This window comes from Agromyces sp. Soil535, from assembly GCF_001428255.1.
Lineage (GTDB): Bacteria > Actinomycetota > Actinomycetes > Actinomycetales > Microbacteriaceae > Agromyces.
In genome coordinates this window covers 339,440-397,110 of the sequence record NZ_LMRW01000023.1, presented here as the reverse complement: position 1 = coordinate 397,110, position 57,671 = coordinate 339,440, and the positions used below count along the sequence as shown (strand labels likewise).

The 57,671-nt window shown below is 70.2% G+C and carries 48 protein-coding genes and 1 tRNA gene (2 of these 49 running past the window's edge); 40 read left to right on the top strand and 9 right to left on the bottom strand.

The features are described 5' to 3' along the window. From coaBC to ASG80_RS14765, 23 genes are all read left to right on the top strand, one after another. On the top strand, nt 1-907 hold the 3' portion of the coding sequence (coaBC, locus tag ASG80_RS14875; RefSeq protein ID WP_056732020.1) for a bifunctional phosphopantothenoylcysteine decarboxylase/phosphopantothenate--cysteine ligase CoaBC. It extends 350 nt beyond the left edge of the window; only the last 907 of its 1,257 coding nucleotides appear in the window; the start codon falls outside the window, past its left edge; its stop codon occupies nt 905-907. Next, nucleotides 904-2,097: a methionine adenosyltransferase gene (gene metK, locus ASG80_RS14870; protein ID WP_056732018.1), complete on the top strand. Its 1,194-nt coding sequence runs from the start codon at nt 904-906 to the stop codon at nt 2,095-2,097. Before coaBC ends, metK begins: the two co-directional genes overlap by 4 nt. A 1-nt stretch (nt 2,098) precedes the next feature. After that, nucleotides 2,099-4,054 (top strand): hypothetical protein, encoded by a 1,956-nt coding sequence (locus tag ASG80_RS14865; protein ID WP_056732016.1) that lies wholly within the window; start codon nt 2,099-2,101, stop codon nt 4,052-4,054. A gap of 49 nt (nt 4,055-4,103) precedes the next feature. Continuing rightward, nucleotides 4,104-5,030 (top strand): methionyl-tRNA formyltransferase, encoded by a 927-nt coding sequence (gene fmt / locus ASG80_RS14860; RefSeq protein WP_056732015.1) that lies wholly within the window; start codon nt 4,104-4,106, stop codon nt 5,028-5,030. Then, a complete protein-coding gene (locus ASG80_RS14855; protein WP_082590438.1) occupies nt 5,027-6,490 on the top strand; it encodes an RsmB/NOP family class I SAM-dependent RNA methyltransferase in 1,464 nt (487 codons plus the stop codon). Before fmt ends, ASG80_RS14855 begins: the two co-directional genes overlap by 4 nt. 9 nt (nt 6,491-6,499) lie before the next feature. Next, the gene (gene rpe / locus ASG80_RS14850) at nt 6,500-7,183 is read left to right on the top strand and encodes a ribulose-phosphate 3-epimerase (RefSeq protein WP_056732013.1); all 684 of its coding nucleotides are present in this window, start codon (nt 6,500-6,502) and stop codon (nt 7,181-7,183) included. A gap of 9 nt (nt 7,184-7,192) precedes the next feature. Further along, nucleotides 7,193-7,456 carry a phosphoribosyl-ATP diphosphatase gene (locus tag ASG80_RS14845; protein ID WP_056732011.1) on the top strand — a complete coding sequence of 88 codons (264 nt, stop codon included), beginning with the start codon at nt 7,193-7,195 and terminating at the stop codon, nt 7,454-7,456. Between the two features lie 46 nt (nt 7,457-7,502). Further along, the gene (hisG, locus tag ASG80_RS14840; RefSeq protein WP_056732010.1) at nt 7,503-8,342 is read left to right on the top strand and encodes an ATP phosphoribosyltransferase; all 840 of its coding nucleotides are present in this window, start codon (nt 7,503-7,505) and stop codon (nt 8,340-8,342) included. 7 nt (nt 8,343-8,349) lie between these two features. After that, nucleotides 8,350-9,111, top strand: a complete 762-nt coding sequence (gene hisF, locus ASG80_RS14835; RefSeq protein ID WP_056732008.1) for an imidazole glycerol phosphate synthase subunit HisF — start codon at nt 8,350-8,352, stop codon at nt 9,109-9,111. Beyond that, complete coding sequence (gene hisI / locus ASG80_RS14830; protein ID WP_082590404.1) at nt 9,108-9,515, top strand: phosphoribosyl-AMP cyclohydrolase; 408 nt, start codon at nt 9,108-9,110, stop codon at nt 9,513-9,515. The genes hisF and hisI overlap by 4 nt, the downstream gene beginning before the upstream one ends. Nucleotides 9,516-9,531: 16 nt before the next feature. Next, nucleotides 9,532-11,055: an anthranilate synthase component I gene (locus tag ASG80_RS14825; RefSeq protein WP_235508338.1), complete on the top strand. Its 1,524-nt coding sequence runs from the start codon at nt 9,532-9,534 to the stop codon at nt 11,053-11,055. After that, the gene (locus tag ASG80_RS14820; RefSeq protein WP_056732004.1) at nt 11,052-11,753 is read left to right on the top strand and encodes a Trp biosynthesis-associated membrane protein; all 702 of its coding nucleotides are present in this window, start codon (nt 11,052-11,054) and stop codon (nt 11,751-11,753) included. Before ASG80_RS14825 ends, ASG80_RS14820 begins: the two co-directional genes overlap by 4 nt. Nucleotides 11,754-11,786: 33 nt before the next feature. Continuing rightward, on the top strand, nt 11,787-12,017 hold the full coding sequence (locus ASG80_RS14815; RefSeq protein ID WP_056732002.1) for a DUF6704 family protein: 231 nt from the start codon (nt 11,787-11,789) through the stop codon (nt 12,015-12,017). A gap of 3 nt (nt 12,018-12,020) precedes the next feature. Beyond that, nucleotides 12,021-12,791 carry an indole-3-glycerol phosphate synthase TrpC gene (trpC, locus tag ASG80_RS14810; RefSeq protein WP_056732000.1) on the top strand — a complete coding sequence of 257 codons (771 nt, stop codon included), beginning with the start codon at nt 12,021-12,023 and terminating at the stop codon, nt 12,789-12,791. A gap of 1 nt (nt 12,792) precedes the next feature. Continuing rightward, nucleotides 12,793-14,001, top strand: a complete 1,209-nt coding sequence (gene trpB, locus ASG80_RS14805) for a tryptophan synthase subunit beta (RefSeq protein WP_056731999.1) — start codon at nt 12,793-12,795, stop codon at nt 13,999-14,001. After that, nucleotides 13,998-14,792 (top strand): tryptophan synthase subunit alpha, encoded by a 795-nt coding sequence (gene trpA / locus ASG80_RS14800; protein ID WP_056731997.1) that lies wholly within the window; start codon nt 13,998-14,000, stop codon nt 14,790-14,792. The genes trpB and trpA overlap by 4 nt, the downstream gene beginning before the upstream one ends. Nucleotides 14,793-14,839: 47 nt before the next feature. Beyond that, nucleotides 14,840-15,832, top strand: a complete 993-nt coding sequence (gene lgt / locus ASG80_RS14795; protein ID WP_056731995.1) for a prolipoprotein diacylglyceryl transferase — start codon at nt 14,840-14,842, stop codon at nt 15,830-15,832. Nucleotides 15,833-15,925: 93 nt separating this feature from the next. Beyond that, entirely contained in the window at nt 15,926-20,518 is a 4,593-nt protein-coding gene (gltB, locus tag ASG80_RS14790; RefSeq protein WP_056731993.1) for a glutamate synthase large subunit, read from the top strand. A gap of 53 nt (nt 20,519-20,571) precedes the next feature. Further along, nucleotides 20,572-22,029: a glutamate synthase subunit beta gene (locus ASG80_RS14785; RefSeq protein WP_056731992.1), complete on the top strand. Its 1,458-nt coding sequence runs from the start codon at nt 20,572-20,574 to the stop codon at nt 22,027-22,029. A gap of 74 nt (nt 22,030-22,103) precedes the next feature. Continuing rightward, on the top strand, nt 22,104-23,522 hold the full coding sequence (gene pyk, locus ASG80_RS14780) for a pyruvate kinase (protein ID WP_056731990.1): 1,419 nt from the start codon (nt 22,104-22,106) through the stop codon (nt 23,520-23,522). Nucleotides 23,523-23,760: 238 nt separating this feature from the next. Then, nucleotides 23,761-24,744 carry a CapA family protein gene (locus ASG80_RS14775; protein ID WP_056732191.1) on the top strand — a complete coding sequence of 328 codons (984 nt, stop codon included), beginning with the start codon at nt 23,761-23,763 and terminating at the stop codon, nt 24,742-24,744. Between the two features lie 77 nt (nt 24,745-24,821). Next, a complete protein-coding gene (locus ASG80_RS14770; protein ID WP_056731988.1) occupies nt 24,822-25,355 on the top strand; it encodes an SRPBCC family protein in 534 nt (177 codons plus the stop codon). Continuing rightward, nucleotides 25,355-26,260, top strand: coding sequence for an alpha/beta fold hydrolase (locus tag ASG80_RS14765; RefSeq protein ID WP_056731986.1), 906 nt, complete (start codon nt 25,355-25,357; stop codon nt 26,258-26,260). The genes ASG80_RS14770 and ASG80_RS14765 overlap by 1 nt, the downstream gene beginning before the upstream one ends. 249 nt (nt 26,261-26,509) lie before the next feature. On the opposite strand, the gene ASG80_RS14760 is transcribed toward ASG80_RS14765, so the two are convergent. After that, nucleotides 26,510-26,935, bottom strand: a complete 426-nt coding sequence (locus ASG80_RS14760; RefSeq protein ID WP_056731985.1) for an SRPBCC family protein — start codon at nt 26,933-26,935, stop codon at nt 26,510-26,512. A 72-nt stretch (nt 26,936-27,007) separates the two neighbouring features. Next, on the bottom strand, nt 27,008-27,400 hold the full coding sequence (locus ASG80_RS14755; RefSeq protein WP_156401865.1) for a hypothetical protein: 393 nt from the start codon (nt 27,398-27,400) through the stop codon (nt 27,008-27,010). 163 nt (nt 27,401-27,563) lie between these two features. Here ASG80_RS14755 and ASG80_RS14750 point away from each other — a divergent pair, with 163 nt between their 5' ends. Next, on the top strand, nt 27,564-29,222 hold the full coding sequence (locus ASG80_RS14750; protein WP_056731981.1) for a response regulator transcription factor: 1,659 nt from the start codon (nt 27,564-27,566) through the stop codon (nt 29,220-29,222). Between the two features lie 2 nt (nt 29,223-29,224). On the opposite strand, the gene ASG80_RS14745 is transcribed toward ASG80_RS14750, so the two are convergent. Next, a tRNA-Leu gene (locus ASG80_RS14745) sits at nt 29,225-29,307 on the bottom strand. A 36-nt stretch (nt 29,308-29,343) separates the two neighbouring features. Between ASG80_RS14745 and ASG80_RS14740 the strand changes: the two genes are divergently transcribed. From ASG80_RS14740 to ASG80_RS14665, 16 genes are all read left to right on the top strand, one after another. Further along, nucleotides 29,344-29,949 carry an ANTAR domain-containing response regulator gene (locus ASG80_RS14740; RefSeq protein WP_056731979.1) on the top strand — a complete coding sequence of 202 codons (606 nt, stop codon included), beginning with the start codon at nt 29,344-29,346 and terminating at the stop codon, nt 29,947-29,949. A gap of 130 nt (nt 29,950-30,079) precedes the next feature. Continuing rightward, nucleotides 30,080-32,770 carry a DNA polymerase I gene (gene polA, locus ASG80_RS14735; RefSeq protein WP_056732190.1) on the top strand — a complete coding sequence of 897 codons (2,691 nt, stop codon included), beginning with the start codon at nt 30,080-30,082 and terminating at the stop codon, nt 32,768-32,770. A gap of 98 nt (nt 32,771-32,868) precedes the next feature. Continuing rightward, nucleotides 32,869-34,542 (top strand): DUF885 domain-containing protein, encoded by a 1,674-nt coding sequence (locus ASG80_RS14730; protein WP_056731977.1) that lies wholly within the window; start codon nt 32,869-32,871, stop codon nt 34,540-34,542. Between the two features lie 183 nt (nt 34,543-34,725). Next, nucleotides 34,726-36,174 carry a 30S ribosomal protein S1 gene (gene rpsA, locus ASG80_RS14725; RefSeq protein ID WP_056731975.1) on the top strand — a complete coding sequence of 483 codons (1,449 nt, stop codon included), beginning with the start codon at nt 34,726-34,728 and terminating at the stop codon, nt 36,172-36,174. A 221-nt stretch (nt 36,175-36,395) separates the two neighbouring features. Continuing rightward, nucleotides 36,396-37,007, top strand: a complete 612-nt coding sequence (gene coaE / locus ASG80_RS14720) for a dephospho-CoA kinase (protein ID WP_056732189.1) — start codon at nt 36,396-36,398, stop codon at nt 37,005-37,007. 29 nt (nt 37,008-37,036) lie between these two features. Beyond that, nucleotides 37,037-39,103: an excinuclease ABC subunit UvrB gene (uvrB, locus tag ASG80_RS14715; protein ID WP_056731973.1), complete on the top strand. Its 2,067-nt coding sequence runs from the start codon at nt 37,037-37,039 to the stop codon at nt 39,101-39,103. Nucleotides 39,104-39,264: 161 nt separating this feature from the next. Continuing rightward, nucleotides 39,265-42,156, top strand: a complete 2,892-nt coding sequence (gene uvrA, locus ASG80_RS14710) for an excinuclease ABC subunit UvrA (protein ID WP_056731971.1) — start codon at nt 39,265-39,267, stop codon at nt 42,154-42,156. Between the two features lie 5 nt (nt 42,157-42,161). Beyond that, nucleotides 42,162-44,087 (top strand): excinuclease ABC subunit UvrC, encoded by a 1,926-nt coding sequence (uvrC, locus tag ASG80_RS14705; protein WP_056731968.1) that lies wholly within the window; start codon nt 42,162-42,164, stop codon nt 44,085-44,087. Nucleotides 44,088-44,123: 36 nt separating this feature from the next. Next, nucleotides 44,124-44,999, top strand: coding sequence for an RNase adapter RapZ (rapZ, locus tag ASG80_RS14700; protein WP_056731966.1), 876 nt, complete (start codon nt 44,124-44,126; stop codon nt 44,997-44,999). Nucleotides 45,000-45,049: 50 nt separating this feature from the next. Then, a complete protein-coding gene (gene whiA, locus ASG80_RS14695) occupies nt 45,050-46,030 on the top strand; it encodes a DNA-binding protein WhiA (protein ID WP_056731964.1) in 981 nt (326 codons plus the stop codon). Nucleotides 46,031-46,222: 192 nt separating this feature from the next. Beyond that, a complete protein-coding gene (locus ASG80_RS14690) occupies nt 46,223-46,849 on the top strand; it encodes a superoxide dismutase (RefSeq protein WP_056731963.1) in 627 nt (208 codons plus the stop codon). Nucleotides 46,850-46,942: 93 nt separating this feature from the next. Next, nucleotides 46,943-47,947, top strand: coding sequence for a type I glyceraldehyde-3-phosphate dehydrogenase (gene gap / locus ASG80_RS14685; RefSeq protein WP_056732188.1), 1,005 nt, complete (start codon nt 46,943-46,945; stop codon nt 47,945-47,947). A gap of 10 nt (nt 47,948-47,957) precedes the next feature. Then, nucleotides 47,958-49,172: a phosphoglycerate kinase gene (gene pgk / locus ASG80_RS14680; RefSeq protein ID WP_056731961.1), complete on the top strand. Its 1,215-nt coding sequence runs from the start codon at nt 47,958-47,960 to the stop codon at nt 49,170-49,172. Beyond that, nucleotides 49,163-49,951, top strand: a complete 789-nt coding sequence (gene tpiA, locus ASG80_RS14675; protein ID WP_056731959.1) for a triose-phosphate isomerase — start codon at nt 49,163-49,165, stop codon at nt 49,949-49,951. Before pgk ends, tpiA begins: the two co-directional genes overlap by 10 nt. 86 nt (nt 49,952-50,037) lie before the next feature. After that, on the top strand, nt 50,038-50,289 hold the full coding sequence (gene secG / locus ASG80_RS14670; protein ID WP_056731958.1) for a preprotein translocase subunit SecG: 252 nt from the start codon (nt 50,038-50,040) through the stop codon (nt 50,287-50,289). A 10-nt stretch (nt 50,290-50,299) separates the two neighbouring features. Next, complete coding sequence (locus ASG80_RS14665; RefSeq protein WP_056731955.1) at nt 50,300-50,668, top strand: RNA polymerase-binding protein RbpA; 369 nt, start codon at nt 50,300-50,302, stop codon at nt 50,666-50,668. Between the two features lie 96 nt (nt 50,669-50,764). Here the strand turns inward: ASG80_RS14665 and pgl are convergent, their stop codons facing one another. The 6 genes in view from pgl to tkt are tightly spaced (at most 25 nt apart) and all read right to left on the bottom strand, a layout consistent with a single transcriptional unit that may run on beyond the window. Next, nucleotides 50,765-51,535, bottom strand: a complete 771-nt coding sequence (gene pgl / locus ASG80_RS14660) for a 6-phosphogluconolactonase (protein WP_056731954.1) — start codon at nt 51,533-51,535, stop codon at nt 50,765-50,767. Continuing rightward, nucleotides 51,532-52,491, bottom strand: a complete 960-nt coding sequence (locus ASG80_RS14655; protein WP_056731952.1) for a glucose-6-phosphate dehydrogenase assembly protein OpcA — start codon at nt 52,489-52,491, stop codon at nt 51,532-51,534. Before ASG80_RS14655 ends, pgl begins: the two co-directional genes overlap by 4 nt. Next, a complete protein-coding gene (gene zwf / locus ASG80_RS14650) occupies nt 52,488-54,029 on the bottom strand; it encodes a glucose-6-phosphate dehydrogenase (RefSeq protein ID WP_056731949.1) in 1,542 nt (513 codons plus the stop codon). Before zwf ends, ASG80_RS14655 begins: the two co-directional genes overlap by 4 nt. Nucleotides 54,030-54,046: 17 nt before the next feature. Further along, nucleotides 54,047-55,651, bottom strand: a complete 1,605-nt coding sequence (locus ASG80_RS14645; RefSeq protein WP_056731946.1) for a glucose-6-phosphate isomerase — start codon at nt 55,649-55,651, stop codon at nt 54,047-54,049. Then, nucleotides 55,648-56,775 carry a transaldolase gene (tal, locus tag ASG80_RS14640; protein ID WP_056731944.1) on the bottom strand — a complete coding sequence of 376 codons (1,128 nt, stop codon included), beginning with the start codon at nt 56,773-56,775 and terminating at the stop codon, nt 55,648-55,650. The genes ASG80_RS14645 and tal overlap by 4 nt, the downstream gene beginning before the upstream one ends. Nucleotides 56,776-56,800: 25 nt before the next feature. Continuing rightward, a protein-coding gene (gene tkt, locus ASG80_RS14635; protein WP_056731942.1) for a transketolase crosses the window boundary here: on the bottom strand, nt 56,801-57,671 show its end. 1,223 nt of this gene lie beyond the right edge of the window; only the last 871 of its 2,094 coding nucleotides appear in the window; its start codon lies off the right edge, out of view; its stop codon occupies nt 56,801-56,803.

Below are 57,671 nucleotides of genomic sequence, written 5' to 3'. Positions count from 1 at the left end.
GCCGGCGATGCACACCGAGATGTGGCGGCATCCGGCGACCCAGGCCAACGTCGCCACGCTGCGCTCGCGCGGCGTCACGATCGTCGGTCCCGCCGTCGGCCAGCTGACGGGTGCCGACAGCGGCCCCGGCCGCATGGAGGAGCCCGAGGTCATCGCCGCCGCCGCGCTCGAGCGAGCCGCGGCATCCGCTCGTCGCGACCTCGCCGGCCGCCGGGTGGTCGTGACCGCCGGCGGTACCCGCGAGCCGCTCGACCCCGTGCGATTCCTCGGCAACCGCTCGAGCGGCAAACAGGGCGTAGCGATCGCCGAGGCCGCTCGCGCGCGGGGCGCCGAGGTGACGCTGATCGCCGCGAACCTCGAGATCGCCGCCCCCGAGGGGTGCGACATCCGCCGCGTGTCGACCGCCCTCGAGTTGCAGCAGGCGGTGACGGATGCCGCGAAGGGCGCCGACGTGGTCGTGATGGCGGCGGCAGTGGCCGACTACCGGCCTGCCGACGTGAGCGAGTCGAAGCTCAAGAAGGACGAGGGCGACGGCGGCATGACGCTCGAGCTCGTACGCAACCCCGACATCCTCGCGGGCCTCGGCGGCGCTCCGCACGACGGCACCCTCCTCATGGGGTTCGCCGCCGAGACCGAGCCCGACGACGACCGGCTCCTCGCCCTCGGCCGCGCCAAGCTCGAGGCCAAGGGCGCCGACCTCATCGTGATCAACCGTGTGGGCTGGCATGAGGGGTTCGCGAGCGACGAGAACCGCGTCGTGGTCATCGGACGCGACGGCGAGATCGTCACACGAGCACACGGAACCAAGGCGTCGGTGGCAGATGACATCCTCGACGTGGTTGTCTCGGAATCGACGACCGCGGCGTCCGCCGCCGACACCACGAAGGAACACGAGCCCACCACATGAGCGCACTCCGACTCTTCACCTCCGAATCCGTCACCGAGGGCCACCCCGACAAGCTCTGCGACCAGATCTCGGACTCGATCCTCGATGCGCTGCTCACCGTCGACCCCCACAGCCGGGTCGCGGTCGAGACGCTCGTCACGACGGGGCTCGTGCATGTCGCAGGCGAGGTGACGACGTCTGGATACGTCGAGATCCCGGCGATCGTGCGGGATCGGGTGACGTCGATCGGCTACAACTCCTCCGACGTCTGGTTCGACGGCCGCTCCTGCGGCGTCTCGGTGTCGATCGGCGGCCAGTCGCCCGACATCGCGCAGGGCGTCGACCACGCCTTCGAGGCGCGCGAGCGCGCGAGCGAGGACGCGCTCGACATGCAGGGCGCGGGCGACCAGGGCATCATGTTCGGCTACGCCACCCGCGAGACCCCAGAGCTCATGCCCGTGCCGATCTGGCTCGCGCACCGGCTCTCCGAGCGGCTCGCCGAGGTGCGCAAGCAGGGCGAGCTCGACTACCTGCGCCCAGACGGCAAGACCCAGGTCACGATCGGCTACGACGGCCAGGTGCCGCGCACCATCGAGACCGTGGTGCTGTCGACCCAGCACTCGCCGGCCGTGTCGACCGAGCAGCTGCGGGCCGAGGTCGAGGAGCTCGTCATCCGGCCCGTGCTCGACCGGGTCGACCTCGCCCGCCCCGATCTCGCCGTGCTCATCAACCCCACGGGGCGGTTCGAGATCGGTGGCCCGCAGGGCGATGCCGGCCTCACCGGGCGCAAGATCATCATCGACACCTACGGCGGCTCCAGCCGCCACGGCGGTGGCGCGTTCAGCGGCAAGGACCCTTCGAAGGTCGACCGTTCCGCTGCGTACGCGATGCGATGGGTCGCGAAGAACGCGGTCGCGGCCGGGCTCGCCGACCGCCTCGAGCTCCAAGTCGCCTACGCGATCGGCAAGGCCTCACCCGTGGGGCTCTACGTCGAGTCGTTCGGCACCGCCCACGTGCCCGAAGAGCGCATCATCGGCGCCATCCGCGAGGTCTTCGACCTGCGGCCTGCGGCGATCATCCGCGACCTCGACCTGCTCCGGCCGATCTACGCGCAGACCGCGAGCTACGGCCACTTCGGCCGCGAGCTGCCCGATTTCACCTGGGAGCGGCTCGACCGCGTCGACGACCTCCGCGCGGCCGCCGGGCTCTGACGTGCCGGGCGGCGCCGTCGCCAGGGTGCTCGTCGATTCGCCGCTGCCGCAGCTCGACCAGTTCTTCGACTACTCCGTTCCCGAGCGCTTCCGCGCGAGCGCGCGTCCCGGCGTTCGAGTGCGGGTGCCGCTGCGCACGGGCGGGCGCATCGCCGACGGATGGCTGGTCGAGCTCGCGGACACGAGCGAGTACGGCGGCAGGCTGAGCGAGCTCGAGGACGTGGTCTCCGAGGTGCCGCTGCTGATGCCCGAGGTGTGGGCGCTCGCGCGGGCCGTCGCCGATCGCGCGGCGGGCAACGCGAGCGACGTGCTGCGCCTCGCGATCCCGAGCCGCTACGTGCGCGTCGAACGGACATGGGTGGCTGCACCCGGCGATCCGGGGCCGTTGCCCGACACCCCGCCCGCGATCCACGGCGCTCCCGCCGGGCGCGTCGAGGCGGGCATCGCGCGGGGCGAGCGGATGTCACTCAGCGCCGATCCCCGCCCGCTGCGGCTTCCGACGGGCGAGTGGGTGGGGGCATGGGCCGTGACGATCGCCGTGGCCGCTGCGCACGCGCTAGCGGCCGGCCGCTCCTCGATCCTCGTCGTGCCCGACTACCGCGACCAGGGGCAGCTCGAGGCCGCGCTCGCGGCATCCGTGGACCCCCGTCGGGTGCTGCGCACCGACGCGAGGCAGTCGGGCGGTGAACGCTACCGCGCATTCCTCGATGCGACCCGTGACGAGGCCCGCATCGTCATCGGCAACCGCTCGACGGTCTACGCGCCCGCCGCGCGGCTCGGACTCATCGCGATCTGGGACGACGGCGACGCACTCCTCAACGAGCCGCTCGCGCCGGGCGTGCACCCCCGCGACGCCGCGCTCGTGCGGCAGGAGCAGAGCGGGTCCGCGCTGCTCCTGATGGCGCATACGCGGAGCGTCGAGGTCGAGCGCCTCGTCGAGATCGGCTGGGTGCACGACATCGCACCGGTCGGCTCCGCGAAGCCCAGGATCATCCCCACCGAGCAGCAGGCGACGCCCGAGCCGGGGTCGGCGCGTATCCCGTCGGCGGCGTGGCGGCAGGCGCAGGAGGCGGTGCGCGAGGGACCGGTGCTCGTGCAGGTCGCGAGGCCGGGCAACGCACCGCTGCTCGCGTGCGATCGGTGCCGCGAGCCCGCGCGCTGTGCGGCGTGCGGCGGCACGCTCGCCGTGCCCCGTAGCGGCGGCGATCCGGGCTGCGTGCTGTGCGGCACGAGGGCGAGCGCCTGGCGGTGTCCCGTCTGCGACGGCACGAAGCTGCGCGTCGTCACGGTCGGCGCGAGCCGAACCGCCGAGGAGCTCGGTCGCGCGTTCCCGCGGACGCGGATCATCCTGTCCGATGGCGAGCGGCCGGTCCTGAAGGTCGACGCCGAGCCCGGGCTCGTGGTCGCGACGCGCGGAGCCGAGCCCATCGCCGACGGCGGCTACCGCGCCGTGCTGCTCCTCGACGGCGAGCGGATGCTGCTGCGCGAGTCGCTGCGTGTGGCGGAGGACTGCCTGCGATGGTGGTCGAACGCGAGTGCGCTGGCGGCGCCGGGCGCGCCGGTCTTCCTGGTGGGCGTCGCCGGGACGCTTGCGACGGCGCTCTCGACCTGGCGTCAGGCGGAATGGGCGGCGACCGAGCTCGCGGCGCGGCGCGCGCTCCGCTTCCCGCCCGCGGTGCGGGTTGCGAGCATCACGGCGTCCAACGCCGCCGTCGCCCGTGCGGTGGAGGCGGTGCGCGCGATCGAGGGCGTCGACGTGCTGGGGCCTGCACCCGCAGACGATGGGCTGGAGCGCGCCATCGTCCGCTTCGACTACGCCGCCGGCGCTCCGGTCGCGAGGGAGCTGCGCGCCGAGATGATCCGCGTCGCGACGGAGCGCCGCCGCCCCGTCGCAGGCCGCCCGGCGCGGCGTCCGCCGGTGCTCCGGGTGCGGTTCGACGACCCCGACGTTCCCTGACCGGCCCGACCTGTCTCCGTCCGGAGCGATCGGTCGGCAACAATGGAGTGTGCAGAAGCTCCGCCTCGTCTTCGCCGGCACGCCGGCCGCCGCCGTCCCGTCGCTCGAACGACTCGCCGCGAGCGGGCACGACGTCGTCGCCGCGGTGACCCGTCCGGCGGCGCCGCTCGGCCGCAAGCGCGTGCTCACGCCGTCGCCCGTCGCCGAGGCGGCGGAGCGGCTCGGCATCCACGTGATCGAGGCCGCACGGCTGGACGCCGACGCCAGCGGCCGCATCTCGGCGCTGCGCCCCGACCTCGGCGTCATCGTCGCGTACGGCGGGCTCGTGCGGGAGCCGCTGCTCTCCACGCCTGCCCACGGCTGGATCAACCTGCACTTCTCGCTCCTCCCGGCCTGGCGCGGCGCGGCGCCCGTGCAGCACGCGCTGATCGCGGGCGACGCGGAGACGGGGGCATCCGTGTTCCGGCTCGTGCCCGAGCTCGACGCGGGCGACGTGTACGGCATGCGGTCTCGCGCTGTCGGGCCCGACGACATCGCGGGCTCGCTGCTCGACGAGCTGGCGGTCGACGGGGCGGCGCTCCTCGCCGACGTGGTCGACGGCATCGCCGCCGGCACGGCCGTCGCGACGCCGCAGGTCGGCGAGGCGACGTTCGCGCCGAAGCTCGGCATCGACGACGCCCGGCTCGACTGGGCCGGGCCGGCCGACGACGTACGCAACCGGTTCCGAGGTGTGACGCCCGAGCCCGGCGCCTGGACGACCATCGACGACCAACGGCTGAAGGTGCTCGACCTCGCGGATGCACCGGATGCCGCTCCCCTCCCGCGCGGGCGGCTCGAGCTCGTCGGCCGACGCCTGCTCATCGGCACCGGCACGACGCCGCTGGAGTTGCGTCGAGTGCAGCCGGCCGGTCGCACCGCGATGGCCGCGGCGGACTGGTGGCGCGGCGCAGCACGCGACCGCGCGGTGGCGCGATGAGCGGGCAGCGCGGCGGTGGGCGCCGGCCGGCACCCGGAGGCGGACGCCGGCCTGCACAGGGCGGCGAGAACATCTCACCGGCGCGGCTCGTGGCCTTCGAGGTGCTCGCAGCCGTGCGTGAGGACGACGCGTACGCCAACCTGCTCCTGCCCGCTCGCATCCGTCGCGCGGGGCTGGGCCGGGCGGATGCCGCGTTCGCGACCGAGCTGGCCTACGGCACGCTCCGCATGCAGGGGTACTACGACCGCGTCATCGGGCTCGCGGCGGGCCGGCCGACCGCCGCGATCGACCCGGCCGTGCTCGACGTGCTGCGCCTCGGCACGCACCAGCTCCTCGCCACCAGGGTGCCGACGCACGCCGCCGTCTACGAGCAGGTCGCGCTCGCCCGTCGGGTGGCGCCGAGGGCGGCGGGATTCGCGAACGCGGTGCTCCGCACGGTGTCGCGCTCGTCGCCCGAGGCATGGCGCGATCTCGTCGCCGAAGGCGCCGCGACCGACGACGAACGCCTCGCGCGCCTCGAGAGCCACCCCGTATGGATCGTGCGCGCCCTTCGCACCGCCCTTGAACGCGAGGGACGCGGCGCGGAGCTGCCCGAGCTGCTCGCCGCCGACAACGCCTCGCCACGCGTGAACCTCGTCGTGCTGCCGGCACTCGACACCGCCACCGACGGCATCGCGGGGTTCGAGCCGAACCGCTTCTCGCCGATCGGCGCGGTCGCTGGCGACCCTGTCGCGGTGGTGGGGGCGTCCGGTGGCCGCATCCGGGTGCAGGACGAGGGCTCGCAGCTCGCGGCGCTCGCCCTCACCCGTGTGGCGCCCGTGAGGCCGGGGGAGCGCTGGCTCGACCTCTGCGCGGGACCGGGCGGCAAGACGGCCGTGCTCGCGGCGGAGGCACTCGCGTCGGGCGCCGAGCTCGTCGCCAACGAGATGGTGCCCGCCCGGGCGGAGCTGGTGCGCGCAGCCGTGACAGGCGTTCCGGCGCCGGTCGAGGTACGGGTGGGCGACGGCCGCGAGATCGATGCCGCCTCGATCGGGGCATCCGGCGGATTCGATCGCATCCTGCTCGACGCGCCGTGCACCGGGCTGGGGGCCCTGCGCCGGCGCCCCGAAGCACGATGGCGCAAGTCGCCGGCGGATGTCGCGGAGCTCACGGGGCTCCAGGGCGAGCTGTTCGATGCGGCGATGCGCGCGCTCGCGCCGGGCGGCATCCTCGCCTACGTCACGTGCTCCCCGCACACGGCGGAGACGCACGGCACGCTGGGCGCCGCGCTCGACCGCTGGCGCGGCCGCGTCGAGCAGCTCGACACGCAGGCGGTCGTGCAGGGGCTGTCGCGGCATCCGCTCGACCTCGCCGGAGCGCCCGAGACCGTGCAGCTCTGGCCGCACCGGCACGGCACCGACGCGATGTTCATCGCGCTCGTTCGACGCCGCGAGACGGATGCCGCGGGCGACCCTCGGTAGGGTGTGTGCATGACGACGCGGATCAACCCGAGCATCCTCGCTGCCGACTTCGCGAACCTCGAGAGGGAGCTCGGACGCATCGCGTCGGCCGACCTCGTGCACGTCGACATCATGGACAACCACTTCGTGCCGAACCTCACGTTCGGGCTGCCGATGGTGGAGCGATTGGCGCAGGTCACGCCGATCCCACTCGACGTGCACCTCATGATCGACGACCCCGACCGATGGGCACCGGGCTACGCCGAGGCGGGTGCCTTCTCGGTGACCTTCCACGCCGAGGCGGCCGGCGAGCCGGTGTCGCTCGCGCGGCGACTGCGCGACATGGGCGCGCGCGCCGGCATCGCATTGAAGCCCGGCACCGATGCCGCGCCCTACCTCGACCTCCTGCCCGAGTTCGACCAGGTGCTCGTCATGACGGTCGAGCCGGGCTTCGGCGGCCAGTCGTTCATCCCCGAGACGATGCCGAAGCTCGCGCGCCTCGCCGACGCCGTCCACGATGCCGGGCTCGACGTGTGGCTGCAGGTCGACGGCGGCATCACCGCCGACACGATCGGCATGGCCGCCGAGGCCGGGGCCGACACCTTCGTCGCCGGATCCGCGGTCTTCAACGGCGACGTGCCGGCAGAACGCATCGCGTCGCTCAGGGCCGCCGCGTCCGCGCACCCGCACAGGCACGCCGCCGGGCACCGGTAGTCTGGACGGGTGAAGACCTTCGACGACCTCTTCGTCGAGCTCAGCGACAAGGCCCGCACCCGCCCCGAGGGTTCCGGCACCGTGCGCCAGCTCGACGCCGGCGTGCACGCCATCGGCAAGAAGATCGTCGAAGAGGCGGCCGAGGTGTGGATGGCCGCCGAGTTCCAGAGCGACGACGAGACCGCCGAGGAGATCTCGCAACTGCTCTACCACGTGCAGGTGCTCATGCTCGCGAAGGGGCTGGCGCCCGCCGACGTGTACCGACATCTCTGATCAGGCGCCCATGACCGATCAGTACCGTCGACACGAAAGCCAGGGAATGCTCCGAATCGCCGTGCCCAACAAGGGCTCGCTCTCCGAGACCGCCGCGCAGATGCTCTACGAGGCCGGCTACACCGGCCGCCGCGACCCGCGCGAGCTCATCGTCGCCGACCCCCGCAACGGGGTCGAGTTCTTCTACCTCCGCCCCCGTGACATCGCAACCTACGTGGGCTCCGGCGCGCTCGACGTCGGCATCACGGGCCGCGACCTCCTGCTCGACTCCGGATCGGATGCCACCGAGATCGCGCCGCTCGGCTTCGGCGACTCCACGTTCCGCTTCGCGGGGCCCGCCGGCGACTTCACCGAGCTCGCCGACCTGCACGGCGTGCGGGTGGCGACGAGCTACCCGGGCCTCGTCGGCGACTTCCTCGCCGGCCACGGCGTGAGCGCCAGGCTCGTGAAGCTCGACGGCGCCGTGGAATCGGCCGTGCGACTGGGAGTGGCCGACGCCGTCGCCGACGTCGTCTCGACGGGGTCGACGCTCCGCAAGGCGGGCCTCGAGATCTTCGGCCCCGTGATCCTCGAGTCCGAGGCCGTGCTGATCGGCTCGGGCGTCGATCGGCCGGGCGCCGCCACGCTGCTGCGCCGGCTGCAGGGCGTGCTCGTGGCCCGCCAGTACGTGCTGCTCGACTACGACGTTCCGGTCGCGCACCTCGAGCGGGCCACCGAGGTGGCGCCCGGATTCGAGTCGCCCACGGTCTCGCCGCTGCACGACCCCGAGTGGGTCGCCGTGCGCGTCATGACGCCCCGCGTGGACATGAACCACGTCATGGACGAGCTCTACTCGCTCGGCGCGCGCGCGATCCTCGTGAGTGCGATCCACGCGGCGCGGTTGTGAGGCGCGGATGTCCCTCGCCGTCCGTGTGATCCCGTGCCTCGACGTGGCCGCCGGCCGCGTCGTGAAGGGCGTGAACTTCCAGAACCTGCGTGACGCGGGCGACCCCGTCGAGCTCGCGGCGCGGTATGCGGAGCAGGGCGCCGACGAGCTCACCTTCCTCGACGTCACCGCCACCGTCGACGACCGCTCGACGACCTACGACATGGTGCAGCGCGTCGCGGAGCAGGTCTTCATCCCGCTCACGGTCGGCGGCGGCGTGCGCTCCGCCGAAGACGTCGCGCGCCTGCTCGGCCACGGCGCCGACAAGATCGGCGTGAACAGCGCCGCGATCGCGCGCCCGCCGCTGCTCGCCGAGATCGCCGACCGGTTCGGCGCCCAGGTGCTGGTGCTGTCACTCGACGTGAAGCGATCCGGCCGCACGCCGTCGGGCTTCGTCGTGACCACCCACGGCGGCCGCACCGAGACCGACCTCGACGCGCTCGAGTGGGCCCGCACCGCGATCGGGCTGGGCGCGGGGGAGCTCCTCGTGAACTCGATCGACGCCGACGGCACCAAGCAGGGCTTCGACCTCGAGCTCACCGCGCTCATGCACGAGCTCTCGAGCGTGCCCGTGATCGCGTCAGGGGGTGCCGGCGCCGTCGGCGACTTCGCGCCGGCGATCGCGGCGGGCGCCGACGCGGTGCTCGCGGCATCCGTGTTCCACAACGGCGAGGTGACGATCGCCGAGGTCAAGGCGGCCCTCGCGGCCGATGGGAGGACCGTGCGATGAGCGAACCGGGCGACGAGGAGCTGGAACGCGACGAGGAGGCCTGGACGGCCGGCGGCTCGCCGCTCGACCGTGCGGCGTTCAACGCCGACGGGCTGCTGCCCGCCATCATCCAGCAGGAGGGCACCGGCGAGGTGCTCATGCTCGGTTGGATGGACCGCGAGGCCATGCGACGAACGCTCACCCAGGGCCGCGTCACGTTCTGGTCGCGGTCACGGCAGGAGTACTGGCGCAAGGGCGACACCTCGGGGCATGTGCAGTACGTGCGCGCCGCGGCGCTCGATTGCGACGCGGACACGCTGCTCGTCACGGTCGAGCAGGTCGGCGCGGCGTGCCACACCGGCACCCGCACCTGTTTCGACGGCGACCCGCTCGAGGTCGCCGAGGGCCTGCGGCCCGCCGACTGACGACGAGGTGATCCGAGTGCCCTCCGCCACCACGAGCTTCGACGAGTTCACCGCGCTCCTGCCCGGACGTCGCGTCGTGCCCGTCGCCCGAGAGCTGTTCGCCGATGGCGAGACTCCCGTCGGCATCTACCGCAAGCTCGCGGAGGGTCGCCCCGGCACCTTCCTCCTCGAGTCCGCCGAGCAGGGCGGCATCTGGTCGCGATACTCGTTCGTGGGCGCGTCGTCGTACGGCGTGCTCACCGAGCACGACGGGCGTGTCGAGTGGCAGGACTATGGGCTGTCGGCGGAGCGCGCGCTCGGCGAGGCCGCGGCCCTCGCCCCGCTCGCCGCGCTCGAGGCGCTCTACGAGCGGTGGCGCACGGAGGACGTGCCGGGCGCGCCGCCGCTCACCGGCGGACTCGTCGGGTTCATCGGGTGGGAGGCCATCCGCCAGATCGAGCACCTTCCGAACCGACCGCCTGCCGACTTCCGGATGCCCGGACAGGCGTTCAGCTTCGTGTCCGAGCTCGTCGTGATCGACCACCGCACCGGCACCGTGCAGCTCATCGCCTCCGCGCTGCACGACGGCGACGATTCGCCCGAGGCGCTGTGGGTGGACGCGCAGGAGCGCCTCGACCGGATGCAGCGACGGCTCGCGCGCCCGTCGGAGGCGTGGCTCGCCGAGATCGACCTCAGCACCGCTGCCGCGCCGACGTACCGCACCGAGAAGGCCGACTTCCTCGCGGCGGTCGAGCGCTCGAAGGAGTACATCCGCGAGGGCGACATCTTCCAGGTGGTGATCTCACAGCGCTTCGAGCAGGAGGCGACGGCCGACCCGATCGACGTCTACCGGGTGCTGCGGAGCCTCAATCCGAGCCCGTACATGTACGTGCTGCACCTCGACGACCCGGCGGGCGAGCCGTACTGGATCGTCGGCTCCTCGCCCGAGGCGCTCGTGAAGGTGCAGGACGGTCGCGTGTTCACGCACCCGATCGCGGGCTCCAAGCCGCGCGGTGCCACGCCGGAGCAGGACGCCGACCTCGAGGCCGAGCTCGTCGCCGACCCCAAGGAGCAGGCCGAGCACCTCATGCTCGTCGACCTCGCCCGCAACGACCTCGCCAAGGTCTGCACGGCGGGCTCGGTGGAGGTCACCGAGTTCATGCGCGTGGAGCGGTTCAGCCACATCATGCACCTCGTCTCCTCCGTCGAGGGCGACCTCGCGCCCCACGCGAACGCCGTCGACGTGTTCCGCGCGACCTTCCCGGCGGGCACGCTCTCCGGTGCGCCGAAGCCCCGCGCGCTCGAGATCATCGACGAGCTCGAACCGGCGCAACGGGGCCTCTACGGCGGCGTCGTCGGCTACTTCGGCTTCGGCGGCGACGCCGACCTCGCCATCGCGATCCGCACCGCGTCCATCTCGGGTGGCATCGCACGGGTCCAGGCGGGTGGCGGGCTCGTGGCCGACTCCGTGCCCGAGTCGGAGTTCCAGGAGTCCCAGAACAAGGCCGCCGCGCCGCTGCGTGCGGTCGCAGTGGCGAACGCGATGCGGAGGGTCGAGTGATCGCGGCCCGCATGAAGCTCCCGGTCGTCGTCGTCACGGTCATCGGCGCGGCGCTCGCCCTGCTCTCGTGGAGCCAGACCTGGTTCGAGCTGGAGCTCACGGATGCCTCGGCGCAGGGTGCAGGAGAGGCGATCGCGGTGCCCGGCAGCGTGGCCTCGCCCGCCCTTGCGGCGCTCGGGCTCGCCGGGCTCGCGCTCGTCGCCGCCCTCGCGATCGCGGGTCCCGGCATCCGCATCGTGCTCGGCGTGCTCGAGGTCGTGCTCGGCGGCTGCGTCCTGCTCGCCGTCGGCGTCTCGCTGGGCGACCCGATCGCGGCGGCCGCCCCCGCGGTGACGGATGCCACGGGCGTCTCGGGTTCGGGCCCCACCGCCGAGCTCGTGGCGTCGGCGACCGCCACCGTGTGGCCCGCGGCCGCCGTCGTCGGGGGAGTGCTCTTCGTCCTCGCGGGTATCGCGGTGCTGGTCACCGGCACCCGGTGGCCCGTCTCGTCGCGGCGGTACCGCGGTGCGCGCCTCGCCGACGCCGACGAGGGGGCGTCCGGGGCGCACGAGCGTGCGGCATCCGACCGTGCCATCGACGACTGGGACGAACTCAGCCGCGGCGACGACCCCACCGACGACGACACCGGCGCCGCCGGCGTCGAGGCGACGCACGAGGACCCCCAGACCGGCGAGGGGCCGGCCGGGCCCAGCCGCTAGACTGACCCCCGAACCCCGCAACGAAGGAGCATCATGAGCACTGAGCACGCAGATCCCGGCCACGGACACTCGCCCGCGGCATGGACCTCCGTCACGATCATGCTCATCGCGTTCGTCATCGGCACGGTCGCGTTCTTCTTCGACGTGCAGTGGCTGGTGTGGGCGTCGGCCGTCCTCCTCGTGGTCGGTGCGATCGTCGGCTGGGCGCTCGCCCGCGCCGGATACGGTGTCGGTGGCGCGAAGGTCGCCGAGAGGGTGCACTGACGCGTGCTGTCCGAACTGACCGCGAACGCGGTCGCCGATTCGCTCGCACGCCGTGAGACACGCTCCCTCGAAGAGGTCGAGCGTGCCGCACTCGCGCGTCCCGCCGCGCTCGACGCCCTCGAGGCGCTGAAGCCCGCCCACCACGTGAAGGTCATCGCCGAGATCAAGCGCTCGAGCCCTTCCCGAGGGTCGCTGGCGAAGATCGCCGATCCGGCGGCACTCGCACGCAGCTACGAGCTCGGCGGCGCGAGCGCCATCAGCGTGCTCACCGAGGGGCGCAGGTTCGGCGGGTCGCTCGCCGACCTCGAGGCCGTGCGTGCCGCGGTCGCGCTGCCGGTGCTGCGAAAGGACTTCATCGCGACGCCGTACCAGGTGTACGAGGCGCGCGCCGCCGGCGCCGACCTCGTGCTCCTCATCGTCGCGGCGCTCGACGACGCCACGCTGCGGGAGCTCTTCGACCTGGTCGTCGGGCTCGGCATGACGCCGCTCGTCGAGGCGCACTCCGCCGAGGAGCTCGACCGGGCCGCCGCGCTCGGTGCGCGGCTCATCGGTGTGAACGCCCGCGACCTCTCGAGCTTCGAGCTCGACCGCGACCTCTTCGGCCGCCTCGCCGACCGCTTCCCGGGCGGCGCCATCCGCGTCGCCGAGTCCGCGGTGCTGTCGGCGGTGGATGTCGCGCACTACCGTGCATCGGGCGCCGACGTGGTGCTCGTGGGCGAGGCGCTCGTCACGGGCGACCCGATTGCCAACCTCCGAGCCTTCCTGGCGGTGTGACATGGCGCTGAGAGCGCAGAGCGGTCCGTACTTCGGCGACTTCGGCGGGCGGTTCGTGCCCGAATCCCTCGTCGCCGCCCTCGACGAGCTGGGCGAGGCGTACGACCTCGCGAAGCTCGACCCCGCCTTCGGCGAGGAACTCGCCGAGCTCGGACGCAGCTACACCGGCCGGCCGTCGATCATCACCGAGGTGCCGCGGTTCGCGCGGCACGCCGGCGGAGCACGCGTCATCCTGAAGCGCGAGGACCTCAACCACACGGGTTCGCACAAGATCAACAACGTGCTCGGCCAGGCGCTGCTCACGAAGCGCATCGGCAAGACACGCGTGATCGCAGAGACCGGCGCCGGTCAGCACGGAGTCGCCACGGCGACCGCCGCCGCCCTGTTCGGCCTCGAGTGCACGATCTACATGGGCGAGGTCGACACCGAGCGCCAGGCACTGAACGTCGCCCGCATGCGCCTGCTCGGCGCCGAGGTCGTGCCGGTCACCACCGGATCGCGCACGCTGAAGGACGCGATCAACGAGGCGATGCGCGACTGGGTCACGAACGTGGCCACCACCAACTACATCTTCGGCACGGTCGCGGGTCCCCACCCGTTCCCCGAGATGGTGCGCGACTTCCAGAAGGTCATCGGCGAGGAGGCGCGCCAGCAGGTCATCGACCTCACCGGCGCGCTGCCCACGGCGGTGACCGCCTGCGTCGGCGGCGGCTCCAATGCGATCGGCATCTTCCATGCCTTCCTCGACGACGCCGAGGTGGCCCTCTACGGCTTCGAGGCGGGCGGCGAGGGCGTCGACACCGAGCGGCACGCGGCCACCATCACGAAGGGCCGCCCCGGGGTGCTGCACGGCGCCCGCAGCTACCTCCTGCAGGATGAAGACGGCCAGACCATCGAGTCGCACTCCATCTCCGCGGGCCTCGACTACCCGGGCGTGGGCCCCGAGCACGCCTGGCTCGCCGCGATCGGGCGCGCGACGTACCGGCCGGTGACGGATGCCGCCGCCATGCAGGCGCTCCGTCTCCTGACCCGCACCGAGGGCATCATCCCCGCCATCGAGTCCGCGCACGCCCTCGCCGGCACCCTGGAGCTCGGCACGGAGCTCGGACCAGGCGCGACCATCCTCGTCAGCCTCTCCGGACGCGGCGACAAGGACATGGACACCGCCGCGAAGTACTTCGACCTCTACGACCAGGAGCACCCCAAGTGAGAACGGTGGGTCCCGTCATCCGGCGCCGCAACGATGAGGCCGCAGGTGCGCTCGTCGGCTACCTGCCGGTCGGCTTCCCGACCCTCGACGAGAGCGTCGAGGCGGCCATCGCACTGGTCGAACACGGCGTCGACGTGCTCGAGCTCGGGCTGCCGTACTCCGACCCGGTCATGGACGGCCCCGTCATCCAGGCGGCCACGCAGCAGGCACTCGCCAACGGCTTCCGCCTCACCCACGGGTTCGAGGCCGTGCGTCGCATCACCGAGCGCACGGATGCCCCGGTGCTGATCATGACCTACTGGAACCCTGTCCTGCAGTACGGCGTCGACCGCTTCGCGGACGACCTCGCCGCGGCCGGGGGAGCGGGCCTGATCACGCCCGACCTCATCCCCGACGAGGCGGCCGACTGGATCGCGGCATCCGAGCGCACCGGCCTCGACCGTGTGTTCCTCGCGGCGCCGACCTCGACCGACGCCCGCATCCGCCAGGCGGTCGACTCGAGCCGTGGCTTCGTGTACGCCGTCTCGACGATGGGCATCACGGGTGCCCGCAGTGACGTCGACGAGGCCGCACGCACCCTCGTCGCCCGGCTCGCCGAGGCCGGGGCCCCCGCCAGCTGCGTCGGGCTCGGCATCTCGACCGCGGCGCAGGTCGCGGAGGTGCTCGAGTACGCCGACGGCGCCATCGTGGGCTCTGCGCTCGTGAAGGCGCTCGCCGACGGCGGGGTCGAAGCGGCGGGCGAGCTGGCAGGGGAGCTCGCGCGCGGCACGCGGCCGAGTGAAGTACGCTGACTGAGGCCTGACGGCCGCACGTCGCACGAGGAAAGGCAGCAGCCCGAGTGATCGCACCGCTCAGCATCCCCAGCCCCGACTACGAATGGCAGATCTGGGAGCTCAACCTGTTCGGGTGGCAGCTCAACATCCACATGTACGCGCTGTGCATCCTGCTCGGCATCATCCTCGCGGTCATCATCACGTCGCGCCGACTCACCAAGCGCGGGGCGGAGCCGGGCGTCGTGCTCGACATCGCCCTGTGGGCCGTGCCGCTCGGCATCATCGCGGCACGGATCTACCACGTGCTGACGCACCCCGACGACTACTTCTTCGCCGGGGCCGACCCGTGGGCAGTGGTGCGCATCTGGGAGGGCGGCAACGCCATCTACGGTGCACTGATCGGCGGCGCGATCGGCGTCTGGATCGGCTGCCGTATGACCGGCATCCGCTTCCTGTCGTTCGCCGACGCCCTCGCCCCCGGCCTCCTGGTCGCGCAGGCGGTCGGCCGCCTCGGCAACTGGTTCAACCACGAGCTCTTCGGTATGCCGACCGACCTCCCGTGGGGCCTGGAGATCGAGTCCGAGAACCTCGCCTTCCCGGCCGGCCTGGCCGAGGGCACGCTGTTCCACCCGACGTTCCTGTACGAGATGGTGTGGAACCTCGCGGGCGCCGCGCTCATCATCCTGCTCGAGCGGCGGATCAACCTGCGCTGGGGCAAGGCGTTCGCCCTCTACCTCATCTGGTACGGCGCGGGCCGCTCGTTCTTCGAGGCGATCCGCGTCGACCCGAGTGAGATGTTCCTCGGCGTCCGCGTCAACGTGTGGGCGTCGTGGGCCGCCGTCGTGCTCGGCATCGTGATCTTCCTCGTGCAGCGCCGCCGGCACACCGGCGATGAGCTGAGCCCCTACGTTCCCGGACGTGAATGGAAGGGACCCGACGCTGAGGTAGACTCTGACGAAACCGAGTCCGACTCCGACTCTCTCGACGATGGCGTCGAGGGCGAGAACCGCACGGGCGAGACGGCAGCCACAAGCTCGAGCCGTTCTACCACCGAGTAGCGCCCCACCTCACGTTCTCCGACGCGACGCCGCACCATGCGTCGCGACATCCCTTCGAAGGGCCGACGACGTCCCCCGCTGCCTGACTAGTTGATGAGGACGGTCCACGTGTCGCTCACTCCACCCTTCTCGAGGTTCGGTCTCGTTCCCGCCGCGCAGGGCATGTACGACCCCGCCGCCGAGAAGGACGCCTGCGGCCTCGCGATGGTCGCGACCCTCCGGGGCACCGCGGGGCACGACATCATCACGGCCGCGCTCGATGCGCTGCGCCACCTCGAGCACCGGGGCGCGGTCGGCTCCGACGCCGGCACCGGCGATGGCGCGGGCATCATCACGCAGGTGCCCGACGCGTTCCTGCGCGCCGTCGTGCCGTTCGCGCTGCCCGCTGCGGGCTCCTACGCGGTCGGCAACGCGTTCCTGCCCATCGACCCCACCACGCGCTCGAGCGTCAAGCGCCGGCTCGCCGAGCTCGCGGCATCCGAGGGACTCGAGGTGATCGGATGGCGCGAGGTGCCCGTGCGCCCCGAGGAGCTCGGCACGCTCGCCCGCGCCGCCATGCCCGTGGTGCAGCAGCTGTACGTGCGGTCCGCCGCCACGACGTCGGAGGGCGGGCGCCTCGACGGCATCGCACTCGACCGGCTCGCGTTCCGCCTGCGCAACCGCGCCGAGCGCGAGCTCGAACTGTACTTCGCGTCGCTCTCGTGCCGCACGCTCGTCTACAAGGGCATGGTCACGACGCTGCAGCTCGAGCCGTTCTACCCCGACCTCTCCGACGAGCGGTTCGCCTCGAAGCTCGCGCTTGTGCACTCGCGCTACTCGACCAACACGTTCCCGTCGTGGCCGCTCGCGCAACCGTTCCGCATGATCGCCCACAACGGCGAGATCAACACGATCCAGGGCAACCGCAACTGGATGCGGGCCCGCCAGTCGCAGCTCGAGTCGGAGGTGCTCGGCGACCTCTCGCCGATCCTGCCGATCGTCACGCCCGGTGCGAGCGACTCAGCGTCGTTCGACGAGGTCGTGGAGCTGCTCACCCTCTCCGGACGCAGCCTCCCGCACGCGATCATGATGATGGTGCCCGAGGCCTGGGAGAACCAGTCCGAGATCGACCCGGCGCGTCGGGCGTTCTACGAGTACCACTCGATGCTCATGGAGCCGTGGGACGGGCCGGCCGCGATCGTGTTCACCGACGGCTCGCTCGTCGGCGCGACCCTCGACCGCAACGGCCTGCGGCCCGGCCGCTACCTCGTCACCGACGACGGCCTGGTCGTGCTGGCGAGCGAGATCGGCGTGCTCGACATCGACCAGAGCCGCGTCGTGCGCAAGGGCCGGCTCCAGCCCGGCCGCATGTTCCTCGTCGACACCGAGGCCGGCCGCCTCATCGAGGACGACGAGATCAAGGCCGAGCTCGCGGCATCCGAGCCGTGGGACACCTGGCTCGACGGCGGCCGCATCCGGCTCTCCGACCTGCCCGAGCGCGAGCACATCGTGCACCCGCCGGCGTCCGTGAACCGGCGGCAGCGCACCTTCGGCTACACCGAGGAGGAGGTGAAGATCCTCCTCACGCCGATGGCGAAGACCGGCCAGGAGCCGCTCGGCGCGATGGGATCCGACACCCCCATCGCCGTGCTGTCGCAGCGCCCGCGCCTGCTCTTCGACTACTTCACGCAGCAGTTCGCGCAGGTCACGAACCCGCCGCTCGACTCCATCCGCGAGGCGGTCGTCACCTCGCTCGGCTCGTCGCTCGGCCCCGAGCGCAACCTGCTCACCGCCGGTCCCGACCACGCCCACCAGGTGTCACTCGACTTCCCGGTCATCGACAACGACGAGCTCGCGAAGATCGTGCACATCGACCCGCACGTCGGCGCGCGAACCACGAAGACCGTGAGGGGGCTCTATCGCGTCGACGACGGCCCAGAGGCCATGCGCGCGCGCCTCGACGCGCTCTGCGACGAGGTCGACGAGGCCATCGAGGAGGGCGCGTCGTTCATCGTGCTGAGCGACCGCGACTCCACGCGCGACCTTGCGCCGATCCCCTCGCTGCTCATGCTGTCGGCCGTGCACCACCACCTCATCCGGTCGGAGAACCGCATGAAGGTCGGCCTCGTGGTCGAGGCCGGCGACGTGCGCGAGGTGCATCACGTGGCACTCCTCATCGGGTACGGCGCCTCCGCGGTGAACCCGTACCTCGCGATGGAGACCTGCGAGGACCTCGTGCGCTCCGGCGTCATCGCAGGCGTCACGCCCGAGGGCGCCGTGCGCAACGTGATCAGGGCGCTCGGCAAGGGCGTGCTGAAGATCATGTCGAAGATGGGCATCTCGACGATCTCGTCGTACGCAGGCGCCCAGGCGTTCGAGGCCGTGGGCCTGTCGCAGGAGTTCATCGACGAGTACTTCACCGGCACCACCTCGAAGCTCGGCGGCGTCGGCATCGACGTCGTCGCGGCCGAGAACCTGCACCGGCACCGCGTCGCCTACCCCGAGGATGCCGCGGTACGCGCGCACGAGCGCCTCGCGACCGGCGGCGAGTACCAGTGGCGTCGCGACGGCTCGCCGCACCTCTTCAACCCCGAGACGGTGTTCCGCCTGCAGCACTCCACGCGCAACCGCCGCTACGACGTGTTCCGCGAGTACACGTCGCTCGTCGACGGCCAGGCCGAGCAGCTCATGACCCTGCGCGGCATGTTCGCGCTGCGCACGGGTTCGCGGCCGCCGGTGCCGATCGACGAGGTCGAGTCGATCGAGTCGATCGTGAAGCGGTTCTCGACCGGCGCGATGAGCTACGGCTCGATCTCGAAGGAGGCGCACGAGTCGCTCGCCATCGCGATGAACCGCCTCGGCGCGAAGTCGAACACCGGCGAGGGCGGCGAGGACCTCGACCGGCTGCTCGACCCCGAGCGCCGCAGTGCCATCAAGCAGGTGGCCTCGGGCCGGTTCGGCGTGACGAGCATGTACCTCACGCACGCCACCGACCTGCAGATCAAGCTCGCGCAGGGCGCGAAGCCGGGCGAGGGCGGGCAGCTGCCTTCGACCAAGGTGTACCCGTGGATCGCGCGCACCCGGCACGGCACCGCCGGCGTCGGCCTGATCTCGCCGCCGCCGCACCACGACATCTACTCGATCGAGGACCTCAAGCAGCTGATCTTCGACCTGAAGCGGGCGAACCCCAAGGCGCGCGTGCACGTGAAGCTCGTCAGCCAGTCGGGCATCGGGGCGGTCGCCGCCGGCACGGCCAAGGCCCTCGCCGACGTCATCCTCGTGTCGGGGCACGACGGCGGCACCGGTGCGAGTCCGCTCAACTCGCTGAAGCACGCGGGCACCCCGTGGGAGCTCGGCCTGGCCGAGACCCAGCAGACGCTCATGCTCAACGGCATGCGCGACCGCGTGGTGGTGCAGGTCGACGGCCAGTTGAAGACGGGCCGCGACGTCATGATCGGCGCGCTCCTCGGCGCGGAGGAGTTCGGCTTCGCCACGGCGCCGCTCGTCGTGCAGGGATGCGTCATGATGCGCGTCTGCCACCTCGACACCTGCCCGGTGGGCGTCGCGACGCAGAACCCCGAGCTCCGCAAGCGCTTCACGGGCAAGCCCGAGTTCGTGGTGAACTTCTTCGAGTTCATCGCGCAGGAGGTGCGCGAGTACCTCGCCGAACTCGGCTACCATTCGCTCGACGAGATCATCGGTCGCCGCGACCTGCTCGACGTCGACCGCGCCGTCGCGCACTGGAAGGCCGCCGGGCTCGACCTCACGCCCGTGCTCATGGGCCCCGACTTCTCCGAGTCCGAGCCACGGCGAAACCTGCGCCCGCAGGACCACGAGCTCGACCGGCACTTCGACAACGAGCTCATCCGTCGCAGCCGCATCGTGCTCGACGAGGGCGGCTCGGTGCAGATCGACCTGCCGATCAAGAACACGGAGCGTGCAGTCGGCACGATGCTCGGGCACGAGGTCACCGTGCGCCGCGGTGAGCACGGGCTCCCGCCAGGCGCGATCGACGTGACGCTCACGGGCTCGGCCGGCCAGTCGTTCGGCGCGTTCCTGCCGAGCGGCATCACGCTGCGGCTCGAGGGCGACTCGAACGACTACGTCGGCAAGGGGCTCTCGGGCGGCCAGCTCGTCCTGCGTCCGTCGCGCGACAGCGGCTTCGTCGCCGAGCGCAACGTGATCGCCGGCAACGTCATCGGCTACGGTGCGACCCGCGGCAGCATGTTCATCCGCGGCATCGTGGGCGAGCGGTTCCTCGTGCGCAACTCCGGCGCGACCGCGGTGGTGGAGGGCGTGGGCGACCACGCGCTCGAGTACATGACCGGCGGGCTCGCACTCATCCTCGGCGAGACGGGCCGCAACCTCGGTGCTGGCATGTCGGGCGGCACGGCCTACGTGCTCGGACTGCACGAGGGTCGCGTGAACCTCGAGTCCCTGAGCTCCGGCGAGCTGGAGTTGCATCCGCTCGGCAGCGCCGACCGCGAGATCGTGCGCGACCTGCTCGAGCAGCACCTGGAGACCACCGACTCCGCCGTGGCGGCCCGGTTGCTCGCCGAGGGCGACACCGCCCTCGACCGCTTCACGAAGGTGCTGCCGCGCGACTACGCCGCGGTGCTCCGCACCCGCCAGAGCGCCGTCGACGAGGGGCTCGACCCCGACGGCGACGTGGTCTGGACCAGGATCCTGGAGGTCACCGGTGGCTGAGCGCGACCCGAACCAGACTCGAGCAGTGCTCCACGAATGCATGGAGGTGACGGGTGGCTGACCCGAAGGGCTTTCTGAAGGTCACCGAGCGCGAGCTGCCGAAGCGTCGGCCCGTTCCGGTGCGCATCATGGACTGGAAAGAGGTCTACGAGCAGGGCGACCCCGCCCAGCTGCGTCGGCAGGCCGGTCGCTGCATGGACTGCGGCATCCCGTTCTGCCATCAGGGCTGCCCGCTCGGCAACCTGATCCCCGAGTGGAACGACCTCATGTGGCGCGGCGAGGGCCGCGCGGCGATCGAGCGCCTGCACGCCACGAACAACTTCCCCGAGTTCACCGGGCGACTGTGCCCGGCGCCATGCGAGTCGTCGTGCGTGCTCGCCATCAACCAGCCCGCGGTGACGATCAAGCAGGTCGAGGTGTCGATCATCGACCAGGCGTTCGGCAAGGGCTGGGTGCAGCCGCAGCCGCCCGGTCGCCTCACCGGCAAGACGGTGGCGGTCGTCGGCTCGGGCCCTGCAGGGCTCGCGGCGGCGCAGCAGCTCACGCGCGCCGGCCACACGGTCGCCGTCTTCGAGCGCGACGACCGCATCGGCGGACTGCTCCGCTACGGCATCCCCGACTTCAAGATGGAGAAGAAGCACCTCGACCAGCGGCTCGCGCAGATGACCGCCGAGGGCACCCGCTTCCGCGCGGGAGTGAACATCGGCGTCGACATCACCTGGGAGCAGCTCCGTGAGCGGTACGACGCGGTCGTCGTCGCGACGGGCGCGATGGTGCCCCGCGACCTGCCGATCCCCGGGCGCGACCTACCCGGCGTGCACTTCGCGATGGAGTACCTCACCCAGTCGAACCGGCACCTCGCCGGCGACCAGGTGTTCGACCAGATCACCGCGGAGGGCAAGCACGTCGTGGTCCTCGGCGGCGGCGACACCGGCGCGGACTGCATCGGCACGGCGCACCGCCAGGGCGCGCTCTCCGTGACCAACCTCGCCATCGGCAAGGAGCCGAGCCCCACGCGGCCGGCGGAGCAGCCATGGCCGATGCATCCGACGGTCTTCGAGGTGCAGAGCGCGCACGAGGAGGGCGGCACCCGCCAGTACCTCGCGTCGACGGTCGAGTTCCTCGCCAACGATGCGGGTGAGGTTCGGGCGATCCGCGTCGCCGAGACGGAGTACCTCGACGGCCGCCGCGTGCCCAAGGCCGGCACCGAGCACGAGATCCCCGCCGACCTCGTTCTGCTCTCGCTGGGATTCACCGGACCCGAGACGCGCGAGCTCGACGAGCAGCTGCACCTGCCGGTGACCGACCGGGGCAACATCGCACGAGACGCCGAGTACGCCACCGCCCAGCCCGGCGTGTTCGTCGCCGGCGACGCCGGACGCGGCCAGTCGCTCATCGTGTGGGCGATCGCAGAGGGCCGCGCGGCGGCATCCGCCGTCGACCGGTACCTTGAAGGCGACACCCAATTGCCGAGCCCGATCCAGGCGCACGCCCGCGCCTTCGCGATCTAGACCCGCGCGCGCCGACGGCGCGTCGCACGACCACCACCCAGCGCTGCGGCGCGGAACACGGGAGCACACACCAGATGAGACGAGCGAAGATCGTCGCCACCCTCGGGCCGGCGACATCGAGCTATGAGCAGATCCGGGCGATCGTCGATGCGGGCATCGACGTCGCGCGCATGAACCTCAGCCACGGAAGCTACGACGTGCACGAGGGCGTCTACCAGAACGTGCGGAAGGCGGCGAACGACTCAGGTCGCGCCGTGGCGGTGCTCATCGACCTGCAGGGCCCCAAGATCCGCCTCGGGAAGTTCGCCGACGGCCCGTACGAGCTCGCAGAGGGCGACGTCTTCAAGATCACGACGGAAGACATCGTCGGCACCAAGGAGATCGTCGGCACGACCTTCAAGGGCCTGCCCCACGACGTGAAGCCCGGCGACTTCCTGCTCATCGACGATGGCAAGGTGCGCGTCGAGGTCGTCGAGACCGACGGCACGGTGGTCACCACCCGCGTCGTCGTCGCAGGCCCCGTCTCGAACAACAAGGGCATCAACCTTCCCGGGGTGACCGTCAACGTGCCAGCCCTGTCGGAGAAGGATGAGGCCGACCTGCGCTGGGGCCTCGAGCTCGGCGCCGACCTCATCGCGCTCTCCTTCGTGCGCAGCGCCTCCGACATCGAGCGCGTGCACGAGATCATGGACGAGGTCGGACGTCGCGTGCCGGTCGTCGCGAAGATCGAGAAGCCGCAGGCGGTCGACGCCCTGGAGGAGATCACCGAGGCCTTCGACGCGATCATGGTCGCCCGAGGCGACCTCGGCGTCGAGCTGCCGCTCGAGGCCGTGCCCATTGTGCAGAAGCGCGCGGTCGAGATCGCCCGGCGCCTCGCCAAGCCCGTCATCGTCGCCACGCAGATGCTCGAGTCGATGATCCACAGCCCGGTTCCGACCCGCGCCGAGACCTCCGACGTCGCGAACGCGGTGCTCGACGGTGCAGATGCCGTGATGCTCTCGGGCGAGACCAGCGTCGGCGAGTACCCGGTGATCACGGTGAAGACGATGGCGCGCATCGTGGAGTCCACCGAGGAGCACGGGCTCGACCGCATCCTGCCGCTCGGCACGAAGCCGCGCACGCAGGCCGGCGCGATCACGCTCGCCGCCGTCGAGGTCGCGGACTTCGTCGAGGCGAAGTACCTCTGCGTCTTCACCGAGACCGGCGAATCGGTGCGCCGGATGTCCCGCATCCGCTCCGTCATCCCCATCCTCGCGTTCACGCCCGACCCGGCGATCCGTCGCCGCATGGCGCTGAATTGGGGTGTCGAGTCGTTCGTCGTCGATCGCGTGACCCACACCGACCAGATGGTCGGCCAGGTCGACGAGGTCCTCGCGAAGACCGGGATCGCCGCGAACGGCGAGAAGGTCGTCATCATCTCGGGTTCGCCTCCCGGCATCCCCGGCACCACGAACGACGTGCGCGTCCACGTCGTCGGCGACGTGCTGGACTGACGCACCGATGGCCCGGTGCTCCGCGAGGAGCGACCGGGCCGTCGTCGTCTGCAGGCGGATGCCGCGTCGCCGCGACGGTGGGCCCGTTCGGATGCCGCGCCGCGTGACCCTCACCTGCGGGTGACGTCTGGGCCTTCATCCTCGTGTCGCGCATGTGCCTGGTGCCTGATGGGCAGCGCCGGTGGTGCATGATGGAAAGAAGAGCGAACGCGCCGCCATGAGCGGCTCGGAGGGTCCCATGGAGATCGCCTTCGTCGGTGACGTGATGCTGGGCCGGCTCGTGGCGGAGGAACTGCGCCGTCGCCCGCCGGAGTACCCGTGGGGCGACACGCTGCCGCTGCTGCGACGCGCCGACGCGCTCGTCGGCAACGTCGAGTTCGTGCTCGCCGACGACGGCGAGCCATGGCCCGGCAAGGCCTTCCACTTCCGCGCCGACCGTCGTGCCGTGGCGAGCCTCGAGTCGGCCGGCTTCGCTCTCGTTTCGGTGGCGAACAACCATGTGCTCGATTTCGGCGCGGATGCCGCGCTCGAGTCGCTCGCGACGCTCGCGCAGCACGGCATCCGCTTCGCCGGTGCGGGGGCGAACGCGGAAGAGGCTCGGCGCCCCGCCGTCATCCGTCGCGACGATCTCACGATTGCCATGATCGCCTTCACCGACAACGAGCCGGACTGGGAAGCAGGCCAGGAGTCGCCCGGCGTGCACCACGTGCCCATCGACCCCGACGACCCACGCGCCGTGGCCCTGCTCGATATCGTCGCCCGGGAGCGAGACATCGTCGACTTGCTCATCGTGTCGGCGCACTGGGGTGGGAACTGGGGCGTCGAAGCCCCGCGCAGCCACCGTGCGTTCGCGCGCGAGCTCGTGGACGCGGGAGCGGACGTCGTGTTCGGGCACTCCCCGCACATCGTGCGTGGGGTCGAGGTGTACCGCGACAGGCCGATCCTCTACGGCGCCGGCGACTTCGTCGACGACTACGCGGTCGATCCGGTCGAGCGCAACGACCGGTCGTTCCTGTTCATGTTGCGCACCGAAGCTGCGATCCCGACCGAGCTGCGCCTGCATCCGACCGAGATCGTCCACTTCCAGGCCCGTCACGCCGGACGGCACGCCAGCGAGATCGCCGATGCCATGACGCAGCGCTGCCTGGCACTCGGCACGCGCGCCGTCTGGGATGACGACGAGCGGTGTCTCGTCATCCGAATCCTTCCCGACTCGGTCTGAGCGCCGCCGACGCCGCCTGCGCATGACGTGCGGCATCGGCCGCCTCCAGTCCGGCGTGGGCATGCGAGACTTCCGTCATGGTCGTGGAGTTCGAATGCCGGACGCGGCTGCCGGTCGGCGTGCAGGAGGCGTTCGACCGGTCACGCAGCATCGATCTGCACCTGTCGTCGATGGCCCACTCCCGAGCGCGCGCCATCGCAGGCGTGAGGGGCGGCCTCATGGTCGAGGGGGAGGAGGTCACGTGGCGCGCCTGGCACTTCGGCGTGCCCATCCGCATGACGAGCCGCATCACCCGCATGTCGCCGCCCGACTCGTTCGTCGACGAGCAGGTGCGCGGGCCGTTCAATCGCTTCTGGCACGAGCACCGGTTCGTCGCCGCCGGCGACGGCACGCTCATGATCGACCGGGTCGCGTTCACCGCACCGCTCGGCGGCCTGGGCCGGCTCGCCGAGGTGGTGCTCGGCCCATACCTGCGACGACTTATCGAGCAGCGGAACGCGCACCTGCGCGAGGCATCCGTGCCGGAGAACGCATCCAGTGACCTGAGCCCCCTTCCGGGGGGAGCGGGCGGAGGCGATCGGGAGGACGATGGCATTGGGAGGAGGAGCTGATGTCGACGAACTCGCAGGCATCGACCGGGTCTCGAAGGGGGTTGCGACGTCCTCGGCCCCCGGCATCCGCGTTGGCCGAGCGATGGACCACGATCGACGGCGTCGACGTCTTCTACCGGGAGTCGCGGAATCCACCGGATGCTCCGGTGATGATGCACGTGCACGGCTTCGGCCTCTCGGGCCGCTACCTCCTCCCGACCGCGGAACGCCTTGCCGACGAGTTCCACACGCTCGTTCCAGACCTGCCGGGCTTCGGACGCAGCGGGAAGGCTGCCGACGCCCTCGACGTGCCCGACCTGGCGCACGCCGCGGCGAGGTTCCTCGACGACCGCCAGGTCGAGCGAGCCACCCTGGTGGGCAACTCGATGGGTTGTCCCGTCATCTGCGAATTCGCGTATCACCATCCCGATCGCATCGACCGGGCGGTCCTCGTGTCGCCGGCCGGCGGCGGCTTCAATCAGCCGCTCCGACGCGCCATGGGCCAGATCAGCCGAGACGGCCCGCGCGAACCACCCCGGCTGATGGGCGTGGTGACACCGGACTACCTCCGATTCGGGGTGCCCAGCACGGTGCGGATGTTCCGGGCACTCATGCAGTACCCAGCACTCGAGCGGTTGCTCGAGCTCCAGATCCCGACGCTCGTCGTGCTGGGCGATCGGGATCCGCTCATGCCCGGGCCCACCCGGGTGCAGGAGGTCGCCAGCCAGACCGACACCCACGTGCTCGTCGTGAAGATCGAAGGCGCGGCGCACGCGATCAACTTCAGCCACCCGGGCGAACTCGCCCACGTCATCCGCCTGTTCATGGCAGACCGGCCTATCGTCGACGACCCTGATTCGCCGGGCCACGCACGCGTGTACGAGATCCACCGGGGCGTGCATCATCCGCCCGCGAAGGAACCGTAGGCAACCGCGACGCACGATCACGCCACCCTCGTTAGATGAGGGGCTGAAATCGCTGCGTCACCCCGCACGACTGGGTGGCGAACCCTGACCCCGACACGACTCTCGGTTCGGCGTTCGAGCTTCGCTGAGCTCGTGAGTCAACTGGGCTCCAGATCGACACTGCTGCCACTCGCGTCGGGGTGATGCCCGAACGAGTTTAGCGGCGGAGGAGGGCAGCCTTCGCGCCGAAAGCTGTTGTGCTGAGGCTGGTCAGCCCCTTTCGAGGACCTGCTTGAGGTTCTCGACGAACTGGGCGTTGCGCTTGGTGGCCCATCCGAGCATCCGGTTCGTCATCCAACCCATGAAGCCGTCTGCATCGATGTCGATGTGCCGGGTGAAACGCACCCCGCCGTCGACCGGCTCGATCGTGCGGATGTCGGTCGGAACGATCTTCCCCATCTCGCCGCCCCTGAGGACCACCTTATGGGGGGCCTCATAGGCAATGATCTCCTCGGTACCGGAGACCATCCCCTTGACGTCGAAGACGGTGCCCACAGCGAGTTGGCCGTCGCCCTTGGTGACGGTCGCCGACTTGACGTCCTTGTGCCAGTGCTGATCGTTGCGCACGTCCGCGACGTACGCGAAGACTTCCTCCGCCGGCCTGGCGATGTACGTGCTGCTTTCGTAGTTGATCATGTCGCTGTCCTCCTGATGAGTGCTGCTGAGGCGGCTGTGGATGTGGCTGAGTGCAATGCCCGGGGTCGGAGCTCAGCCGACGAGCGACGCCTGGCTCCGGGTGAACCCGGCCACGTGGGCGGCGAACGCGTCGACTGTCTCGCCGTGCTCGACGGCGTAGTGGGTGAGAACGTCTGGCGGCGTACCGAACCAGTGCTGCTCGCCGCCCTCGTCGTCGAGCCAGTCCCACGCGGTGGCGAGGTGCTCGGCGATGACCTCCATATGACGCTCCATCGAGGCTGCGTCGGGGTGCACCTGGATGACGCCCAGTCGCCCGCCGGCCTCGTCGAAGTAGAAGTGGAAGGCGAGCAACTGCGGTTCGTTCGACTCCACCAACGCCGCGATGCTCTGGCATCGGTCCTGGATCTCATCCAGCTTGTTCGGTTTGACGGGGTAACTCGCGACCAAGATGAACGGCTGTGTCATGACGACTCCCATGGTTGGTGCCCGGGTTCCGGGCGTTCAACCCCAAGATCCCCCAGCGCGAGCCGCGCGGCATCGGCACTCCCCGCCGGATCGCCTGGACAGCATGGGCACTTCTACCCAGTCGCGGCGTGCGGTGGGAGACTGGAGGCTGAAGGAGGCCGCTGTGAGCGATGCCGCTTCTGCGCTCGCCGGGGCCCGCGCGGCGCATCGTGGGCTCCGCTGGGACGACGCCTGCGCCGGATTCTTGGCCGTGACTGCGCCTGAAGGACTCGCCGTTGAAGACCTCGAGATGCTCGCGGAGTGTGCACAACTCAGCGGCCGGCACGAGGCGGCGGTGTCTGCCCTGGACCGGGCGTTCGCGCTCCGGGTCCGGGAGGGGGACCTCGATGCCGCCTCCACGGACGCGTTCTGGCTATGGCAGGCGTTTCTGCTGGATGGGGAGATGGCCCACGCGAACGGCTGGCTGGCTCGGCTCCGGGAGGTTGCGGGCGCATCCGGCACCGAGCTCGGCTGGCTGCTCGTGGCGACCGCGTACGGGTGCTTCGCCACAGGCAGGTACGACGACGCACGCGCTCTGCTCGCACCGGCAATGGCGCAGGGTCGCGAGCGGGCCGACGCTGACTTGGACGCGTTCGCCACAATGCTCATCGGACGGGCGTGGCTCAACGCTGGTGCGACGCAGGCAGGTCTCGAGCGTCTCGACGAGGCGATGCTGCGGGTGACCGCAGGCGAGACGTCGCCACGGACGACCGCATCGCTTTTCTGCGCTTCGATCTCCAACGCCGAGATGGAGGCGCATGACCTGGCTCGTGGGCAGGAGTGGGAGCGAGCGCTCGAGGCGTGGATGTCCACACTGCCTGTGCCGACCTTGTCCGGGCCGTTTCTCGCGAACTGCCGCGTGTACCGGGCTGTGCTGCAGCGGCGTCGCGGGGAATGGATTGCAGCCCGGCGCGAGCTCGTGACGGCCGTCGATGAGCTCACGGGGGGACACGGAGCGCGGCTGGCTGGACATGCCTGCTACGAGCTCGGCGAAACGCTCCGGCTGCTCGGCGAGCACGCCGAGGCCGAGTTCGCCTACCGGCGGGCGAGCAGCCTGGGTGCAGCGACCCAGCCCGGTCTGGGGCTCATGCGCCTCGCCCAGGGGGACGTCGCGACCGCAGCCGCCGGTGTGCGACGAGCGCTCAGCGAGACCGAGCGCCCCCAGGACAGGTGCAGCCTCCTGCCCGCATATGTCACGATCATGCTTGCGGCGGGCGAGCTGCCCGAGGCCGTCACCGCCGTCGACGAACTCGGCCGGTGCGCGGACGCCTTCGAGACGACGCTGGTGCGGGTCGAGTACGTTCGGGCGGTCGGTGAGGTCGCCCTGGCCGACGGCCGGGCGACGGCCGCGCTTGCGCCGTTGCGGCGAGCCGCCGAGGGATGGCGCGAGCTGGCCGCGCCGTATGAGGCAGCTGTGAACGCGGTCTTGCTCGCGACCGCATGTCGCGCCGTGGGCGACGAGGAGGGTGCGCAGTTCGAACTGGAAGCCGCCACCGCGACCTTCTCGCAACTCGGCGCGGCCCCAGACCTCGCACGCGCGCGGGCTCTTCTGGTAGGGCCCGCAGCGCGGTCCGCTCATGGCCTCACCCGGCGGGAGGCCCAGGTGCTGCAACTGGTCGCGGAGGGCAGGACCAACCACATGATCGCCACGGAGCTCATTCTCAGCGAGCGCACCGTCCAACGCCACGTGAGCAACATCTTCGCCAAGCTCGCGGTCCACTCCCGCACTCAGGCGGCGACCTTCGCATTGGAGCACGACCTGGTCCGCCGCTCACGCGGCTGAGGTGCCGGTGGTGGGGGTCGAACCCACACGCCCTTTCGGGCAAAGCATTTTGAGTGCTCCGCGTCTGCCATTCCGCCACACCGGCCAGGGGCCCCGCCCAGAATACCGTAGGCTTTCCTGCGTGACAGACAGCGAACAGACCCAGTCGGCGCCGCGCCGCGTCGTCGTGGCGGAGGATGAGTCGCTCATCCGCCTCGACATCGTCGAGATCCTGCGCGACAACGGGTTCGAGGTCGTCGGAGAGGCGGGCGATGGCGAGACCGCCGTGGCGCTCGCGACGGAGCTCCGCCCCGACCTCGTCATCATGGACGTGAAGATGCCCCAGCTCGACGGCATCTCGGCGGCCGAGCGCCTCTCGAAGGGCCACGTGGCGCCCGTCGTGCTGCTCACCGCGTTCAGCCAGAAGGAGCTCGTCGAGCGCGCGAGCGAGGCCGGTGCCCTCGCCTACGTCGTCAAGCCGTTCACGCCCAACGACCTGCTGCCCGCCATCGAGATCGCGCTCGCCCGGCATGCCCAGATCATCGCGCTCGAGGCCGAGGTCGGCGACCTCGTCGAGCGATTCGAGACACGCAAGCTCGTCGACCGCGCGAAGGGCCTTCTCAACGAGAAGATGGGCCTCACCGAGCCCGAGGCATTCCGTTGGATCCAGAAGGCCTCGATGGACCGCCGGCTCACCATGAAGGACGTCTCCCAGGCGATCATCGAGCAGCTGGCACCCAAGAAGTAGCGCCGGCGACTCCGCCTTCCGGATGCCGCGACGACCCGTTCGTCGCGGCATCCGTCGTCTCGTCGGAGCCTCCGCGACGACGGCGTCCGACTGGCGGATCGCTGTCGGCGGCCGCTTGTAGGCTATGGGGGTGCCGGACGCAGACAAGCCCACCCTTCTCGTGATCGACGGCCACTCGCTGGCCTTCCGGGCCTTCTACGCCCTTCCCGTCGACAGCTTCTCCACCCGCGACGGGCAACACACGAACGCCATCCACGGCTTCCTGTCGATGATGCTGCTGCTGCTCGCGAACGAGAAGCCGACGCACCTCGCGGTCGCGTTCGACATGTCGCGCCAGTCGTTCCGCACTCGCGAGTACGCCGAGTACAAGGGCAACCGCGGCGAGACGCCACTGGAGTTCAGGGGCCAGGTGCCGCTCCTCCAGGACGCGCTGCACGCAATGGGCGTGCGCACCATCGAGAAGCAGGACTTCGAGGCCGACGACATCCTGGCCACGCTCGCCGAGCGTGGCGTCGCCGAGGGGTACCGCGTCCTGCTCGTCTCCGGAGACCGCGACACCATCCAGCTCGTCAACGACGACGTCACCCTGCTCTACCCCAACACGCAGGGCGTCTCACAGCTTAAGCGGTACGACACCGCCGCGGTCATGGAGCGCTACGGCATCAGGCCCGAGCAGTATCCCGACGTCGCGGCGCTCGTCGGCGAGACGAGCGACAACCTGCCGGGCATCCCGAAGGTCGGCGAGAAGACCGCGGTGAAATGGCTCGGCCTGTACGGCGACCTCGACGGCATCCTCGCGCATGCCGATGAGATCAAGGGGGTCGTGGGGCAGAACCTGCGCGACGGGCGTGAGAACGCCGTACGCAACCGGCGACTCAACCAGCTCGTCCACGACGTCGAGCTCGACGTCGAGATCGACGAGCTCGAGGCCAAGCCCATCGATCTCAATTCCGTGCGGCCGATCTTCGAGCGGCTCGAGTTCCGCACGCTGATGGAGCGCGTCACGAAGCTCGTCACCGGCGAGGCCAACGGCGCGGTGGCGGCGTCCGGGCCCCCTCCGGCAGAGGTCGCAGAGGCGGCCCCGGCGCCCGTGACTCCTGAGCCGCAGCGGCTGGTCGGCGAGGGGCTCGCGGCATGGCTCGAGCGCGCGGTCGCGGCGGAGCCGGCCGGGCTGGGTCTCAGCCTGGAGATCGTAGACGGCCGGGTGATCGGCGCTGGCATCGCCACGTCCGACGAGACGGTGCACCTGGCCTGGCGGCCCGGCGGTGCCGACATGGCGCCGTTCGAGGCTTGGCTCGCGAGCGACGCGCCCAAGATCGTGACCGACGCGAAGCCGCAGCTGAAGGCGCTGACCCGAACCGGCTTCGCCTTCGACGGCCTCGTGCTCGACACGCTCGTGGCCGGCTGGCTCGTGCGACCGATCCTGCAGGAGAAGTCGCTCGCCGACCTCGTGTCGTACCACCTCGGCGAGACCGTGCCGCAGGCCGATCCGTCGCTCCTCGTGCCCGAGGAGGGGTCCGACTCGGGCGCGCCCGAGTATGCCTGGTACACCCTCCGACTCGCCCCGGTGGTGCTCCGTGCGCTCTCCGAGAGCTCCCGCCTGCTGCTCGCCGACGTCGAGATGCCGCTCGTGCCGGTGCTCGCGGCGATGGAGCTGCGCGGCGTCACGGTCGACCACTCCGAGCTCTCGACGTTGTCCGCCGAACTCGGGGCGCGGGCCGTCGCCTTCGCTGAGGCCGCCTTCGCCGAGATCGGCAGGGAGGTGAACCTCGGCTCGCCGAAGCAGTTGCAGGAAGTGCTCTTCGACCAGCTCGGCATGCCGAAGACGCGCGCCACGAAGACCGGCTACACGACCGACGCGAGCGCACTCGCCGACCTTCAGGAGTCGAACCCGCACCCGTTCCTCGGCTACCTGCTCGAGCACCGCGACGTGACGAAGCTGCGCCAGATCGTCGAGTCGCTCGACAAGGCGATCGGCGCCGACGGCCGCATCCACACGACGTACGGACAGATCGGTGCGGCGACCGGGCGCTTGTCCTCGAACGACCCGAACCTGCAGAACATCCCCATCCGCACGGAAGACGGCCGTCGCATCCGCAAGGCGTTCCGCCACGGACCCGAATACACCGAGCTCCTCACCGCCGACTACTCGCAGATCGAGATGCGCATCATGGCGCACCTCTCGGGCGACCCCGGGCTCATCGAGGCGTTCAACGCCGGAGAAGACCTGCACCGCTTCGTCGGCGCCCGCGTCTTCGGGGTCGACCCCGCGGACGTGACCCCGGTCATGCGTACGAAAGTCAAGGCGATGTCCTACGGGCTCGCCTACGGGCTCAGCGCCTTCGGTCTGTCGAAGCAGCTCCGCATCGATCGCGCCGAGGCGACGCAGCTCATGAAGGAGTACTTCGAGCGATTCGGCGCCGTGCGCGGTTACCTCCGCGGCGTCGTCGAGCAGGCGAAGATCGACGGATACACCGAGACCATCTTCGGTCGGCGGCGTCCGTTCCCCGACCTCGCGAGCCCGAACCGCGTGCTCCGTGAGAACGCCGAGCGGGCGGCCCTCAACTCCCCGATCCAGGGATCGGCTGCCGACGTCATGAAGATCGCGATGACGACGGTCGAATCCGACATCGCCGCTAAGGGGCTCGAGAGCCGCATGCTCATGACCGTGCACGACGAACTCATCTTCGAGGTCGCGCCGGGCGAGTCCGAGGTGCTCGAGGAGGTCGTCCGCGATCGGATGTCGCACGCGGCCGAGCTTCTCGTGCCGCTCGACGTGCAGATCGGCCGGGGCGCCAATTGGGACGACGCCGCACACTGATCGGTGCATGCCCCTCGGGGCATCCGTGCCGTGGCGCCGACGACGGCGTGCCCTCACCGGACTCGGCACGCGTCGGCGGGGTGCCATAGGCTCGCAGCATGGCATCGAGTGAGCGCACCCCGACCGACGTCGACCGCATCGCCGAGGGCTGGGTGGACACGCTCGTCGAGCTGAACCCCGCCGTCGGCACGTACATCGGCCGCACCTCTCACGACGAGCGGCTCGCCGACTACTCGCCCGCCGGCCACGAGCGCTCGATCGCCGCGACGCGTGAGGCGCTTGCCGCCCTCCGCGCCGCGACCCCGGTCGACGACGTCGACCGCATCACCGTCGCCGACCTCGGCAGCGAACTCGAACTCGAGCTCGAACGTCACGATGCGGGGCTGCACCTCCGCGACCTCAACGTGATCGCGAGCCCTTCGCAGGACATCCGCGAGGTGTTCGACCTCATGCCGACCGACGCGCCCGAGGAATGGGAGCGCATCGCGACCCGCCTCGAGGCCGTCCCCGGCGCCATCGACGGCTACATCGCGATGCTCCGCGAGGGTGTGCAGCGAGGCGTCGTCCCCGCCGCCCGGCAGGTCCGCGAGGTCGCTGCACAGGCGCGCCGCAATGCCAAGCCCGACGGGTTCTTCGCCATATTCGCGTCCACCGCCAGGGTCGGCGACGCCGAGCTACCCGAGTCGCTGCAGCGCCACCTCGATGGCGGGGCGGCGGATGCGGCATCCGCCTACGGGCGCCTCGCGGAGTTCCTCGAGGGCGAGCTCCAGTCCTCGGCGGGATCGCACGACGGCGTCGGGCGGGAGATCTACGCCCTGCAATCGCGCCACTTCCTCGGGGCCGTCATCGACCTCGACGAGACGTACGAGTGGGGCATCGAGGAGCTTGCTCGCATGGTCGCCGAGCAGGAGTCGATCGCGCGCGAGATCGTGCCCGGGGCATCCGTCGCCGAGGCCGTCGCCTTCCTCGACGGCGACCCCTCCCGCAAACTGCACGGCACCGACGCGCTCAAGCAGTGGATGCAGGAGACGAGCGACCGTGCCGTGGCCGAGCTCGCCGCCACGCAGTTCGACATCCCCGCCGAGATCCGCACGCTCGAGTGCCTCATCGCGCCCACCCAGGAGGGCGGCATCTACTACACGGGTCCGAGCGACGACTTCACGCGTCCCGGTCGCATGTGGTGGTCGGTTCCCGAGGGCGTCACCGAGTTCGACACGTGGCGTGAGCTCACCACCGTCTACCACGAGGGTGTGCCGGGCCACCACCTGCAGATCGGGCAGGCGGTCGTCAACCGCGGCAAGCTCAACACCTGGCGGCGCCAACTGGCCGGAACCTCCGGGCACGCCGAGGGGTGGGCGCTGTATGCCGAGCGGCTCATGGAGGGCCTCGGCTACCTCGACGACCCGGCCGACCGGCTCGGCATGCTCGACGGTCAGCGCATGCGCGCCGCCCGCGTGGTGCTCGACATCGGCGTGCACCTGGGCAAGCAGCGGCCCGACGGCAACGGGCCGTGGACGGGGGAGTACGCGTTCGAGTTCCTGTCGCAGAACGTGAACATGAACGAGGGGTTCGTGCGCTTCGAGGTGAACCGTTACCTCGGCTGGCCCGGCCAAGCGCCGTCGTACAAGGTCGGGCAGCGCATCTGGGAGCAGCTGCGCGACGAAGTGGCGCGTCGTGAGGGCGCCGGGTTCGACATCCGCGATTTCCATCGCCGGGCGCTCGACCTCGGCGGTGTGGGCCTCGATACGCTGCGCGGCGCACTGCTCGGCTGAGCCGCGAGGAACGAGGAGCACCGCTCCGCCTGAGGACCCTGTGGAGCGCGGTTGCCGCCGGGGGAGCGCGTCCGTTAGGATGGAGCGTCACTCGTGTGACATCCCTGTCCGCCTGCCCGTCGCGGAAAACAACGCTCTACCTCGCGACGGGCTCGATTTTGTCCTTTACGGAGCATTCACTACATGACAACCGCAACGACCAAGGCGCCCAAGCAGGTCGCGATCAACGACATCGGATCTGCTGACGATTTCCTCGCCGCGGTCGAGAAGACTTTGAAGTTCTTCAACGACGGCGACCTGATCGAGGGCACCGTCGTGAAGATCGACCGCGACGAGGTGCTCCTCGACGTCGGTTACAAGACCGAGGGTGTGATCCCCTCCCGCGAGCTTTCCATCAAGCACGATGTCGACCCCAGCGAGGTCGTCGGCGTCGGCGACACCGTCGAGGCCCTGGTTCTCCAGAAGGAGGACAAGGAAGGCCGACTCATCCTGTCGAAGAAGCGCGCTCAGTACGAGCGCGCCTGGGGCGACGTCGAGAAGATCAAGGAAGCCGATGGCGTCGTGACCGGTTCGGTCATCGAGGTCGTCAAGGGCGGCCTGATCGTCGACATCGGCCTCCGTGGCTTCCTTCCGGCCTCGCTCATCGAGCTCCGCCGTGTCCGCGACCTCACGCCGTACCTCGGCCAGGAGATCGAGGCGAAGATCCTCGAGCTCGACAAGAACCGCAACAACGTGGTGCTCTCGCGTCGCGCGCTCCTCGAGCAGACGCAGTCCGAGTCGCGTTCCACGTTCCTCGCCAACCTCCACCCGGGCCAGATCCGCAAGGGCGTCATCTCGTCGATCGTCAACTTCGGTGCGTTCGTCGACCTCGGCGGCGTCGACGGTCTCGTCCACGTCTCCGAGCTGTCGTGGAAGCACATCGAGCACGCCAGCGAGGTCGTCGAGGTCGGCCAGGAGGTCACCGTCGAGGTGCTCTCCGTCGAGCTCGACCGCGAGCGCGTCTCGCTGTCGCTCAAGGCGACGCAGGAGGACCCGTGGCAGGTCTTCGCCCGCACCCACGCGATCGGCCAGGTCGCACCGGGCAAGGTCACGAAGCTCGTGCCGTTCGGCGCGTTCGTCCGCGTGGCCGACGGCATCGAGGGCCTCGTGCACATCTCGGAACTGTCGGGCAAGCACGTCGAGCTCGCGGAGCAGGTCGTGTCGGTCGGCGAAGAGGTCTTCGTCAAGGTCATCGACATCGACCTCGAGCGTCGTCGCATCTCGCTCTCGCTGAAGCAGGCGAACGAGGGCGTCGACCCCGAGGGCACCGAGTTCGACCCGGCGCTCTACGGCATGCTCACCGAGTACGACGAGCAGGGCAACTACAAGTACCCCGAGGGCTTCGACCCCGAGACCAACGAGTGGCGCGAGGGCTTCGAGGCCCAGCGCGAGAAGTGGGAGCAGGACTACGCTGCCGCCCAGGCTCGCTGGGAGGCGCACAAGAAGCAGGTCGCCCAGGCGAACGCTGCCGCTTCCGCCGACGACTCGTTCACCTCGGGTGCCGCCTCGTACTCGAGCGACACCGCCGGCGCGGGCACCCTCGCCGACGACGCGTCGCTCGCCGCGCTGCGCGAGAAGCTCTCGAGCAACTAGTCGCGATCCGCGACAAGGAAGGCCGGTCCCCTCGGGGCCGGCCTTCCGGCGTTCACGGCACGATCACTGCGTCGGTGTCGGATGCCCCTCCCGGGCGCCCTTCGCACGCCGCCGCCGCAGGAGCACGATGACCAGCACCTCGAGACCCGTACCCGTCAGCACCTCGAGCACGTGCACCTCCACGCCGTCGGGTCGAGTGTCGCACGGATAGAGTGGTCAGCGTGTATCTGATCGGTCTCACGGGCGGAATCGCCTCAGGAAAGTCCACGGTCGCGAGACGCCTCGTCGAGCACGGAGCGGTGCACATCGACGCCGACGAGCTCGCACGGCGGGTCGTCGAGCCCGGCAAGCCCGCGCTCGCCGCGATCGTCGAGGAGTTCGGTCCCGGCGTCCTGCGGCACGACGGAACGCTCGACCGACAGAAGCTCGCTGAGATCGTGTTCCACGACGAGGCGGCTCGCGCCAGGCTCAATGCGATCGTGCATCCCGCCGTTCGCCAGCTGACGGGCAGGATCCTCGAGAGGATCGCGCGTGAGGACCCCGTGGCAGTGGTGGTCTACGACGTGCCGCTGCTCGTGGACGCCGCCGTGGATCATCCGTTCGACCTCATCGTCGTGACGAGCGCACCGAAGCGCACCCAGGTGAAGCGACTCGTCGAGGAACGCGGCCTCGACCCGATCCACGCGCAGGCGCGCGTCGATGCCCAGGTCGACGATTCCGAGCGGCGCGCCGTCGCCGATGTCGTCATCGACACGGACGGCTCGATCGCCCACACCATGAGCCAGGTCGACGCCCTCTGGCACCGTGTCAAGCAGGAGCGCGCGCGGGCCTAGTGTCGGCGGGCGAACCTAGACTGGAACGCATGCAGGCCACGCGATCCGTCCGCCCGTTCGAGGTCGTGAGCGAGTACCGGCCGAGCGGCGACCAGCCCACTGCGATCGCCGAACTCGCCGGCCGCATCAACGCCGGCGAGACCGACGTCGTGCTGCTCGGCGCGACCGGCACCGGCAAGTCCGCGACCACCGCCTGGCTCATCGAGCAGGTGCAGCGACCCACGCTCGTGCTCGCCCACAACAAGACGCTCGCCGCCCAGCTCGCCAACGAGTTCCGCGAGCTCATGCCCAATAATGCGGTCGAATACTTCGTCTCGTATTACGACTACTACCAGCCCGAGGCCTACGTGCCGCAGACCGACACCTTCATCGAGAAGGACTCGTCGATCAACGCCGAGGTGGAGCGACTCAGGCACTCCACCACGAACTCACTGCTGAGCCGGCGCGACGTCATCGTGGTGTCGAGCGTCTCCTGCATCTACGGCCTCGGCACGCCCGAGGAGTACCTCGGCGCGATGATGCCGCTCCAGGTCGGGCAGCGGGTCGACCGCGACTGGCTGATCCGCAAGTTCGTCTCGATGCAGTACCAGCGCAACGACGTCGACTTCTCGCGCGGCAACTTCAGGGTGCGCGGCGACACGATCGAGATCATCCCGATATACGAAGAGCTCGCGATCCGCATCGAGATGTTCGGCGACGAGATCGAGGGGCTGTACAGCCTGCATCCCCTCACCGGCCAGGTCGTCGCCAAGCTCGACGCCATTCCCGTCTTCCCGGGGTCGCATTACGTCGCGAGCACCGACGTGATGCAACGGGCGATCGGCACCATCCGCGTCGAGCTCGAAGAGCGGCTCGCCGAACTCGAGCGCGAGGGCAAGCTCCTCGAAGCGCAGCGACTGCGCATGCGCACGACGTTCGACCTCGAGATGATGGAGCAGATCGGCTTCTGCTCGGGCATCGAGAACTACTCGCGCCACATCGACGGCCGGGCACCCGGCGAGGCGCCGCACTGCCTCCTCGACTACTTCGCCGACGACTTCCTCGTCGTCATCGACGAGTCGCACGTGACGGTGCCCCAGATCGGCTCGATGTACGAGGGCGACTCCTCGCGCAAGCGCACCCTCGTGGAGCACGGCTTCCGCCTGCCGAGCGCGCTCGACAATCGCCCACTCAAGTGGGACGAGTTCAAGGCGCGCGTCGGCCAGACCGTCTACCTGTCGGCCACTCCCGGCCGATACGAGATGGGCATCGCCGATGGTGTCGTCGAGCAGATCATCCGCCCCACCGGCCTCGTCGACCCGCAGATCGTGGTGAAGCCCTCGAAGGGCCAGATCGACGACCTGCTCGAGGAGATCAGAATCCGGGCGGAGCGCAACGAACGCGTGCTCGTCACGACGCTCACCAAGCGCATGGCCGAGGAGCTCACCGACTTCCTCACCGAGGCCGGGGTGCGCGTGCGCTACCTGCACTCCGATGTCGACACGCTGCGCCGGGTCGAACTGCTCACGGAGCTCCGCGCCGGCGTCTACGACGTGCTCGTCGGCATCAACCTGCTCCGTGAGGGCCTCGACCTGCCCGAGGTGTCGCTCGTGGCCATCCTCGACGCCGACAAGGAGGGCTTCCTCCGCTCATCGACCTCGCTCATCCAGACCATCGGCCGGGCCGCGCGCAACGTGTCTGGCGAGGTCCACATGTACGCCGACGTGCTCACCGACTCGATGGCGGCCGCCATCGACGAGACCACGCGCCGACGAGACAAGCAGCTCGAATACAACCGCGCGAACGGCATCGACCCGCAGCCGCTGCGCAAGCGCATCGCCGACATCACCGAGGTGCTCGCACGTGAGGAGGCCGACACCGCGGCACTCCTCGCCGGCCGGGATGCGCGGAAGAAGGCGCCCGTGCCGAACCTGCGACGTGAGGGCATCGCCGCCGCCGGCGCGAACGACCTCGAGGAGCTCATCCGGGACCTCAACGAGCAGATGCTCGAGGCCGCGGGGGAGCTCAAGTTCGAGCTCGCCGCGCGCCTGCGCGACGAAGTGTCCGACCTGAAGCGGGAGTTGCGGCAGATGGAGAAGGCGGGTCACCTCGGCTGAGGCGGGCGACCCATTGCCTGGCACGACGTCGTGCGCGAGCGGAGACGGGTATGCGATCGACCGCGCGGGCAGCGGCATCCGGAGGCCGAATCGAACGTATGTTCGCTGAGAGCACGCGCCCCGCCGAACCCGGTGTCGGTGGCGCTCTCTAGACTCGTAGGGTGCCAGTTTCACGTCTCGATGCCCACTCGCACCTGAGTGTCCGCGGTGCCCGCGTGCACAACCTGCAGAACGTCGACGTCGAGATCCCGCGCGATGCCATGGTCGTCTTCACGGGCCTGTCCGGCTCCGGAAAGTCCTCGCTCGCCTTCGACACGATCTTCGCCGAGGGGCAGCGACGCTACGTCGAGTCGCTCTCGGCATACGCTCGCCAGTTCCTCGGCCAGGTCGATCGTCCCGACGTCGACTTCATCGAGGGCCTGAGCCCCGCCGTCTCGATCGACCAGAAGTCCACGAACCGCAACCCGCGCTCGACGGTCGGCACGATCACCGAGATCTACGACTACATGCGCCTGCTGTGGGCACGCATCGGCGTGCCGCACTGCCCGGTGTGCGGTGAGCGCATCCAGCGGCAGACGGTGCAGCAGATCGCCGATCGGCTCATGGAGCTGCCAGACGGCACCCGGTATCAGGTGCTGAGCCCGGTCGTGTCGAAGAAGAAGGGCGAGTTCGTCGACCTCTTCCGCGAGCTCGCGGCAGGCGGCTATTCCCGAGCGGTCGTCGACGGCGAGCTGATCCGCCTCGACGAGCCGCCGGCGCTCAAGAAGCAGGTGAAGCACGACATCTCGGTCGTGATCGATCGTCTCGTGGCCGGCCCCGACGTGCTCGGCCGGCTGACGGACTCGCTCGAGACGGCGCTGCGCCTGACCGACGGACTCGTGCAGATCAACTACGTCGACGAGTCGGGGCCTCGCGCATGGGCGACGTTCTCCGAGAAGCTCTCGTGCCCGAACCAGCACCCGATCCAGCTCACCGAGATCGAGCCGCGCACCTTCTCGTTCAACGCGCCGTTCGGCGCATGCCCCGAGTGCTCGGGACTCGGCACCCGGATGTCGGTCGATGAGTCGCTCCTGCTGGGCGACCCGTCGCTGAGCATCGCCGAGGGCGTGATCCTGCCGTGGACATCGCAGGGCAAGAGCCTCTACAACTACTACGAGAAGCTGCTCGACGGGCTGGCCCGTGACGTCGGCTTCTCGCTCGACACACCGTGGGAGGAGCTCCCAGTCGATGCGCGCCAGGCGGTGCTCCGCGGCGAGAACTTCGAGGTCAAGGTGCGGTGGCGCAACCGCTACGGGCGCGAGATGAGCTACACCTCGGGATTCGAGGGAGTCGTGCCCTACATCGAGCGGCAGTACCTCCAGGCCGAGACCGATGTGCAGCGGGCGCGCTGGGCGGAGTACCTGCGCGAGGTGCCGTGCCCGGTGTGCGACGGCAAGCGGCTCAAGCCCGAGGTGCTCTCGGTGCTCATCCACGAGCACAGCATCGCCGACGTGGGGCTGCTCAGCCTCACGGATGCGCGCGCCTTCATGGACCGGCTCCAGCTCACCGACCGCGAGCAGGCGATCGCGGCCCAGGTGCTCCGCGAGATCAGGCTCCGCCTCGACTTCCTCATCCGCGTCGGGCTCAGCTATCTCGACCTCGCCCGGGCCGCCGGCACGCTGTCGGGCGGCGAGGCGCAGCGCATCCGCCTCGCGACGCAGATCGGCTCGGGCCTCACGGGTGTGCTGTACGTGCTCGACGAACCCAGCATCGGGTTGCACCAACGCGACAACCGCCGTCTCATCGACACGCTTCTCGCCCTCCGCGATCTCGGCAACACGCTGATCGTGGTCGAGCACGACGAGGACACGATCCGCACCGCGGACTGGATCGTCGACATCGGACCGGGTGCCGGCGTCAACGGCGGCACGGTCGTGCACTCGGGCAGTTACGCCGACCTCGTGAAGAACCCGCGCTCGCTCACGGGCGACTACCTCTCGGGCCGCAAGGCGATCCCGATCCCCGCTCGACGCCGGCCGATCGACCCCGACCGTATGATCTCGGTGCAGGGCGCCGAGGCGAACAACCTCCGGGGCATCGACGTCGAGTTCCCGCTCGGCACGTTCACCGCCGTCACCGGGGTCAGCGGATCGGGCAAGTCATCCCTCGTCAACGACATCGTCTATCGCGTGCTCGCCAACCGGCTCAACGGGGCTCGCAAGGTGCCGGGCAAGCACCGGCGACTCACCGGCATCGAGCAGCTCGACAAGGTCGTGCATGTCGACCAGGCGCCGATCGGTCGCACTCCGCGATCGAATCCGGCCACGTACACGGGCGTGTTCGACCGCATCCGCACGCTGTTCTCCGAGACGACGGAGGCGAAGGCACGCGGCTACCTTCCGGGCCGCTTCAGCTTCAACGTCAAGGGCGGTCGCTGCGAGGCGTGCTCCGGCGACGGCACGATCAAGATCGAGATGAACTTCCTGCCCGACGTCTATGTCGCGTGCGAGGTCTGCGGCGGCAAGCGGTACAACCGCGAGACGCTCCAGGTGCACTACAAGGGCAAGAACATCGCCGAGGTGCTCGAGATGCCGATCAGCGAGGCGGCGGAGTTCTTCGAGCCGATCTCGGCGATCCACCGGTACCTGAAGACCCTCGTCGACGTCGGGCTCGGCTACGTGCAACTCGGCCAGAGCGCCACCACCCTCTCCGGCGGCGAGGCGCAGCGTGTCAAGCTCGCGACCGAGCTGCAGCGACGCTCGAACGGCCGCAGCGTCTACGTGCTCGACGAGCCGACCACGGGCCTGCACTTCGAAGACGTGCGCAAGCTCCTGAAGGTGCTCGGCAAGCTGGTCGACAAGGGCAACACCGTGATCGTGATCGAGCACAGCCTCGACGTCATCAAGTCCGCCGACTGGATCATCGATCTCGGGCCCGAGGGCGGCTCGGGCGGCGGCCAGGTCGTCGCCACCGGTACGCCCGAGCAGGTCGCGCGCGTGGTGGCGAGCCACACGGGCTACTTCCTGCGCGAGATCTTCGACTCGGCATCCGTGCGCGCCGAGGTCGCCAGCTGACGAGGATGAGCGACACCGTTCCATACCGCCCGAAGGCGGGGGAGATCCCCACCGACCCCGGCGTGTACCGATTCCTCGATGCCGACCGGCGAGTGCTGTACGTGGGCAAGGCCAAGAACCTCAGGGCCCGGCTCTCGAACTACTTCGCACCGCTGCGCGCGCTGCACGAGCGCACCCGCCGAATGGTCACGACCGCGGCATCCGTCGAGTGGACCGTCGTCCAGAGCGACGTCGAGGCACTGCAACTCGAGATCACGTGGATCAACCAGTTGCATCCGCCGTTCAACGTGCGGTTCAAGGACGACAAGTCGTATCCCTACCTCGTGGTCACGCTCGGCGAGGAGGCGCCCCGCGCGATGGTGTCCCGGAAGCGTGGCATCCCGGGCGCCCGGTACTTCGGCCCGTACCCGAAGGTCTGGGCCGTGAGCGAGACGCTCGACACCCTGCTGAAGCTCTTCCCGATCCGCACCTGCAAAGACAGTGACTACCGGCGCGCGATGGCGACCGGCAAGCCGTGCTTCGCCGGCCAGATCGGCAAGTGCTTCGGTCCGTGCTCGGGCAAGGTCACGATCGAGGAGCACCGCGCCAACGTCGATCGCTTCGTCGCCTTCATGCAGAACCAGGATCGGCGGATCCTCGGCGAACTCACCCGGCAGATGCAGTCCGCCGCCGCCGTGCAGGACTACGAGACGGCGGCCCGCCGGCGCGACCAGCTTCAGGCGGCCACCGCGTTCTTCGAGAAGAGCGCGGTCGTGCTCGGCGAGAAGGTCGACCTCGACGTCTTCGGCATCGACCACGACGAGCTCGCCGCGGCCGTGCACCTGTTCGTGGTTCGCGGCGGCCGGGTCCGCGGCGTGCGTTCATGGACCGTCGACAAGGAACTCGACGTGCCGCTCGGCGAACTCGTCGACTCGGTGCTGCAGAATGCGTACGGAACCGACCTGATCCCGCCGGGCGAGGTCGTCGTCCCCGAGCTCCCCGACGACGCCGCCGCGCTCGAGGCCTGGCTGGCTGGGCTCGCAGGACGCCGGGTCCGCCTCCGAGCTGCGCAGCGGGGCGACAAGGCGGCGCTGCTCGACACCGCCAACCAGAACGCCAAGCAGACGCTGATGCTCTACAAGACCCGGCGGAGCGCCGACTTCACGACACGATCCAGAGCGCTCGAGGACATCCAGGAGGCACTCGGCATGGCCGATGCGCCGCTGCGCATCGAGTGCTTCGACGTCTCGCACCTCTCGGGAACGAACATCGTCGCGTCGATGGTGGTGTTCGAGGACGGCCTCCCGCGAAAGGACGAATACCGCCGCTTCACCATTCCGAGCTCGACCGACGACACCGACTCGATCCACCAGGTGCTCACGAGGCGTCTCGCCTACCTCGCTGGGCCTGAGGCGAACCACGATGCCGAGGCGCCCGCGGACGACGGCGCCGAGTCCGGCGATCCGGATGCCGCGGCAAACGGTCGAAGGAAGAAGTTCGCATACCGCCCGAACCTGCTCGTGGTCGACGGCGGTGAACCGCAGGTCGCCGCGGCCGCCCGCGCGCTCGAGGAGTCGGGCGTGGAGGGCATCTACCTGTGCGGCATCGCGAAGCGGCTCGAGGAGATCTGGACGCCCGACGCCGACTTCCCGGTCATCCTCCCACGCAACAGCGACGCGCTCTTCCTCTTCCAGCGGGTGCGCGACGAGGCGCACCGCTTCGCCATCACGCACCAGCGTCAGCGGCGCAAGCGCGACATCGGCACGGTGCTCTCGGAGATCCCGGGGCTCGGCCCTGCCCGCGTGAAGGAGCTTCTGAAGCACTTCGGGTCCGTCGCGCGCCTTCGTGCCGCCGGCGAGGCCGACATCGCCGAGGTGAAGGGGATCGGCCCGAGCCTCGCCGCGACCGTGCACGCTCACCTTCACGCTGACGGCGTGTCGGCGCCCCGCTAGGCTGGGGTGTCGACGTGCGGAAGGGGGCCCGAGACGATGGCAGTTGAGGCCGGGCACCAGGAGATGCTCATCGTCACCGGCATGTCGGGTGCCGGTCGCTCCACCGTCGGGAATGCGCTGGAAGACCTCGACTGGTACGTGGTCGACAATCTGCCGCCGCAGATGCTGCGCCCCCTCGTCGAGCTCGTCGAGCGCGCCGGTGCGTCGCTGCCGCGCATCGCGGCGGTCGTCGACGTGCGCGGCCGCGACTTCTTCTCCGAGCTGCAGGACATCATCCAGGCGTTGCGCACCGGCGTGAACGTGCGGGTCGTCTTCCTCGACGCCACCGACGCGGTGCTCGTGCGTCGGTTCGAATCCGTGCGCCGGCCGCATCCGCTCCAGGGCAACGGCACCCTGCTCGATGGAATCGGCGCCGAGCGCACCCGCCTCGCGGAACTCCGCGAGTCGAGCGACATCGTCGTCGACACGTCCGACCTGAACATCCACCAGCTGGCCACGCTCATCACCGAGACGTTCGCCGAGGAAGGGCACGCGGGACTCCGCGTGACCCTGCTGAGCTTCGGCTTCAAGTACGGACTGCCTGCCGACGCCGACCTCGTCGCCGACGCGAGGTTCCTGCCCAACCCCTTCTGGATCCCCGAGCTGCGGCACCTGACCGGCGAGGACGCCGAGGTCTCGGAGTACGTGCTCAGCCAGCCCGGCGCGCACGAGTTCATCGACGCCTACTCGGCCGCCCTCGAGCCCGTCATGGCGGGCTACCAGCGCGAGAACAAGCGACATGCGACCATCGCGGTGGGCTGCACCGGCGGCAAGCACCGTTCGGTCGCGATCGTCCGCGAGCTCGCCGACCGCCTCGGGCAGCTGCCCGGCGTGGCGGTCAGCGTGAAGCACCGCGATCGCGGCCGTGAGTGATCCGGTCGCACGACCGACGAACCGCGACGTGACGAATGAGAGGACCTGACGTGGCACTGACCGCCGACGTGAAAGAGGAACTGGCGCGGGTCGACGTGTCGAAGACGAGCGTGCGGGCAGCGGAGCTCGCTTCGGTGCTGCGATTCGCCGGCGGCCTGCACATCATCTCGGGGCGCATCGCGATCGAGGCGGAGCTCGACTCTCCCACCATCGCCCGACGAGTGACCCGCGACCTCGGCGAGTTGTACGGCGTGCGCCCGGATGTCTCCGTGATCTCGCCGTCGGGCATCCGCCGATCGAATCAGTACCTCGTGCGCGTGCTCGACGGCGGCGAGACCCTCGCACGCCAGACCGGACTGCTCGACGCGCGCCGTCGTCCCGTGCGCGGCCTGCCCAACAAGCTCACCACCGGATCGCGTGACGACGTCGCGGCGGTGTGGCGCGGCGCGTTCCTCGCGCACGGCAGCCTCACCGACCCCGGGCGCTCAGCCGCGCTCGAGGTGACCTGCCCCGGCAACGAGACGGCGATGGCACTCGTCGGCGCGGCGGGACGCCTCGGCATCTCCGCGAAGGCCCGCGAGGTGCGCGGCGTGCACCGGGTCGTCATCCGCGACGGCGAGGCGATCAGTTCGATGCTCGCCGTCATGGGGGCCACCGACACCGTGCGCAACTGGGAGGAGCTGCGGCAACGGCGCGAGGTGCGTGCCACCGCGAACCGCCTCGTCAACTTCGACGACGCCAATCTCCGGCGCTCCGCGCAGGCCGCGGTCGCGGCGTGCGCCCGCGTCGAACGCGCCATGGAGCTGCTCGGCGACGACATCCCCGATCACCTGAAGTACGCCGGCGAGCTGCGGCTCGCGCATCGCGACGCGAGCCTCGACGAGCTCGGCCACCACGCCGACCCGCCCATGACCAAGGATGCCGTCGCCGGCCGCATCCGCCGGCTCCTCGCGATGGCCGACAAACGGGCGATGGAGCTCGGAGTACCGGGCACCGAGGCGAGCCTCCCTGCCGACCTCGACGACGTCTGATCCTCGTCGTCGGCCACGTCGACGGCGCACCTTCGACACGACCGGATGCTGCGGCATCCCGCTCGTGTCCCGCCCCGTGACCTTCGGCGTCAACCCCGACGGACCCGCCGCGGAGCAGGCATAGACTCGTGGATGCAGCCGCGGAACACCGGGCAGGAGCCCGGAACGCCCGGCATCTGACAAGGAGAAGCAATGGCTGACTACACCCTCCCAGACCTGCCCTACGACTACTCTGCGCTCGCGCCGTCGATCAGCGGCACGATCATGGAGCTGCACCATTCGAAGCACCATCAGGCGTACGTGACCGGCGCCAACACGGCCCTCGCGCAGCTCGCAGAGGCACGCGACTCGGGCAACCTCGCCAACGTCAACAAGCTCGAGAAGGACCTCGCATTCAACCTCGGCGGCCACGTCAACCACTCGATCTTCTGGACCAACCTTTCGCCCGACGGCGGCGACAAGCCCACCGGCGAGCTCGCCGCGGCGATCGACGACCACTTCGGCTCGTTCGACAAGTTCCAGGCGCACTTCACCGCGACCGCGCTCGGCGTCCAGGGCTCAGGCTGGGCCGTGCTCGCGTGGGATTCCATCGGCCAGCGCCCCATCATCGTGCAGTTCTTCGACCAGCAGGGGAACCTGCCGGCCGGCATCGTGCCGCTCCTGATGCTCGACGTCTGGGAGCACGCCTACTACCTCGACTACAAGAACGTGCGAGCCGACTACGTGAAGGCGTTCTGGAACATCGCGAACTGGGAGAACGTCCAGCAGCGCTTCCAGGCCGCCGGTGAGAAGACCTCAGGGCTGCTGCTACTGTCGTAGCGGATGGTGTCCCCGGACCCGTCCGGGGACACCGCTGTCCGATCAGTTCACCTTGAAATCGCGCACTCGCGCACGTCAATGCAGGAGACATCCGTGCCCGTAAAGATCGGCATCAACGGCTTCGGCCGCATCGGCCGCAACTACTTCCGCGCCGCCCTCGCCCAGGGCGCCGACCTCGACATCGTCGCGGTGAACGACCTCACCGACAACAAGACGCTCGCCCATCTGCTGAAGTACGACTCCGTCACGGGTCGGCTCGATGCGACCGTCGAGTACGACGACGACCACATCATCGTCAACGGCAAGGCGATCAAGGCGTTCGCCGAGCGCGACCCCGCGAACCTGCCCTGGGGCGAGCTCGGCGTGGACATCGTGATCGAGTCGACGGGCTTCTTCACCAAGGCCGGCGACGCGCGCAAGCACCTCGTGGCCGGCGCGAAGAAGGTGCTCATCTCGGCGCCGGCGACCGATGAGGACGCGACCTTCGTCATGGGCGTCAACGAGCAGGACTACGACCCCGAGCGTCACCACATCATCTCCAACGCGTCCTGCACGACCAACTGCCTCGCCCCCCTCGCGAAGGTGTTCAACGACGCCTTCGGCATCGAGCGCGGCCTGATGACCACGGTGCACGCGTACACGGCCGACCAGAACCTGCAGGACGGCCCCCACAAGGACCTGCGTCGCGCGCGCGCGGCGGCCATCAACATCGTCCCGACGTCGACCGGTGCCGCGAAGGCCATCGGCCTCGTGCTCCCCGAGCTCGTCGGCAAGCTCGACGGTTTCGCGCTCCGCGTTCCCGTGCCCACCGGTTCGATCACCGACCTCACGGTCACCTCGTCGCGTCCCGTCACGGTCGACGAGGTCAAGGCGGCCTACAAGGCCGCCGCCGAGGGGCCGATGAAGGGCATCCTGAAGTACACCGAAGACGAGATCGTCTCGAGCGACATCGTCTCCGACCCGCACTCGTCGATCTTCGACGCGGGGCTGCTGCGGGTCCTCGGCGACCAGGTGAAGCTCTCGAGCTGGTACGACAACGAGTGGGGCTACTCCAACCGCCTCGTCGACCTCACCGAGTACGTCGCCGATCGCCTCTGAGTCGATGACTGTGACCCTGCGAACGATCGAATCCCTCGGTCCGCTCGCCGGCAAGCGCGTCGTCGTCCGTTGTGACCTCAACGTCCCTCTCCAGGACGGGGTCATCACGGACGACGGCCGCGTGCGGGCGTCCGTCCCCACGCTCGAGGCCCTCGTCGGCCAGGGAGCCCGCGTGATCGTGGTCTCCCACCTGGGCCGCCCCGACGGGGCGCCCGACCCGAGGTACAGCCTCGCGCCGGTCGCGGCGCGCCTCGGCGAACTCATCGACGCGCCCGTCGCGTTCGCGAGCGACACGGTCGGGCCGGATGCCACGGCGAAGGTCGAGGCGCTCGGCGACGGCGAGGTGCTCGTGCTCGAGAACCTGCGGTTCAACCCGGGGGAGACCTCGAAGAACGAGGCGGAGCGCACCGCGTTCGCCGGCGAGCTCGCGGGCTCCGCCGACGCGGTCGTCTCCGACGGCTTCGGCGTCGTGCACCGCAAGCAGGCGAGCGTCTACGAGCTCGAGCAGTTGCGGCCGAGCGCCGCGGGCCTGCTGATCGCGGCGGAGCTCGACGTGCTCGACCGGCTCACCGAGTCGCCCGAGCGGCCGTACACGGTGGTGCTCGGCGGCTCGAAGGTGTCCGACAAGCTCGGCGTCATCGCGCACCTGCTCCCGCGCGTCGACACGCTGCTCATCGGCGGGGGCATGCTCTTCACGTTCCTCGCGGCACAGGGCCACCAGGTGGGCTCGAGCCTGCTCGAGGCCGACCAGATCGAGACCGTCATAGGGTACCTCGCCGAGGCGGAGGAGCGCGGCGTCTCGATCGTGCTGCCCACCGACGTGGTGGTCGCGGCGTCGTTCTCGGCTGACGCCGAGCACGTCGTCGCGCCGGCCGATGCCATCGAGGAGACGCCCTTCGGGGCTTCCGGCCTCGGACTCGACATCGGCCCCGACACGGCGGCCGCCTTCGCGGAGCAGATCCGCGGGTCGAAGACCGTCTTCTGGAACGGCCCGATGGGCGTGTTCGAGCTCGCCCCCTTCGCCGCCGGCACCCGCGTGGTCGCCGAGGCGCTCACCGAGGTCGACGGGCTCAGCGTCGTCGGCGGCGGCGATTCGGCGGCAGCCGTACGCCAGCTCGGCTTCGACGATGCGGCGTTCGGACACATCTCGACGGGCGGGGGCGCGAGCCTCGAGTTCCTCGAGGGCAGGAAGCTCCCCGGACTGGAGGTCCTCGGATGGCAGTGACACGCACCCCGTTCATCGCGGGCAACTGGAAGATGAACCTCGACCACCTGCAGTCGATCGCCTTCGTGCAGAAGCTGGCGTGGTCGTTGGCGGATGCGAGGCACGACTTCGCAGACGCCGAAGTCGCGGTGTTCCCGCCGTTCACCGACCTGCGTTCGGTGCAGACGCTCGTGGCCGCCGATTCGCTGCCGCTCGCGTACGGCGCACAGGACGTCTCGGCGCACGACTCCGGCGCGTACACCGGCGAGATCTCGGGCGCGTTCCTCGCGCAGCTCGACTGCCGGTACGTCATCATCGGGCACTCCGAGCGGCGCACGCTGCATCACGAGACCGACGCCGACGTGAACGCCAAGGTGATCGCCGCCCACAGGCACGGACTCGTGCCGGTGGTGTGCGTCGGAGAGACGGCGGAGGACCTCGAGGCGCACGGCCCGAGTGCCGTGCCGGTGAGGCAGCTCCGCACGGCGCTCGACGGCGTCGACGGGTCGAAGGGCCTCGTCGTCGCGTACGAACCCGTCTGGGCCATCGGCTCCGGTCAGGCGGCGACCCCCGGGCAGGCCGAGCAGGTGGCAGGGGCGCTGCGAGCCCTCATCGCCGAGCTGTTGGGCGACGAAGTCGCTGCGTCCACCCGCATCCTCTACGGCGGGTCGGTCAAGGCTGCGAACATCGCGTCGTTCCTGCGTGAGCCGAACGTGGACGGCGCGCTCGTCGGGGGCGCGAGCCTCGACATCGACGAGTTCTCGAGCATCGTCCGGTTCAAGAAGCACGTCGGCGCCTGAGCCGCGCTCCACAGGCTCCGCCGGCGGTGCGGCTATACTCGATTGTCGGCACTGACACCATCCGTCGTGCCCGGAAAGGTTCACCCGTGGAGATTCTCCAGGTCGTCCTGCAGGTGCTGCTCGGTCTCACGAGCCTCCTGCTGACGCTGCTCATCCTGCTGCACAAGGGCCGAGGCGGCGGTCTGTCCGACATGTTCGGCGGCGGCGTCACGTCCAGCCTGGGCGCGTCCGGGGTGGCCGAGCGAAACCTCAACCGCATCACGATCATCCTCGGACTGGTCTGGGTGACGTGCATCGTGGTGCTCGGACTCATCACCAAGTTCGAAGCCGGAATCTGACGGGGGAACCATGGCATCAGGGAACAGCGCCATCCGGGGTTCGCGCGTGGGCGCGGGACCGATGGGCGAGCAGGACCGAGGATTCCACGCCGACCGCGTGGCGGTGAGCTACTGGGACGCCCAGGGCAATGAGACCGTGCGGCACTTCGCGGCGTCCCTCCCCGAGGAGGAGATCCCCGACATCATCGACAGTCCCTCGACGGGCCTTCCGGCCGGCCGTGACAAGGACAACCCGCCGTCGGTGTCGAAGCTCGAGCCGTACAAGACGCACCTCGCGTACGTGAAGGAACGGCGCACCGACGAGGAGGCCGCGGCGCTCCTCGAGGAAGCGCTCACGCAGCTTCGTGCGCGCCGCGGACAGAGCGCGCCGCAGGACTGACGCGCTCACCAGCAGAACGTGGAAGGGGCCAGCCGGATCGGCTGGCCCCTTCCACGTCGTCGGTACCGCGCGGGTGCGGCATCCGTTCGCCTGTGCTCAGTAGTCGCGCGCGATGAGCGCCTCGGGCACCTCGGCGGCGGCATCCGCATCGACGAAGAAGACCGTGCGTCGACGCCCCTTGATGCCGGCCACGGGCACCTCGTCGCGGCTCGCCCCGGCAAGGGCGAGTCCGAGCGCGGACGCCTTGTCGGCCCCGGCAAGTACCAGCCAGATGCGCTGCGACGAGTTGATCACGGGCCGCGTGAGGCTGAGTCGCTCGGGCGGTGGCTTCGGCGCATTCCGCACCGGGATGACCGTGTGGTCGGTCACCTGGATGCCGGAGCGGTGCGGGAACAGCGAGGCGATGTGCCCGTCGGGGCCGACGCCGAGGAACGTGATGTCGAAGATCGGGTGCGGCAGCCCGTCCACACCGTGCTCCGACAGCTCGGCGGCGTAGACCTCGGCGGCCTCGTCGAGGCTCATGCCGGAGTCGGCGGCTGGGAAGGCGTGCACATTCTCGTCGGGCACGTCGAGGTCGTCGAGCAGGGCGACGCGCGCCTGCTCGTCGTTGCGCTCCTCATCACGAGCGGGCACCCACCGTTCATCGCCCCACCAGAAGTGCACACGCGACCAGTCGATCGTCATGCGCGCGGGCGACGCCGACACAGCCTCGAGCACCGCGGAGCCCATCGACCCGCCCGTCAGCACGACGTGCGCCACGGCCTGCGTGTCGAGGATGTCGAGCATCTTCGTGATGAAGCGCGCCGAGACGGAACTCGCCAACGAAGCCTTGTCGGGGTGGACGAGTACCCGCCGCTCATTCGTCATGCATGGACTCCTTCGGCCTCCGCGTCGCCGAGCAGCGCCAGGCCGCTCGTGATCACTTCACCGTACAGCTCATCGGGGTCGAGGCGGCGGAGTTCGTCGGCGAGGCAGTCGCGCAGATTGCGGCGGGGGAGCGCCAGGTCGTGCACGGGCTGTCCGGGCTGGCGGAGGGTCGCGATGCCGGGGATGTCTCGTACGAGCTCGATGGCGCCCCCATCGCGCTCGAGGCGCACCCCGTGGATGCCGTGCGAGCCCGCCTCTACCGGGGTGAGGACGCAGGTCGCGGGCACGTCGAGCTCGAGCCGCAGCCACGCCGCCAACAGGGTGGTCGATGGCGAATCGATGGCGCCGGTCACCCGGACGCCCGTGATGGGCTCGTACGGCGGCTGGTCGAGCACCGCGGCGAGCTGTGCACGCCACAGCGTGAGCCGGGTCCACGCGAAGTCCGCGTCACCGGGCGAGTAACTCGCCTCGAGCGAGTGCAGCGATCCCTGCGGGTCGGCCTGCGTCGAGGCATCCGTGATGCGACGCTGTGCGATACGGCCGAGCGCGGCCTCACGCGGTACGGCGGGCGCCGCGCCGGGCCACCAGGTGACGACCGGCGCATCCGGCAGCAGCAGGCCCATGACGAGGCTCTCCTCGTCGAGCGCCGCGTCGCCGCACGCGCGCAGCACGATCACCTCACTCGCACCGGCGTCGCCGCCCACGCGGATCTCCGCGTCGAGTCGTGCCTCGACGCCGGGCAGCTCGTGAGGATCGCTGGAGACCACGATGACGCGCATCGGATGCTCACGCGACGCGTCGTTCGCCGCCTCGATCGCCTCCTCCTCGCTGCCGGGCGACGTGGCGATCACGAGGGTCAGCACGCGGCCGAGGGCGACGACGCCGCCCTCCTCGCGGATCTTCACCAGCGTCTTGGAGACCTGGCTCGTCGTCGTGTCGGGGAGTTCGACGATCATGGGCGCCTCCAGCTTCGTCCGTCGCGGTGCAGGAGCTCGTCGGCTGAGCTCGGACCCCAGGTTCCGGGCCGGTACTGCTCGGGCTGGCCCTTCGTCGCCCAGAACTCCTCGATCGGGTCGAGGATCTTCCAGGACAGCTCGACCTCCTCCTGGCGGGGGAAGAGCGGCGGGTCGCCGAGCAGCACGTCGAGGATGAGGCGCTCGTAGGCCTCTGGGCTGGCCTCGGTGAACGCGTGACCGTAGCCGAAGTCCATCGTGACATCACGCACCTGCATGCCCGCCCCCGGCACCTTGGAGCCGAACCGGATCGTGACGCCCTCATCGGGCTGCACGCGGATCACGAGCGCGTTCTGTCCGAGCTCCGAGGTCTGGCTGTCGGCGAAGACCTGCTGGGGCGCCCGCTTGAAGACCACGGCGATCTCGGTGACCCGGCGCCCGAGGCGCTTGCCGGCCCTCAGGTAGAAGGGCACACCGGCCCAGCGGCGGGTGCCGATAAGCAGCTTCATGGCCGCGTAGGTCTCGGTCGTGGACTCGGGGTTCATCCCGTCCTCGTCGAGGAAGCCGACGACCTTCTCGCCACCCTGCCAGCCGCCCGCGTACTGCCCGCGCGCCGTGCCGGTCGCGAGGTCGTCGGGCAGCCGGACCGCGGCGAGGATCTTCTCCTTCTCGGCGCGCAGGTCGGCCGCGTCGAACGAGATCGGCTCCTCCATCGCCGTGAGGGCGAGGAGCTGGAGCAGGTGGTTCTGGATGACGTCGCGCGCTGCGCCGATGCCGTCGTAATACCCGGCACGACCGCCCACGCCGATGTCCTCGGCCATCGTGATCTGCACGTGGTCGACGTAGTTCGCATTCCAGATCGGCTCGTACAGCTGGTTGGCGAAGCGCAGCGCGAGGATGTTCTGCACCGTCTCCTTGCCGAGGTAGTGGTCGATGCGGAACACCGCATCGGGCGGGAACACCGACGCGACCACGTCGTTCAGCTCGCGCGCCGACTGCAGGTCGGAGCCGAACGGCTTCTCGATGACCACTCGGCGCCACTGGTCGTCGCGCTGTTGGGTGAGCCCCGACCGCTTCAGCTGCTCGGTGACGAGCGGGAACGATTTCGGGGGGATCGAGAGGTAGAACGCGTGATTGCCCATGGTGCCGCGCTCGCGGTCGAGCTCCTCGACGACGGTGCGCAGGCGGTCGAACGCCGCATCGTCGTCGAAATCGCCCTGGACGAACCGGACGCCGCGCGCGAGCTGCCTCCAGACATCCTCGCGGAACTCGGTGCGGGCATACTGCTTGACCGAGTCGTGCACGACCTCCTCGAAGTCCTCGTCGGCCCAGTCGCGGCGGGCGAACCCGACAAGCGCGAAGCCGGGAGGCAGCAGCCCGCGGTTCGCGAGGTCGTAGACCGCGGGCATGAGCTTCTTGCGGGCGAGGTCGCCGGTCACCCCGAAGATGATGAGGCTCGAAGGGCCGGCGATCCGGTTGAGGCGGTAGTCCTGGGGGGAACGCAGCGGGTTGTGCTGCGCCGAGATCTCTGCCGGAGCCATGCGGATCCTTCCCTGGATCAGCCGACGGCGTCGAACAGCGTCGCGAGGTTCGCGGCGGGGTCCGTCAGCGTGAGCGTGAGCACCGGGCGGCCGTGCTCGGCGAGCACGCTCGCGTCGCCGGATGCCTGCGCGGCGATCAGCTCGCCGAAGGTGAACGGGCGCTCGGGAATCGGGAGGTCCTCGGCCGGCGCCTCGGTGATCTGCAGGAACACGCCGACCGCGGGACCGCCCTTGTGGAACTGGCCGGTCGAATGCAGGAATCGCGGGCCCCATCCGAACGTCACGGGGCGGCCGGCACGTACCGCCAGCAGGTCGCGGATGCGTGCGAGCTCGGGGTGGGCGACGCGGTCGACGTACGCCTGCACCGAGACGTAGCCGTTCGCGGGCAGCTCCTCGAGCAGCACGTCGATCGCCGAGACGAGGTCGCTCGACGCGCCGATCACGTCGGGCGTGCCACGCACCTCGATGCCGTCGGCGACGAACGCCGCCGGGGCCGGCTCGGGTCGCGCATCGAGCAGTCCGCGAGCCGCGATCTTCGCCGACTCGACGTCGGGCTGGTCGAACGGGTTGATGCCGAGGAGGCGTCCGGCCACGGCGGTGGCGTACTCCCACACGAGCAGCTGCGCGCCCAGACTGCCGGAGACGCGGATGTCGCCCGAGGCGTGGCGGGCGAAGATCTGGTCGCCGGCGTCATCGACGAGGCGCACGACCTGCACGTCGGGCAGGTCGCTGGTCAGCTCCGGAGCGTCGAGGTCGAGCACGACGGGCAGGATGCCGGTGCCCTCCTTGCCCGTGGATTCGGCGATGAGCTGCTCGGCCCAGTCGGCTAAGCCGACGATGTGGGTGCCGTCGGCGACGATCGCGAGCTTGTCGCGCAGCGGGGCGGTGGCCGCGATGGCGGCGCCGAGCACGAGACCGGGGTTCTCCGGGCTGTCGATCGCAAGGGAGAGCTCGATCGTCTCTGCTTCGTCGAGGATCTCGGCGATGTCGACGCCCGCGAGGCCCGACGGCACGAGGCCGAACGCGGTCAGCGCGGAGTAGCGGCCGCCGACCGTCGGGTCGGCGTTGAAGACGCGGTAGCCGGCCGCGCGGGCCGACTCGTCGAGCGGCGAGCCAGGGTCGGTCACGACGATGATCCGGGTCGCCGGGTCGATGCCCGCGTCGTGGAACGCCTGCTCGTACACACGGCGTTGGCTGTCGGTCTCGACGGTCGAGCCCGACTTCGACGAGACGACGAGCGCCGACTCGGCGAGCCGGTCGGCAAGGGCCGCGCGAACCTGACCGGGCTCCGTCGAGTCGAGCACGGTGAGCTCCACCCGCGAGGTGCGGGTGATGACCTCGGGTGCGAGCGAGGAGCCGCCCATGCCGGCGAGCACGATGTGCGTGACGCCGTCGGCCTCGAGCTGGTCGCGGAGCGCCTCGATCTCGGGGACGAGCTGGCGCGAGACCGCGACCGCCTCGGTCCATCCGAGGCGCTTCGACGCCTCCTCCTCGGCGGCGGGGCCCCAGAGGGCGGCGTCCTGGGCGGTGATGCCGCTCGCGACCAGGTCGGCGACGAGGCCGGGGACGGTGCGGCGGACCGCGTCGGCGGCCGCGCCGCTGACCGAGATGCGGAAGCTCATCGGGCCGCCTCCAGCGCGCCGCGCACCGTGTCGAGCAGCTCGTGCCACGACACGATGAACTTCTCGACGCCCTCGCGCTCGAGCACGGCGGTCACGTCGTCGTAGTCGACGCCCACGCGGGCGAGCGCATCGAGCACGCCTCCGGCATCGGCGTACGCGCTGGTCACGGTGTCGCCGAGGATCTCGCCGTGGTCGAAGGTCGCCTCGAGCGTCTTCTCGGGCATCGTGTTGACGACGCCCCGTGCGACGAGTTCGGTGACGTAGAGGGTGTCGGGCAGCGACGGGTCCTTGACGCCCGTGGACGCCCACAGCGGACGCTGGCGGTTGGCGCCTGCGTCCAGGAGCGCGGTCGCCCGCTCGCCGCCGAACACCTCCTCGTAGAGCTCGTACGCGAGTCGCGCGTTGGCGACGCCCCCCTTGCTCTTCAGTGCCAGGGCCTCGTCGGTGCCGATCGCGACGAGACGCTTGTCGATCTCGGTGTCGACGCGTGAGACGAAGAACGAGGCGACCGAGTGGATGGTGGAGAGGTCGATGCCGGCGGCCTTCGCCCGCTCGAGCCCGGCGAGGTAGGCGTCCATCACCTGGCGGTAGCGGTCGAGGCTGAAGATCAGCGTTACGTTGACGCTGATGCCCGCGCCGATCGCCGCCGTGATCGCGTCGAGGCCCTCGACGGTCCCAGGGATCTTGATCATCACGTTCGGCCGGCCGACCTTGTCCCACAGGGCGTGCGCCTGCTCGATCGTGCGCGCCGTGTCGTGTGCGAGGTCGGGGGCGACCTCGATCGAGACGCGGCCGTCGTAGCCGTTGCTCGCCTCGTAGGCCGGGTGGAAGATGTCGGCCGCAGTGCGCACGTCGTCGGTCGTGATCTCGAAGACCGCGCTGTCGACGTCGGCGCCGCCCAGGGCGAGCGCGTGGAGCTGCGCGTGGTAGCCGTCGCCCTTCGCGAGGGCGCCCGCGAAGATCGTGGGGTTGGTGGTGACGCCCACGACGTTGCGCTCGGCGATCAGCCGCTCGAGGCCGCCCGACGTGATGCGCTCGCGCGAGAGGTCGTCGAGCCAGATGCTCACGCCGGCCTGGGAAAGGGCCTCGGTGGGGGACTGGGTGGACTGGGTCTGCGTGGACATTTCTGTCATCTCCTTCGTGCGCGCGTCAGGCCGACGCGAGCGTCTCCTTCGCGGCGGCGACGACGGCGTCCGTCGTGATGCCGAACTCGCGGAACAGGGTCTTGTAGTCGGCGGATGCGCCGAAGTGCTCGATCGACACACTCCGGCCGCGGTCGCCGACGTATGAGCGCCACGACAGCGCGACGCCGGCCTCGACCGACACGCGTGCCGTCACGGCGGCGGGGAGCACGGACTCGCGGTACGCCGCATCCTGCTGCTCGAACCACTCGAGGCTCGGCGCCGAGACGACGCGGGCCTGGATGCCATCTGCGGCGAGGCGCTCACGGGCGGCGACGGCGAGCTGCACCTCGGAGCCGGTCGCGATGAGGATCACCTGGGGCGTGCCCGACGGCGCCTCGGCGAGCACGTAGGCGCCCTTCGCGAGGCCGGATGCCGCGGCCAGGGTGTCGCCGGATGCCTCGCCGTCGCCGCGCTCGAACACCGGGATGTTCTGGCGGGTGAGCGCGATGCCCACCGGACCGTCGTGCCGCTTCAGGATCTCGAGCCACGCGGCGGCCACCTCGTTGGCGTCGGCGGGGCGGACGACCGTGAAGCCCGGGATCGCGCGGAGCGCGGCGAGCTGCTCGATGGGCTGGTGCGTGGGGCCGTCCTCGCCGAGGGCGACGGAGTCGTGCGTCCAGACGAAGATCGACGGCACCCGCATGAGCGCGGAGAGGCGGACCGCGGGGCGCATGTAGTCGCTGAAGATGAGGAACGTGCCGCCGAATGCGCGGGTCTTGCCGTGCAGCACGATGCCGTTCACGATGGCGGCCATGGCGTGCTCCCGGATCCCGAAGTGCAGCACGCGTCCGTAGGGGTTGCCGGCGAACTCGTGCGTCGACCACTCGGTCGGGACG

What these genes read in the sequence shown, in the direction of transcription:
- metK (WP_056732018.1), top strand. Translation starts at nt 904, where the DNA reads ATGAGCGCACTCCGACTCTTCACCTCCGAATCCGTCACCGAGGGCCAC.
- ASG80_RS14855 (WP_082590438.1), top strand. Translation starts at nt 5,027, where the DNA reads ATGAGCGGGCAGCGCGGCGGTGGGCGCCGGCCGGCACCCGGAGGCGGA.
- rpe (WP_056732013.1), top strand. Translation starts at nt 6,500, where the DNA reads ATGACGACGCGGATCAACCCGAGCATCCTCGCTGCCGACTTCGCGAAC.
- hisG (WP_056732010.1), top strand. Translation starts at nt 7,503, where the DNA reads ATGCTCCGAATCGCCGTGCCCAACAAGGGCTCGCTCTCCGAGACCGCC.
- hisF (WP_056732008.1), top strand. Translation starts at nt 8,350, where the DNA reads ATGTCCCTCGCCGTCCGTGTGATCCCGTGCCTCGACGTGGCCGCCGGC.
- hisI (WP_082590404.1), top strand. Translation starts at nt 9,108, where the DNA reads ATGAGCGAACCGGGCGACGAGGAGCTGGAACGCGACGAGGAGGCCTGG.
- ASG80_RS14815 (WP_056732002.1), top strand. Translation starts at nt 11,787, where the DNA reads ATGAGCACTGAGCACGCAGATCCCGGCCACGGACACTCGCCCGCGGCA.
- trpB (WP_056731999.1), top strand. Translation starts at nt 12,793, where the DNA reads ATGGCGCTGAGAGCGCAGAGCGGTCCGTACTTCGGCGACTTCGGCGGG.
- gltB (WP_056731993.1), top strand. Translation starts at nt 15,926, where the DNA reads ATGAGGACGGTCCACGTGTCGCTCACTCCACCCTTCTCGAGGTTCGGT.
- pyk (WP_056731990.1), top strand. Translation starts at nt 22,104, where the DNA reads ATGAGACGAGCGAAGATCGTCGCCACCCTCGGGCCGGCGACATCGAGC.
- ASG80_RS14775 (WP_056732191.1), top strand. Translation starts at nt 23,761, where the DNA reads ATGGAGATCGCCTTCGTCGGTGACGTGATGCTGGGCCGGCTCGTGGCG.
- ASG80_RS14770 (WP_056731988.1), top strand. Translation starts at nt 24,822, where the DNA reads ATGGTCGTGGAGTTCGAATGCCGGACGCGGCTGCCGGTCGGCGTGCAG.
- ASG80_RS14765 (WP_056731986.1), top strand. Translation starts at nt 25,355, where the DNA reads ATGTCGACGAACTCGCAGGCATCGACCGGGTCTCGAAGGGGGTTGCGA.
- ASG80_RS14760 (WP_056731985.1), bottom strand. Translation starts at nt 26,935, where the DNA reads ATGATCAACTACGAAAGCAGCACGTACATCGCCAGGCCGGCGGAGGAA.
- ASG80_RS14755 (WP_156401865.1), bottom strand. Translation starts at nt 27,400, where the DNA reads ATGACACAGCCGTTCATCTTGGTCGCGAGTTACCCCGTCAAACCGAAC.
- ASG80_RS14730 (WP_056731977.1), top strand. Translation starts at nt 32,869, where the DNA reads ATGGCATCGAGTGAGCGCACCCCGACCGACGTCGACCGCATCGCCGAG.
- rpsA (WP_056731975.1), top strand. Translation starts at nt 34,726, where the DNA reads ATGACAACCGCAACGACCAAGGCGCCCAAGCAGGTCGCGATCAACGAC.
- uvrB (WP_056731973.1), top strand. Translation starts at nt 37,037, where the DNA reads ATGCAGGCCACGCGATCCGTCCGCCCGTTCGAGGTCGTGAGCGAGTAC.
- uvrC (WP_056731968.1), top strand. Translation starts at nt 42,162, where the DNA reads ATGAGCGACACCGTTCCATACCGCCCGAAGGCGGGGGAGATCCCCACC.
- rapZ (WP_056731966.1), top strand. Translation starts at nt 44,124, where the DNA reads ATGGCAGTTGAGGCCGGGCACCAGGAGATGCTCATCGTCACCGGCATG.
- ASG80_RS14690 (WP_056731963.1), top strand. Translation starts at nt 46,223, where the DNA reads ATGGCTGACTACACCCTCCCAGACCTGCCCTACGACTACTCTGCGCTC.
- tpiA (WP_056731959.1), top strand. Translation starts at nt 49,163, where the DNA reads ATGGCAGTGACACGCACCCCGTTCATCGCGGGCAACTGGAAGATGAAC.
- ASG80_RS14665 (WP_056731955.1), top strand. Translation starts at nt 50,300, where the DNA reads ATGGCATCAGGGAACAGCGCCATCCGGGGTTCGCGCGTGGGCGCGGGA.
- pgl (WP_056731954.1), bottom strand. Translation starts at nt 51,535, where the DNA reads ATGACGAATGAGCGGCGGGTACTCGTCCACCCCGACAAGGCTTCGTTG.
- ASG80_RS14655 (WP_056731952.1), bottom strand. Translation starts at nt 52,491, where the DNA reads ATGATCGTCGAACTCCCCGACACGACGACGAGCCAGGTCTCCAAGACG.
- zwf (WP_056731949.1), bottom strand. Translation starts at nt 54,029, where the DNA reads ATGGCTCCGGCAGAGATCTCGGCGCAGCACAACCCGCTGCGTTCCCCC.
- ASG80_RS14645 (WP_056731946.1), bottom strand. Translation starts at nt 55,651, where the DNA reads ATGAGCTTCCGCATCTCGGTCAGCGGCGCGGCCGCCGACGCGGTCCGC.
- tal (WP_056731944.1), bottom strand. Translation starts at nt 56,775, where the DNA reads ATGTCCACGCAGACCCAGTCCACCCAGTCCCCCACCGAGGCCCTTTCC.